Here is a 56,303-nt window from a genome sequence, read left to right as displayed (position 1 = left end):
TGTGCAGCGCGTCGTCGCCATGTCGAGCATCGGCTACCCCGAGCGTATCGTGACCTCCGAGTCGCCGCGCAAGGGCCAGCGCATCGCCGTCGAGACGCCGACCCACGTGATGTCGCTGCTCGAATTCGCCTCGGGTGCGCAGGTCACCTTCTGCATGAGCTGGGACGTGTGGAAGCACGGCCATCCGGCCATCGAGATCTACGGCGCGGAAGGCTCCCTGCGGGTGCCGGACCCCAACTTCTTCGGCGGGCAGGTGGAGATCACCGAGCGCGGCGGCGACTGGCGCGCGGTGGATTCCAGCGAGATGCCGCTGGGCTCTCCCAACTGGCGCTCGCCGAACTGGGCCCCCGACATTCCGAACAAGGCGAACTATCGCGCGCTCGGCCTCGCGGACCTCGCCAGCGCCGTGCTGAACGGCACGCCGCACCGCTCGAGCGGCCGCCTCGGCTTGCACGTTCTCGAGGTCATGCACAGCATCCTCGAAGGAGCCGCCACCGGACAGCCGCGCGCGATCACCACGTCACTCGAACGGCCGGCCGTACTGGAGGATTCCGACGCGGCGCTTCTCTGGAAGGGCCTGCCGGAGACGGCGTCTGCCGCCTGACATCGAGCGAAGCAAGAGAAAGAAAGTACGAACGATGCGCGAAGCACTCATCGTGTGGGGCGGCTGGCCCGGTCATGAGCCGGAACAATGCGCCGCCATCGTGGCCGCGATGCTGCGGGACGAGGGTTTCCAGGTTCACCTGGAGAACTCGACCCGCGCCTTCGCCAGCCCGCAGCTCTCCACGATGAGTCTCATCGTGCCGATCTTCACCATGTCGAAGATCGAGAAGGACGAGGTGTCGAACCTCTCCCAGGCCGTCCGCGATGGCACCGGCCTCGCCGGCTTTCACGGCGGCATGGGCGACGCCTTCCGCGAGGCGGTCGAGTACCAGTTCATGTGCGGCGGCCAATGGGTGGCTCATCCCGGCAACATCATCGATTACCGCGTGAACGTCACGCGGCCCGACGATCCGGTCATGCAGGGCATCGGCGATTTCGACTACCATTCCGAACAATACTACATGCATGTGGATCCCTCGAACGAGGTCCTCGCCACGACGACGTTCTCGGGCGAGCACGCGCCCTGGATCGACGGTGTGGTCATGCCGGTCGTGTGGAAGCGCCGCCACGGCCAGGGCCGCGTCTTCTACAGCTCCCTCGGCCACGTGGCGAAGGAGTTCGACGTGCCCGAAATGCGCACCATCCTGCGGCGCGGCATGGTGTGGGCGGCGCGCGACTGATTCAAATCGCCTTTTAGCTTGGAGTGCGACCCCGGAGAACGACGCTCTCACGGCACCTTACTCCCTCTGCCCTCATCCTGAGGAGGTCGCGCAGCGACCGTCTCGAAGGAGGTTCCAGCGCGTACTGGATCCTCCTTCGAGACGGATTGCTCACGCAATCCTCCTCAGGATGAGGGCAGAGGGACAATGATTTGCCATGCCGCACTCTTGATGGCGCCCCCGAACCACTTCGCCGAAAATCTCTCTAAAGCATCGGACCCAAAAGTGGATTTGCACTTTTGGGATTGGATCCGATGCTTTCTCTCTAGATGAGAGCATCGTACTTGCGGAAAACCGGATCCACTTTTCCGCACGATGCTCTAAATGCTGGAAGAAGTGGGATATCGCGCTTAAAGGTGTTTTCCGAGCCTCTCTCCCCACACATCCGTCTTTCACACGAGGATCATCATGCGGATCATTGTCTATGGCGTCGGCGCAATCGGAGGGACCGTCGCGGCGGCCCTGACGCTCTCGGGGCAAGAAGTGATCGGCATCGCGCGCGGCGCCCAGCTCAAGGCGATCCAGGACGACGGACTTCTTCTGCGCACGCCGCAGAAGACCGAGCGCGCCCGGTTCTCCTGCGTGTCCGACCCGACGGAGATCGACTTCCGCCCGGACGATGCCATCCTGCTGACGATGAAGACGCAGGACACGCTCGCGGCACTCGAACGCCTGCGGGCCGCGGGCGTCACCGGGCAGCCGCTGTTCTGCATCCAGAACGGCGTGACGAACGAGCGGCTGGCCCTTCGCCTGTTTCCCGAAGTGCATGGCGTGACGGTGATCATGCCTGCGGCGATCTCGGCGCCGGGTGAGATCGCCGCACACTCCGTGCCGCGTCACGGCATCTTCGACATAGGGCGCTATCCCGACGGCAGCAACGCGCACGACGCGAAGCTCGCTGAGGCGCTGGAGGCGGCCAACATCGCGGCCTTCGTGTCGCAGGACGTGATGCAGAGCAAGTACGGCAAGCTCATCCTCAACCTGAGTAACATCCTGCAGGCCGCCCTCGGGCTCGATGCCGATTTCAAGCATCTGGAAGCCCTCGTTCGCGCCGAGGCGGAAGCCGTCTACAGGGCGGCCGGCATTCCCTGGCTCGATGTGGGCACCGCCGATGCGCGCAGGGCGCAGCTGGTGAAACAGCAGCCGATTGCAGGGATCGACCGCCTGGGCAGCTCGACGACGCAGAGCCTCGCGCGCGGCGGTGGGTCCATCGAGACGGATTACCTCAACGGCGAGATCGTGCTGCTCGGACGCCTGCATGGCGTGCCCGTGCCGGCCAACACCTATTTCACCGAGCTGGGCGCCCGCATGGCGCGGGAAGGTCTCAAGCCGGGAGCGATCTCGGTCACCGAGGCCGAGGCGCAGCTCTCGGCTCTCGGTGCATCACCGAGACGCTGACCGGGCGCCTGCCTGCTCATCGGATGAATGCATCATGACGGAGATTCACATGGAATACCGCAATCTCGGCCGGTCCGGCCTCAAGGTCTCGCCGATCTGCCTCGGCACGATGATGTTCGGCGGACCGACCGACGAGGCGCTCTCCGGGCGCATCATCGCGAAGGCCCGCGAGGCGGGCGTGAACTTCATCGACACGGCCGACGTCTACAACGAAGGCGTCTCCGAGGAGATCACGGGACGGGCGATCGCGGCGCATCGCTCCCATTGGGTGCTCGCCACGAAGGTGGCCAATCCGACCGGACAGGGCCCCAACGAACGCGGCCTCTCGCGCCGGCACATCATCGAATCCGCCGAGGCGAGCCTGCGGCGGCTCGGCACGGAGTGGATCGACATCTACTACATCCACAGGGAGGATTATTCGACGCCCCTCACCGAGACGGTCCGCGCCCTGGGCGATCTCGTGCGCCAGGGCAAGATCCGGTATTTCGGCGTCTCGAACCACAAGGCTTGGCGCGTGGCCGAGATCTGCCGCCTCTGCGACGAACTCGGCATCGACCGGCCCGTGGTGAGCCAGCCCTATTACAACGCCATGAACCGGATGCCCGAGGTCGAGCACCTGCCCGCCTGCCACTACTATGGCCTCGGCGTCGTGCCTTATTCGCCCCTCGCGCGCGGCGTCCTCACCGGCAAGTACAGCCCCGACGCGCCGCCGCCGGAGACGAGCCGCGCCGGCCGCCAGGACAAGCGGATGATGCAGACCGAGTGGCGGCCGGAATCGCTCCAGATCGCGCAGGACCTCAAACGCCATGCGGAAGCGCGCGGCATCACGGCGGGCCAGTTCGCCGTGGGGTGGGTCCTGAACAACCGCATCGTCACGGCGGTGATCACGGGTCCGCGCACGGAAGAGCAGTGGGACGATTACCTCAAGGCCCTCGACTACCGCTTCACCGCCGAGGACGAAGCCCTCGTGGACAGCCTCGTTCCGGCCGGCCATCCCTCGACGCCCGGCTACAACGACCCGGCTTATCCGGTCGAAGGGCGGGCCCCCTGGACGGCTCCGGCGACCTGAGGCTCGTTCAGGGCTGCGACCGCACACGGGAGATCCAGAAGGCCTCGCCCAAGCGGGGCTTTCTTGCATTATAGCAATGATCTTCCTGCGCTACGGTCGATTGCATTGCATCAGCGAAAGGATCAGGTTCTTCGCACACGGACCACAGGGGTCCCGGAGACAACACCATGATCGATACTCGCCTTGCTCCCTATGGTGCTTTCGCCCTGCGTGCGGCTCTTGGCATCATGTTCATCGCCCATGCCTATCTGAAGATCGCCATCTTCACGGTGCCGGGCTTCGCCGGCTTCCTCACCCAGGCCGGCTTTCCGGCCTTCCTGGCCTGGCCGATCATCCTGGCCGAGTTGATCGGCGGTGCCGCCATCCTGCTGGGCTTCTATGGCCGCGCCGTGTCCGTCGTGCTCCTGCCCGTCCTCCTGGGCGCCCTGCTCGTGCACGCCCCGAACGGCTGGGTGTTCAACGCGCCGAACGGCGGCTGGGAATACCCCGCCTTCCTGGCGCTCGCCGCCCTCGCCCATGTCCTGATCGGTGACGGCGCCTTCGCCGTGAAGCCTGTCACCCTGACGCTCGGCTCCCCGGCTCCGCTGCGCCCCCGCGTCGGCTAATTCTTGACGCTCCGTCATAGGCAGTCGTGCGCATCCCGCACGACCGCCTATGACGTTTGACGGGAGGATGTTTCCGTCCACCAAGCGCAGTGGCATCTCCTGCCAACGCCTGCCAGTCCATTCATTGGTCTGTCGGTCGCGATCGTCAGGCCGCCTTTCTTGATGTGCCTCAACTCGTTCCGAGCGGTCATCTCTATGATGGCCGGCAACCCGAGGGGCCAGGAAGGAAAGCGCATGACGGATCCGAACGCTCGCAAGCAGCAATGGACCCTCTGGTACATCTTCGCTGCGGCTCTCGGTGTTCTGCTCGTCCAGGAATTCTGGACCACGTACCGGCAGGTCGAGACCATCCCTTACAGCCAGTTCGAGCAGCTTGTCTCCGACGGCAAGGTCGCCCAGGTCACGGTGGGGCAGGACACCATCACGGGCGCTTTGAAGGCCCCGACCCACGACGGCAAATCCTATTTTGCGACTGCGCGGGTCGATCCCGAGCTGGCGGAAAAGCTCGCCGCCAAGGGCGTGACTGTCACGGGCGCCCCCTCCGGCGGCATCGTCTCCACGATCCTGTCCTGGATTCTGCCGGTCTTTGTCTTCTATCTTCTCTGGTCGTTCCTGTTCCGCCGAATGGCGGAGCGCCAGGGCCTGGGCGGTTTGATGTCCATCGGCAAGTCGAAGGCCAAAGTCTATGTCGAGACGGACACCAAGGTCACCTTCGCGGATGTGGCCGGGGCCGACGAGGCCAAGTTCGAACTGCAGGAAGTGGTCAACTTCCTCAAGGATCCCAAGGCCTATGGCCGCCTTGGGGCCCGCATTCCCAAAGGCATCCTCCTGATCGGCCCGCCCGGCACCGGCAAGACCCTGATGGCCCGCGCCGTGGCCGGAGAGGCCGGCGTCGCGTTCTTCTCGATTTCCGGCTCCGAATTTGTCGAGATGTTCGTCGGCGTGGGCGCCGCACGAGTGCGGGATCTGTTCGAACAGGCCCGGAAGGCCGCCCCTTGCATCATCTTCATCGACGAACTGGATGCACTTGGCCGCAGCCGGTCTGTCGGCAACCTCGTGGGCGGGTATGACGAGAAGGAGCAGACGCTCAATCAGCTTCTGGCCGAGCTCGACGGCTTCGACCCTTCGAGCGGCGTGATTCTCCTGGCCGCCACGAACCGCCCCGAGGTGCTGGATCCCGCCCTCCTGCGTCCGGGTCGCTTCGACCGGCAGGTTCTCATCGACAGGCCCGACCGAAAAGGCCGCGTGGAGATCCTCAAGGTCCACGTCAGCAAGATCCGGCTGGCCCCGAGCGTCAGCCTCGACGACATTGCCGGGCTGACGACGGGCTTCACGGGCGCGGACCTGGCCAACCTGGTGAACGAGGCGGCGATCATTGCAACGCGCCGCAACGCCGAGGATGTCTCGCTCGACGATTTCACGAACGCCATCGAGCGCATTGTCGCCGGTCTCGAGAAGAAGAGCCGGGTGCTCAACCCGGAAGAGAAGCGCCGGGTGGCCTACCATGAGATGGGCCATGCCCTGGTCGCCGCGAGCCTCTCGGGGGTCGATCCAGTCCTGAAGGTATCGATCATCCCGCGAGGCGTCGGCGCGCTCGGCTACACGATCCAGCGACCGACCGAAGATCGCTTTCTCCTGTCTCAGACTGACCTTCAGAACCGGATCGCCGTCCTCATGGGGGGACGCGCCGCGGAATCCCTCGTCTTTGCGGGAGAAGTCTCGACCGGAGCCGCCGACGACCTGCAGAGAGCGACCGAGATCGCCTTCGAGATGGTGACCCGCTACGGCATGGCCGGCACGACGGGCCAACGCACCTATCTTCCCCCGCAGCAACCTTTCCTGGGCGCGCCCGCCATTGAGCGGCCGAACGCGTCCGAGGAAACACTTCGCGAGATCGACGTCGAAAGTCGCGACCTCGTTGATCGGGCTTTCAAACGGGCCGTGACCATCCTTCGGGAGCGAAGGAATGATCTCGAGGCCGGTGCGAACCTGCTTCTGAGCAAGGAAACCATTACTGTGGAGGACTTCTCGCCCCTGCGACAGCCCGACGGTTCCACAACCGTCAAACCAGGCCGTGAAATCCCAAGTGCGAAGGGCGGAAGGGACATTCAGCCGGCAGCTTTCAAGCCCCTGCCATAGCGCCTTGCCCTCGAGTGCCACTTGGGTAGGGCGATCCGTTTCAGAATCTCAGCCATGAAGAGGTAGCCTGCCCCGAGAGCAGCCATGATCGATAGGATGGGCCACGGAAGCGCCCCGAACCCTAAGCGACTTCCCAGGGGCGAGAGGGCGAGGAGGAGAGCCACGCCCAGGGTCGCGAGCGAACTCGCCACCAGCACCCTGTTCGGCCAGCTCACCCAAGCCGGCAGGGACGTGCGGATCAGGAAAACGACGAGAATCTGCGTCACCGTGGATTCCACGAACCACCCGGTCCGAAACACCTCGGCCGAGGCACCGAATCCCTGCAGCAGGACGACGAAGGTCGCGATGTCGAAGACGGACGACAGGGGCCCCATGATCAACGAGAACCGCAACAGTTCGTGCATGTTCCAGCTATGAGGACGAGCGATTTCGCGCTCATTGACATTGTCGAAAGGAATGCCGGTTTCGCTGACGTCGTAGAGCAGGTTGTTGAGGAGAACCTGGATCGGGGTCAGTGGAAGGAAGGGTAAGAACAGGGATGCGAGCGCCATCGACAGCATGTTGCCGAAGTTCGAAGATGTCCCCATGCGAATGTATTTCATGATGTTCGCATAGGTTCGCCTGCCCTCCGCAACCCCATCGGCGACGACCTCCAGATCATGCTCCAACAAGATCATGTCGGCTGCGGCGCGGGCGACATCGGATGCGCCATCGACGGACACGCCGGCATCCGCAGCCTTGATGGCAGGAGCGTCGTTGATGCCGTCACCGATGAAACCGACCGTGTGGCCCCGCGCCTGAAGCGCTCGGACGATCCGCGTCTTCTGATCGGGTGACACGCGAGCGAACAGGTCGGTCTTCGCCGCATGCGCAGCCAGCGCCTCATCACTGAGCTTGGCAATTTCGGCTCCTGTCAGCAATCCTCGCGCGGGAACATCGAGAGACTCGACGATATGGCGCAGAACCGGTGCGGCATCGCCGGAGATGATCTTGATTCTCACCCCGGCGGCTTCCAGCCGTGCGATTGCCTGAGCCGCCGAGGGTTTGGGCGGATCGACGAAGACGCAATACCCGGCGAAGACGAGGTCCTGCTCATCATCGACGGCAGGCCTGTCGCGCTCCGCGGGCATGCTCCGCCAGGCGACAGCGAGGCAGCGCAACCCTTGAACGGATTTATCGTCGAGAAGGCGTGTCAGACTCACCCGCATATCGGCATCAAGGGGAACCGCGACACCTGCCCCCCTGATCGACATGGGTGCACCGCGCCAGGATCTCCTCAGGCGCCCCCTTCACGATCAGAAAGCGCTCTCCTTTTCTCTCGGCAAGAACGGAGACGCGCCGGCGCTCGAAGTCGAAAGGCACGTCCGCAATTCGCCGCCAGGGGTCCAGGAATATACTTTCCGTATGTGCGAGAATGGCATCGTCGAGTGCGCTCCTCACGCCGCTCTCGAACCGGCTGTTGACCGCGGCCAATTCGATCACCCGCTCCGAATCCGCCCCATCGAGGCCCGGATGAGCGACCAGTGCGATGCTCGCCTCGGTCAGGGTGCCGGTCTTGTCGGTACAGAGGACATCCATGGCTCCAAGATCATGGATCGCCGACAGGCGCTTCACCACCACCTTTCGGTCTGCCATGCGGACAGCCCCCCGCGACAAGGTCACGGTCATGATCATCGGCAGCAGTTCCGGCGTTAGGCCGACCGCCAGTGCCACGGCAAAGAGGAAGGACTCGATAGCCGGCCGATGAAGCATCAGGTTGGCGAGGAGTACGAACAGCACCAGGAAGGCGGTCATCCGCAGAATCAGGATCCCGAACGCGTGCAGGCCTCTTTCGAAGGCGGTGGGCGGCTCCACTGAACGCAGGGCGGCTGCAATGCCGCCGAACCGTGTCCGGGCGCCGGTGGCAGCCACCAGCATGGTGGCCTCGCCGCTCACCAGCGCCGTGCCACCGAACAGGGCATTGAAGGCTTCCGCCGGCGTGTCCGCGTCGCTCGGGCCGGGCCGCTTCTCGACCGGAAATGGCTCGCCGGTCAGCAAGGCTTCGTTCGTATGGGCCGCTTTGCTGTCGAGCACGATCCCGTCAGCCGGTACAAGATCACCCGCCCGCAGCAGCACGATATCGCCTGGGACGATCTCCTCGACCGGCAGGCTGACCGGCTTGCCGTCCCGCTCCACGGTCGAACGCTCCGCCACCGAACGCCTGAGGGCTTCGGCGGCCGTCTCGGCGCGATGCTCCTGCGTGACATCCAGAGCGATGGAAAGACCCAGGATGGTCAGTATGATGCCGAAGCTCGCCCAGTCTCCGGTAGCTCCTGAGATCAGAGCGGCCGCGATCAGGATGGCGATCAGCGGCTCGACGAGGCGCTTGCCGATCTTCGCAAGGATCCTGCGCCGCGTCGGCTCAACGGCGACATTGCGTCCGACGTCCGTCAGCCGCCGGGTTGCTTCCTGCGCGGACAATCCGTCCTTCCCCGTCCCATAGCGGGCAAGGCTTTCCTCCGCAGAATAGACCCAAAAGCGATCAGCGGAATCCGCTGGCGCGTGCCCGTGCTCGGCGCGCCCCTCGCGCTCCTGCCTGCGATCCGATGCGGAATTCGATTGCAGCATCCCCTGAGGTCCGCAGCGGCTATCTTTTGCTGTCGTCCGGCGGAAGGATTACCATTCCAGAGACCGGCTCGATCCAGATCAGCTGATCCTTGACCGACTTCACGCCCGGGACATTCTCTGCGATCACGCGGGAAGCCATCCGCTCCCGCTCATCGAAGATTGATCCGATGAGCTCGACCGCGCCATTCTGCACATTGACCCTGATGAAAGGCCCGCCCCAGTCCTGCCTGGCGAGTTCCGTAACAATGGCATTGCGGATCTGCTCGTCGTTGACCGCCTCCTCAGCGCTCGCAGACGGAAGAGCCCGTGCCAGGGCGCGCAGGATGTCGGATCGTGTCACGATCCCAATCAATTTGTCGTCCTTGATGACCGGAAGCCGTTTGATACGATGTCGGCTCATGGCCTCGATGACATCGTCGAGCGGTGCATCGCTCCGGATCGTCACGACATCGGTGGACATCACCTCCTCGACCTTGCGGCCATGGGCATGAACGTATTCGTCCGCGATCTTGCCGGGTCCAACGAGAAACTCCAGCCACCATGGCCGCTTGCGTTCAGTGCCCAGCTCGCTTCGGCGCAGGAGGTCACCTTCGCTGACCACCCCGACCAGTCGGCCAACCCGTTCGACCACGGGGAGACCGCTGATCCGGTGCGCCAGCATGATTTTGGCCACCTCTCCGATAGAGGTCGAAGGCTCGACGCTGATGACCGGAGCGGTCATGACATTCTCGACAATCACGATTAATCTCCAGACGTTGTGGACGGCTCCCATTCATCGGACTCAGCCCGTCAGGCGGGGATACATCCGGGCCGCTATGGCAACGAGCCCCGCCGTGACAGCGATCAGCACGGCGTAATCGAACCCAAGGCCATATTTCGTCGTGCCGCCGGTCAACATGAGGGTCCGAAGGCCGTCGACCTCGTAGGTCAGCGGATTGGCGGACGAGATGGCCTTGAGCCATCCGGGCATCAGCTCGATGGGATAGATGGCGTTGCTGGCGAAGAAGATCGGCATCGTCAGAACCTGGCCGATGCCCATGAAGCGTTCCCGTGTCTTCACGATGCAGGCGATGATCAGCGAGAAGGTCGAGAACAGGGCCGATCCGATGGCGATGAAGAGCGCGACGCCGGCGATATGGGCGGGCGCGAAGGAGACATCGATCCCCATCAGAACAGCCAATCCATAGACGATGACCGCCTGGGAGAGGCCTCGCACGCCGGATGAACCTGCCTTGCCCAGGACGAGCGCGCTTCGGGGTGCCGGACTGACCATGTAGCGGTGGAGCACGCCGAGATCCCGCTCCCAGATCGCCGCGATGCCATAGAAGATGGCTGCGAACAGGACGCTCTGGGCCAGAATGCCCGGCGCCAGGAAATCGAGGTAGCGCCCACCGTCGGCAATCCCCCGCACTTGGGCCATGACCTGCCCGAAGAGGAGGAGCCAGATCGCCGGCTGGAGAGCCCGCGTCAGCAGCTCGCTCGGATCGTGCCTGAGCTTCTGAATTTCTGCATCGGCCACGGCATAGACCTGCGTGATGTAGCCCGCGATCGGGGCCACGATTGCAGGCTCATGAATGGGCGCGTGCGCTGGCGCGGGTCTGTCTGACGTCACGATAGGATCCTCCGGACGTGATCTCTGTGCCGGTCACATGAGCGAAAACATCCTCCAGGGTGGCGTCGGGGCCCATCCGCCCCTTGAGCTCCGCAGGAGAGCCCACCTCCTCGAGTCGACCCGCGTGCAGAACCCCGATGCGATCGCAGAGTTCATCCGCCTCGTCCATCAGATGGGTCGTGATCAGGATCGTCGTGCCGAGCCTTTCTCGTAATCTGCGCACATGACCCCACACCGCATGGCGCGCGACGGGATCGAGCCCGACCGTCGGTTCGTCCATGAACAGGATCTCCGGCTCATGAATCATGCTCTGGGCGATCTCAAGTCGCCGGATCATGCCGCCCGAGAAGCCATCGACAAGACGCGAAGCGGCATCCTCCAAGCCCATGAGCTTGAGCGCCGAGGCGATGCGTGCTTCCCGCTCGCTGCGAGGTACAAGATAGAGGCGCGCGGATACCAGAAGATTTTCATAGGCCGTCAGGGCACCGTCTGCGGATAGGAGCTGGGGCACGTAGCCGATGTGAGTCCGCACCTTCGCGGGCTGGCGCTCCACGTCGTATCCTGCCACCCGGGCGGCTCCAGAGCTGGGCGGCAGCAGGGTCGTGAGCATCTTGATGAGGGTCGACTTGCCGGCGCCATTGGGGCCAATGAGGCCGAAGATCTCGTGTGGCTGCACCTCCAGCGATACGCCATCAACGGCAAGGATCTCACCGAACTGTCTCGTCAAAGCACGCGTTTCGATGATGCCGGGTCCTTTCGGCTCACGACAGGTGTCCGAGACCGCCATTCGTCCTCCCATAAGTACGTACATAATCTTGAGTTTCGCCAGACGAATGAACATTGATCTTCGTCAAGCACCTACCCTCGTAAGATCGATTGATCCTTCGCAATGTGGAGCGTGGCGGAACCGGACAGGATAAAGTTCTTGTAGCATCACGTACCGACGAGCGAACGCAGTGGGCAGCACCCCGTCTCGATCAGAGCCTCAGGCGAGCCATTGGAGACGGCGCCATTCGATCTCCTCCGATTTGGAGAGCATCGGAGAAACACCCTTCCGCTTGTTCGACTTCATCATGCGGGCGAGCGGCTGGCATCAACTAGGGCTGGCGCTCCTGTCGGGCGTGGCCTTCGCTATGGCGGTCGTTCCGCTCGAACTGCAGCGGCGCATCATCAATGACACGCTCCGAAGCCACAGCGTCCGTGACATCGCGAGGCTGGCCGGTATCTATGTAGCGATTGCCCTCGCGGGAGGGCTGATCAAGCTCATCCTCAACCTGTATCGGAGCTGGGTCGGTGAAAGCGCCGTGCGGCAGCTGCGGACTTCGCTGCTGACCGATCTCGTCGACTTGGAGACCGAGCATCAACCGATGAGAGATGGGATCAAGGTTTCATTGATCATGGATGAGGCGGACCCCATCGGTGGTTTCGTAGGCACCTGCATCTCTGAGCCGCTGCTTCAGGGTGGGATTCTGATCAGCGTTTTTGGCTACCTGATCCACCTGCAGCCGCTGCTGGCCCTCGTCACGCTCCTTGTCTTCTCTCCTCAACTCGTCTTCGTTCCGCTCATGCAGCAGGCGATCAACCGACGGGTCAGCGCCCGAATCGGAGCTCTACGTCAGGTCAGTATCGGGATCATCGGGGGGTATAAGGACATTTCTGCGCCGGGTCTGAGGGAAAACGCACTGGTCGAGATTGTCTTCAGCCTGAACATGGGCATCTACAAGCTAAAATTCTCGATGAACTTTCTCATGAACCTCATGCATCAGCTCGGCAACTGCGCCATCCTGACCATTGGCGGCTACTGGGTTATCCAGGGCAAGACAGAGGTCGGGACGATCGTCGCGTTCTTGTCAGGCTTGGCTCAGATCAATGATCCATGGGGCGATCTGGTCAACTGGTTCCGGGATCTCCAGGTCACACAGACAAAGTATCGCCGGATCGTAGGAGCCGTTCAGGATCTGCAACGGAAGACACTTTAGGATCCTTCACCACACATGATTGCGTGGGGCGGCGAAAGGCCCAGCCGGGCGCCCCTGTTAGAGGGTTAGAGATTTGGCGCTTCGTTCAGCCCGATTTCATTCTGAGGATCTTCCGTGCAACGCATCATATTCGGACTCAATTGACAGCGGCATGGCCCGAATGAGTGTCTTGTCTAGACGAGACAATCAGGCGATTCTACGTGTCCCTCGCTGGACGCAGCGGCCTGGGACGCCAAAGGCCATTGAGTCGCTGAGCAGTGCGGCTGAAGCTGTATTAGATATGAGACCGGATCCACTTTTCGTGACGAAGTCTAATCGGACAGCTTGAACAATATTGCTCGAATGCGTTTCAGCGCTGAGAGGATATGCGATGAACAGATATTCCGCTTACCGATTTTATCTGTCTCTGATCGCCGCTATCGTCATTTGCCTCTTAGGTGGCTTCACCATGAGAGCCGTCGCACAGGAGCAGGACACCGGCCGGCCCACGTTAGGGGACCTCATGCTCCTGACCCAATTGCGGCATTTCAAGCTTTGGTACGCACAGAAGGTCGGAAACTGGCCTCTTGCCAGTTACGAACTGCAGCAGTTCAAGACGACCATCGACCGAATTGTTAAGCTTTATCCGACGACATCGTCGATCGCTCAGGCCAACCTGATCCATGAAAAGACGGACCCAGCCATGGAGGCCTTGCGGCAAGCCGTCTCAGACAAGGACGGTTCCCGCTTCGAGGCAGCGTTCCTGCAGGTCACGAACGCCTGCAATCAATGCCACCAAGCAGCCGGTGTGGGCTTTATTACCGTGCAGGTTCCGACCCATTCGCCGTTCGGGAACCAGAACTTTGGACCGACACCTTGAGTGGTCGCAGCGTCTTGGCTTGGAACGGTTGATCGCAGCCTAATCTAAGAACTCAGTCCTAGCACATCCTGGTTCAGCGCAAAATTTCTGACTTTGCTCAATATCAATCCCTCGGCGAGACAGCCGGTATAGCCTGCCTGCCAAGAGTGGGGGAATGCGCGGCATACCGCATTCCAGAGGGTTAAGGATCCCGATGTCCAACGGGCACACAGAGCCAGGACCGAATGATCCTGCCACGAGGACGGATGCGCGCGAGGAGATCGACGCCCTCCCCTTGGCGAATAATGCCGTCACCGTTCAAGGGCAGATACTTCCGAGGCACGACGACATTCAGTCCGACGAGAGATCGAAGCTTCCGGTGGTGCAACCTGCACGACTGCGTTGGCGCATGCCCTTGTTCGGTGGGCTCCTTTTACTCCTCGCGGTGGCAGGAGCCGGATATTACTGGTGGCTTCAACGCCAGCCCACGCTGCCGCCGGGCTTTGCCATGGGAAACGGCAGATTGGACGCGGACGAGATCAACATCAGCACCAAGTTCGCGGGACGTGTCCTCGATCTGTACGTGGACCAGGGCGATCTGGTGAAGTCCGGACAAGTGGTCGGCCTGATGGATACACGGGACCTCCAGGCTCAGTTGAAGCAGGCCGAAGCGATGGCCCTTCAGGCGCAGCGGGCCGTGGATGAAGCCCAACAGAATCTGGCCCAGCAACGGAGCCTCGTTTTGAGCACCCAGGCGGCAGCAGTCCAGGCGCAGAAAACCGTGGACGAAGCGAAGGCCAATTTGCTGCAGCAGCAGACCCAGGTGAAGCTGGCCCAGCAGGAGCTCGACAGGACCACCGCATTGGTGCCGAGGGGGATTGCTACGGTCGAGCTGCTGGATCAGCGCCGGCAGGTGCTGAATGCTGCCATAGCGTTGCAGAGCGCAGTGGCCGCCAGAGTCAGCGCGGCAGAACAAGCGCTCATCTCCGCCAGGCACAACGCCGACGCGGCGATTTCATCGCGCGATGCCGCCGCCGCCAGGGTCGGCCAGGCTGAGGAAGCTCATGAAGCGGCCGCGCACAATGTCGAGTATTACAACGTCAACATCGCGGACAATACGTTGGTCGCGCCGCGTGACGGGCCGATCGAATACCGCATCGCCAATATAGGAGAGGTTCTGCCGGCCGGCGGCAAGGTCTTCACCATGCTCGACGCATCCTATGTCTATATGGATATCTACCTTCCGACTGCGGATGCCGGTCGGGTCAGGATCGGAAGCGAAGCACGCATCGTTCTCGACGCCTACCCTCACGTCGCCATTCCGGCCAAGGCCGTGTATGTCGCCAGCGAAGCGCAGTTCACGCCGAAGGCCGTCGAAACGAAGAGCGAACGCGACAAGCTGATGTTCCGAATCCGGATTCGGATCGACCCGGAGCGGCTCAAGGGCTATGAATCCGCGGTAAGAAGCGGCTTGCCGGGGGTGGCCTATGTGCGCGTCGACCCGAAGGCGGAATGGCCGGCCGATCTACGCCCGGGCTCTGTACCGGAATCATTGCGGGCGGTGACGCCATGATCAGAGACGGTGCGGTCGCAGTTCTCGAGGATATTGCACTGCGCTATGGCAAGGTCGTCGCCCTTGACGGCATCACACTTGCGATCCCCGGCGGCTGCTTGGCTGGCTTGATTGGACCCGATGGAGTCGGGAAGTCGTCCCTTCTCGCCATCATTGCCGGAGCCCGGCAGATCCAATGGGGCAAAGCCTATGTCATGGGTCGCAACATGGCCGATTCCAAGGTCCGCTCCGAGCTCTGCCCGCGTATCGCCTATATGCCGCAGGGGCTCGGTAAGAATCTGTATCCAGATCTCACCATTCGGGAAAACATCGAATTTTTCGGTCGGGTGTTCGGAGAGGCGCAAAGTGAGCGGGAGGCTCGAATGGACGAGCTTCTGGCTGGCACCGGACTCGCCCCCTTCGCTGATCGCTCTGCCAAGAAGCTGTCCGGAGGGATGAAGCAGAAACTGGGCCTCTGCTGTTCCCTGATTCATGATCCGGACCTGCTGATCCTCGACGAGCCGACCACAGGTGTAGACCCCTTGTCCCGTCGACAGTTCTGGAGGCTCATCGAGCGGATCCGAGCGCGGCGTCCGAATCTCTCGGTGCTCGTCGCGACTGCGTACATGGAGGAGGCAGAGCGCTTCGATTGGCTCGCCGCCGTCAATGCGGGCAAGATCGTGGCGACCGGATCCCCCACGCAACTCGAACGCGCCACGAGGGCCTGCTCTGTCGAAGAGGCCTTCATTGCCTTGCTTCCGGAGCACGAGCGTATGGTCCCCCAAACCATCTCAACGCCTCAACGCTCTAACGAAAACGCCGAGCCGGTCATCATTGCGGAGGGACTGACCCGCCGGTTCGGGGACTTCACGGCTGTCGATCACGTCAGCTTTACAATCAACAAAGGCGAAATCTTCGGCTTCGTCGGCTCGAATGGCTGCGGCAAGACGACCACCATGAAGATGCTCACCGGTCTGCTGCCGTCGAGCGAGGGCGAAGTGCGGCTGTTCGGTCGCCCTCTCGATGGCCGAGACCTCGATGCGCGCAGGCGCGTCGGATACATGTCCCAGGCATTTTCGCTCTACTCCGAACTGACAGTCCGCCAGAACCTCGATCTCCATGCCCGGCTGTTCCACCTTCCAGCCCAGAAGGCGAAAGCAAGAATCGCCGAGTTGGTCGAGACCTTCGACTTGGTCGAATACATGGACAACCAAGCCCAGAACCTCCCCCTCGGGATTCGCCAAAGGCTCTCGCTGGCCGTCGCAATCGTCCACGAGCCTGACCTCCTCATTCTTGACGAGCCGACCTCCGGGGTCGACCCTATTGCGAGGGATCAGTTCTGGAGCTTTCTGACGGATCTGGCACGCAACCGCGGCATAACGATCTTCGTCTCCACCCACTTCATGAATGAAGCCGAGCGCTGCGACCGAGTCGCCCTCATGGATTCGGGCCGTGTCCTAGCGACCGACACGCCGGCCGGATTGATGCATGCTCGGCACGCGGGAACTCTGGAGGAAGCCTTCATCGATTATCTCGAAGATGCGGAACGAGCTCGCTCTGGTGCCGAAGAGCCGAATTCGGACCCTGAACTGAGGCCTGCGGAGAAAGCCGCGGGTTTCGTACAACGGCCGGCCGTGAGCCGTGGCATGAAATCACGCTTCAGTTTGGAGCGCCTTGTCGCTTGTACGGTTCGCGAGACCCTGGAACTGACCCGCGACCGGGTCCGGCTCGGTTTCGCCATCCTCGGCACGACGTTCCTGATGCTTGTCTTCGGCTTCGGCATCTCCACGGACGTCAATGGCCTGACATTCGCGGTCCTTGACTACGATCATAGTCACGAGAGCCGATCCTATCTCGAGGCACTACGAGGCTCGACCTACTTCCAAGAGAAGCCTCCTCTGGCAGATTACGGGGCTTTGGAGAAGCGCCTCGCAGACGGCGAGATCGACGCCGCGATCGAAATTCCACCAGGCTTCGGGCGAGATATCATGCGCGGCCAGAGCACAGCGGTCGCGGCATGGGTCGACGGGGCTCGGCCATTTATCGCGCAGACGATCCGTGGGTATCTGCAAGGTCTCCATCAGCTCTATCTCGGCGATCCCTTGATGAAGACGAGCCAGACAGCGACGCACGAACCCGCACTGGTCCAGATCCGTTTCAAGTACAACCAGAATTTCGACAGCATCTACGCGATGGTCCCGGCGCAACTGGCCATGCAACTGGCCCTCTTTCCTGCCATTCTCATGGCACTCGCAGTGGTGCGCGAGAAGGAACTCGGATCGATCACGAACCTCTACGTGACGCCAGTCACCCGCCTTGAGTTCCTTCTCGGAAAGCAGGTTCCCTATGTTGGATTGGCGATGATCAACTTCGCCCTCATGTTTACGATGGCGCAACTCGTGTTCCGAGTTCCCCTCAAGGGAAGCTTCCCGACACTACTTCTCGGGACTTTGGTCTACGTCGTCACGACGACAGCTTACGGCACGCTGGTCTCGACCTTCGCCCGGACGCAGATCGCGGCACTTTTCGGCACGGCAATTCTCACGGTTCTTCCCGCGACGATGTTCGCCGGCATGCTCGTTCCGGTTTCATCTCTGACGGGAATGGCACAGATCATGGGGCGCTTCTTCCCTATGAGTTACTACCTCCCAATCAGTGTCGGCACCTTCACCAAGGGACTAGGATTCCGAGATCTCTACATGGATATTCTCGTTCTCGTGGCTTTCGTACCGGTGCTGACGGCTCTTACCATGCTGCTGCTCCGCAAACAGGAGCATTAGGATAAAACAAGCCAGCCATGCGCAAGCTTTCGAACATCTTCTGGCTCGGCACGAAAGAACTGCGAAGCTTCCTGCATGATGTCGTCTTGCTCAGCCTCGTCATCTACAGCTTTTCTCTGGCCATCATAGCGCAAGCTCAAAGCAGCTCGCAGGAGGTTCACAACGCGTCGATTGCGATCGTCGACGAGGACCAATCCAACCTGTCGCGCAGCGTCCGGCATGCATTTCTTCTTCCCTATTTTCAAATGCCGCAGCTGATTGCCGAAAGCGACATTGTACCGTTGATGAACGCAGGCAGATATACCTTCGTCATCGACATACCCCCGCGGTTCGAAGCGGATATCCTCGCGGGGCGCCAGCCGGAAATACAGCTGAATGTGGACGCGACCGCCATGGTGCAGGCCGGTTTGGGATCGAGCTATGCGCAGCAGATCATCTCCAACACGATCACCGCCTTCCTGTCACGCGTCGACAAGGCTCCTTCCCCCCCGGTCGGTCTCATCGTACGCATCGCCTTCAACCCCAATGCCGAGACAGGCTGGTTCACCAGCGTCATGGGCATCATCAACAGCATCACGATGCTCGCCATCATCCTTGCCGGAGCGGCTATCGTGCGGGAGCGCGAGCACGGCACATTGGACCACCTCCTCGTCATGCCGCTGACGCCGTTTGAAATTGCCATGTCGAAGATCTGGGCGAACGGCTTCATCATCATCGCAGCGGCGGGCCTTTCCCTGTATGTCGTGGTCAAAGGCGTGCTCCACGTGCCGGTTGCAGGCTCGATACCACTCTTCCTGCTCGGCGTGGCCGCTTACCTCTTCTTTGCCACGGCCATCGGGATCTTTCTCGGAACGGTCGCGCGTTCCATGCCGCAACTCGGCCTTCTCTATCTGCTGGTCTATCTGCCATTGGCCATGTTGTCGGGCAGCAATACGCCGCTCGAGAGTATGCCGCCTTGGCTGGCTACGATCCTCCAGATCTCACCTACTGTGCACTTCGTGAGCTTCGCACAAGCAATCCTTTACCGCGGCGCAGGGTTCGATGTGGTCTGGCCGGAGTTTCTGATCGTCGCCGTCATCGGCGGCGTCTTCCTCGCTCTAGGATTATGGCGTTTTCGCAGCATGACAGCCGCCGCAGCAATGTGACATCTCCCGCAACGATAGCAGATCTGATTGAGGATCATCTTCGTATCCGTTCCGCTGCAGGTCTCTCGATGCGACCCTATGGGATGAGGCAACCTGCCTCTCGTCATTACTGGCCGAGGCATCCAGGACTCGCGAACAGCCTTCCGTTGATCGAGGTCACCTGACAAGAAGCCGAAGATACCGGCAGAATGATCGCGATGTTGTTCGCCGAAGGCCCGAGCGGTGGAGCGAGCGCGACGGGATCGAAGGCGCTCGTCGGCACGTAGGTTACCCCAGTGCGATAGACCGGGATAGGACGATAGAACCTGCGCGGCGTCACTCTCAAGGCGAGAGGGCGTCCCTCATCGACCCGTTGAATGTTGGATTGAGCATCAGCCTGCCGAGGACAGATGACCGATACCATCCCTGCAATGGTCAAGGTTACAAGTGCACCGCGCATGAGCTGCCCTCCTCGTTTGGGGCAGATCCATTGAGATAGCTCGCCCCTTGAGGCGCAACCGTGAGCCAGCTCGAGCATTTCTCAAGGATAGGCCACCATTGCCATTGTTGCGTCCCTCAACTTGTCTGTACCTATCATAATCTGCTCTGGTTTCTCCGCTTGACCGTCTGTGCCAGTGCCTTGACATTGTAAGACATGCATCACCAATGGGAGCCCCCGGATCATGGCTGCCGAGCGTATCGAGCCTGAAGTTGCCTTGCACTCCTGAACCCAGCGCTCTCTCATTGACTGATCACATCACACGGGCAGAAAAACCCGTATTTGCAGGTTACACAAGCCCACCTCAACGCTCTTTATAGGTGTAGTGGATTTTGATGGCCTCCCCATCCTTTTGGAATCCTGTATTGGTAAGAGGTATATTTGTTCTCAGAACGCGGATGACGTATGTTGCACAAAGGTGAGTGGTAGCCGCACCCGATTGCGAGGGTTGTGTTGATTGAACTCATTCCTGACGCGGAGAGATTGTCGAAAGTCTTCAGCGAGGCCGCCGCACCGGCCTTCTTCCTGGGAGCCGTCGCCGGATTCATTTCGATCCTCATGTCGCGACTTGCGGATGTGATGGAGCGGATGAGGAAAGGTGAGCCGGAGATCGGGGATGATCGCGCCTATCTCCTGAAGCGGGCTCAGCTCCTACTGAGTGCAATCAGGCTGTCCTTGGCGGGCGGGCTCTGCACAACCTTGCTTCTTGCGCTGGCATTCCTCGGCGCCCTCCTGGAACTGCAACATATCTACGGAGCGGCGTTGTTGTTTCTCTTGGCAACCACCTTTGTTGGCCTTTCCCTTCTTCGCTTCTTCCAGGAAGTGCACGTCAGCCTTGATGAGCTGAGGCGCTTCCGCCGGGAGTGACCGCGCCGCACAAGCTGAATATGATCACGACGAAAGCATGCGAGTGATCGCCGGTACGCCCCAATTCCTACCGGGCGGCATTTCAGCCTGTGCGCGCTTGTCTCTCCATAGAGTTGGACATGATGTCATTGGCGCGCCATTACCAAGCGCAGCCTGTCCTCCGGTTTGATCAGATGACTGAAGTTGTCCTGACCGACATCGAGCTGCACCCAGTTGATCGTTCCAGTAAAGTGCCCATCACGCGCCGGATAATCCGGAACAACCAGGGATCCGCTTTCGTATCCGATGTCGGTGCTTTCCTCTGCGGAGAAGATCAGCGGTTGGGTTTGCGGGATGCGATCCCGTCCGACCTCGTGGCCATCATAGTACAGCGTGAGAGTTCCACCCTTGCCGAGGCCACCACCGTCATAGGCAAATTCCGCCCGCACCTGATGCGTGCCGGCCGGAATCGAATGCTGAGCCTGCGTTCGGTAGAGATTGAGCCCGAAATAATTGTAGGCGAACGTAGCCTTGCCGTCCTGGGTGTAAAGGCTCCAGCCGCCGAATCGACCACCCTGGGCGATGATGATGCCCTCTGTGGCGTGATCCGTGACATTGATCTCCGCCGTGATCGAGAAGGAAACATTCTTCATGGGCAATACGGAGTGCTCAGAGAGCCTGCCCATACCAGGAAACAGTGTCTGTGAATGTCCCTGTACGAGAATAGGACGTCCGGCCACCGCAGGATCAAAACGCTCCACGAGCCGGTCATCAAGCGGGAACACGTTGTACTTCACCGCCTCGATGGCGAACATCAGATGCAGTTCCTTGAGCTTTTCCGGCATCTGCTGAGCGAGATCATGAGCCTGGGTCCAATCTTTGGACCCGTCATAGAGCTCCCAGGTGTCTTCGTCGAAAGGAATCGTGCTGGTAGCCGTCACGACCCAGGGTGTCCTGTGCTTGGTGATCGCGCTCCAGCCCTTGTAGTAGATGCCGCGATTGCCGAACATCTCGAAATACTGCACGTCATGACGTTCCTCCTCCTTGGCGTCATCGAAGCTGTAGCGCATGGAGACGCCCTCCATAGGGCTCTGGGTGATCCCGTTCACCATCTCGGGCTCGGGCAGACCTGCGGCCTCAAGGATTGTCGGTGCGACGTCGATCACATGACTGAATTGATGGCGCAGCTCACCCCTGGCCTTGATGCCGTTCGGCCAATGCACGATCGTGCCGTTGCGTGTACCTCCCCAATGCGAGGCGATCTGCTTCGTCCATTGGTACGGGGTGCACATGGCGTGAGCCCAACCGACGGCATAATGATTGTAGGCTGCCGGCGTCCCGAACTCGTCTATATGTGCCTTCAGGAATTCGGGTGTCTCGATGCCGCTGATGCCGTTGAGCAGAACAGCTTCATTGAACGAACCCTGCAACGTACCCTCGGCGCTCGCGCCATTGTCGCCGATGATGTAATAGATCAGCGTGTCGTCAAGGATGCCCAGACCCTCCATGGCGTTGATCAGTCGCCCGACATGATGGTCGGCGTGCTCCAGGAAACCCGCATAGACCTCCATCTCGCGCGCGAGAACCGGCTTGAGGTCATCTGGCATGTCGGCCCAGGCTGGAATCTCGTCGTGGCGCCTCGTGAGCTCGCAATCCGGCGGGATCACGCCGAGTTCCTTCTGGCGAGCGAAGGTCAGCTCGCGCTGCCGATCCCATCCATGATCGAATTTCCCCTTGTACTTGTCCGCCCATTCCTTGGGCACGTGGTGAGGTGCGTGGGTCGCCCCGGGAGCGAAGTACATGAAGAACGGCTTGTCATCACCGGCCAGTGCCTTTTGTTGCCGCATCCAGTTGATGGCCTTATCGGCGAGATCCTCAGTTAGATGATAGCCTTCTTCCGCTGTCTTAGGCGGAGTGACAGCTGTGGTTCCTTCAAAGAGTTCCGGCTCATACTGGTTGCACTCGCCACCGATGAAGCCATAGAAGTACTCGAACCCACCACCGCCCGTGGGCCATTGATCGAAGGGGCCTGTAGGACCGGTTTGCCAAGTCGGCACCTCATGACATTTGCCGAACTGGGACGTTGCGTAACCGTTCAGCTTTAGGATCTCAGGGAGTAATGCCTTGGTATTGGGACGCAGTGAGGTGTAGCCGGGAGCGGAGGTCGCCCCTTCTGTGACGCACCCCATGCCAACGCTGTGGTGATTGCGGCCCGTCAGAAGGGCAGAACGGGTGGGCGAGCAAAGAGCCGTGGTATGGAACCGGGTGTACTTGAGCCCCGTCGCGGACAGACGTTCCGCCGTGGGCGTATTGACGGGACCGCCAAAGGCACTCGATGCGCCGAAACCGACATCGTCGAGCAGCACGATCAGAACATTGGGTGCACCCTTGGGCGGCCGCAGCGGCTCGATCGGGGCGAACCTCGTGTTGGGGTCCTTGGCATCGTAGGTCGTCAGCCGCACCTGAGTCCGATCAGGAATGGGGAGGATGGAGCGCTGGATGTGGTCTCGTCCGTTGATCATGCTGAGCCTCCTTCCGATCTTCGTTCGCGGATCAGCAGCGTCTGTGCTGGCGCTATAGACCCGTGTCAGATGGGCCACCGCGGCCGTGAACGGGGCAAGCCGTGAACGGCTGACTCGGCCATGGCAGGGCCACGCCGGCCCGGCCGATCCACACTTGTGGGGCACGGCCGACACTTGTGAAAAGATTGAACTTCCTGTCCATGGCGGGCTCCGGATATCGCAACCCCGCTCAGGCGGGCATCCGATCAGGCAAACGCAACATTGGGGACCACAGGAGCTACGAGGGGTGCCTTGATCTGCGCAGCCAAGCATGGCGGCACATCCTCGCCTCGAACAATATGTTGCGCGCCTCGCGATGCTTCGTCAACGGATTATCAGGGTAAGATCCAGTGGCCCCACATGAGAGCCTACGCACCACCCTGTCGTGAAATATCAAGTGATTGTCCGCATCGATCAAGCAAGCCGCTTCCTGTCAGCCACACTGACCGACAGTCCTGCCATGACCGGGACAGGAGGAGCCATTCCTATGACTCGAAGCAGTCTCTCACGGATCGCCGCAGCAGCCCTGATGGCCACCGCACTGACGTCCCTAGGTGCAACAGCTGCCCGGGCACAGGCCGTCGAGGCGGGCCCCGGCCTATCCACCGTCAGTCTCAAGGAGCAGGAGGCTTTCGCGATCGCCAAGGACGCATACATCTACGGCTATCCGCTGGTCACCATGGAGATGACCCGCCGTGTCGTTACGAATGTCGCGCAGCCCGGTGGAACCCGCGCGCCGATGGGCCAGCTCGTCAGCATGCGCGAGTACCCGACTTCGGCCTTTAGGGATGTGACGGCACCGAATGCCGATACCCTCTACACTTCCGGCTTCGTCGATGTCGGCCAAGAGCCCTACGTGTTGTCTTTGCCCGACATGAACGGGCGCTACTTCCTGTTTCCGATGCTCTCCGCCTGGACTGATGTCATCGCCAGTCCAGGCAAACGCACAACGGGTACCGGACCCCAGACCTATGCCATCACAGGGCCGAACTGGCGCGGCACGCTGCCGAATGGAGTCAAGGAGATCAAATCGCCCACCAGCATGGCCTGGATCCTTGGCAGGATTTATTCTTCCGGAACGCCGGAGGACTACGAGATTGTCTGGGCGATTCAGGATCAGATCAAGCTCGTCCCGCTCAGCGCCTACGGCAAGACGTACTCGCCGCCTGCCGGGAAGGTGGATGCTGGCATCGACATGAAGACGGCGGTGCGCAAGCAGGTCAACCGTCTTGAGCCGGGTCCGTTCTTCAGCCTAGTGGCGCAGTTGATGAAGGACAATCCGCCTCCGGCGGAGGATGCCCCGATGCTGGCCCGCATGGCGAAGATCGGCATCGTCCCCGGACATACATTCGACACCAGCCAGCTCGATCCCGAGATTGCGAAAGGCGTCGAACGCGCTCATCGGGCTGGCTGGGAGGAGATCGCCGGCGGGGTCCGCACGATGGGCGAGATCCAAGACGGCTGGATGGTCGCCACGACGCTCGGACGGTACGGAACCGACTATCCCAAGCGCGCCACGGTCGCGGCTTTCGGACTGGGCGCCAACCTGCCGCAGGACGCCGTCTATCCGATGACCAGCGTCGACTCTTCGGGGCGCAAGCTGACGGGGACCGAGAGATACGTCATTCATTTCGACAAAGGGCAATTGCCTCCGGTGGACGGCTTCTGGTCGCTGACCATGTACGACTCGCAGTTCTTCTTCGTAGACAATCCTCTCAATCGCTACACGCTGAGTGAGCGCAACAGGCTCGCCCAGAACCAAGATGGCTCCGTCGATCTCTACCTCCAGAACGTGTCGCCCGGCGCGGGCAAGGAGGATAACTGGCTGCCAGCCCCGAAAGGCGACATGAACCTGATGCTGCGCCTGTACTGGCCCAGGGAGACCACCCCATCGATCCTGAACGGCACCTGGAAGCCACCGATGGTCGAACGCGTCGAAGAACGCTCGGCGGCGGATCAGACTAGGACCGGTCCGGCGAGCGCCGGCACTCCGATGACGACGGGCAGCGCAGGCACGGGGCCGATCGCAGGCTCATCGACGGTCGCCGTTGCCGTTGCGGATGTGCAGAGGCTCTACAGCGGCTTCAGCGTGAAGAATCAGATCCTTGGACGCGAGATCTACAACGACAAGGGCGAGCGTGTCGGCCATGTCGCGGACCTGATCGTCGCGCCTGACAAGACGGCGACCTACGCCATTGTTGGTACGGGCGGCTTCCTCAATCTTGGGGAGCACATGACAGCGGTGCCTGTAAGCCAGTTCACGTTCAAAGATGGCGAAATCGTGCTGCCGAATGCGACCAGGCAATCGCTTGAGGCGATGCCACGCTTCGTGCGGGCAAGCAACGATTAGGGACGACTGAACATCTCACGGCGATCCGATCGTCGATACGCTCAATGGAGAGATCATCATGCCTCGCCTGACCTCAACTCTCGCAATGATTTTCCTGTCGACGGGGGCATTGGCTCAGGTCGGCCCGTCAACGACAGGCCGGCCCTGCGCGGACGACCGTGGCCTCGTGAGCTCGCGAGGCGCGATTGTCCTGAGCACGGGCCAATACACCTATGGGCGCTTCGTGCGTGACGCACGCTACTGCCAGGTCGACCAATATCCTCAGCCTGCCTACGTGCCCAGTGATGACAATCCTCAATGTTTTGTCGGCTATCGCTGCGCGGATGGGCCTGACGATTTCTGATCGAAAGCGAAAGCCCCGTACACCATTCTAAAAGGTGGATCTGGTTTCCGCCAATACGAGCCTCCAGGCCCAAGCGAAAGGCGGTCCGACGGGAGATGGCTCCTGCCGGACCGTACCGCTCATCAGGCTATCGGAGCATCGACAGTGCAGATGACGCCGGTCGGAGCGAAGTCGATACGGACATCGCCGTCGAGGTCGAGGGCAAGGCTTCGCTCGATCAGCCGGCTCCCAAAACCTCGTCGGGTCGGTGTTCGGACCGGCGGTCCTCCGCTCTCTTCCCATCGAAAGCGAAGACGTCCAGGTGCCCTCCCCTCGACCCTCCAGCTCATCCTGATCTCGCCTGTCGCGTTGGACAATGCGCCATACTTGACCGCATTCGTTGCAAGCTCTTGGAGGACCATGGCTACAGCCAATGCCATCCGAGGTGGCAGACGAACCTTGGGCCCATTCACGTGAAGGCGGTCCTCACCGCGATTGCTGTAGGGCTCGACTGCTTGGGCTGCGATCTCGCGCAGCTCCGCTCCCTCCCAATTTTCCAGGGTGAGCACGTCATGCGCTCGAGACAGCGCCAGCAGCCGTCCTTCCAGGGCGGTCTTGGCATCATTCATCGTCGGCGCGTTGCGGAGCGTCTGCCTGGCGATTGACTGCACCGTGGCTAAGGTATTCTTCACGCGATGATTCAGCTCGTTGATCAGGAGGCGCTGATGCTCTTCGCTGCGCTTGATGTCATCGATGTCCACAATCACCGCCAGGGCACCGCTCACATGCCCGGCTGAATCGTGGATTGGGATTCCGCTCACCCGGGTCCAGCTCTCCTGACCGTCGGGCAAGCGGTGCAGGAACTCGATGCCGGTAACTTGTTCACCCTGCAACGCCCGTGCGCTGGGATAACGGTTCTTCGGCAGCTGGCTGCCGTGGTCATCGTGGGCAATCCACTCTTCCCGGTCATCGGGCACCCTCGATGGAATGACGCCATCCGGCCGGTAACGGCGAAAGGCCGGGTTCGACAAGACCGTCGTTCCCTGCGTGTCGACGAGGGCGACGCCCACAGGCAGGTTTTCGATCAGCGTCGCAAGACGGGTTCTCTCCTGTGCAAGTTGCAGCGCAAGTTTCTCGATGGATTCCTCGGCTTGTCGGCGGGCCGTCACGTCGCTTGCGGCCCCGAACCATTCGACGATCTCACCGTCCTCACGTAGGATCGGAAGCGCGCGAGAGTGTATCCAGCCGAATGTCCCGTCGGCTCTCCTCACGCGATGATCCACCTCGAACATGCTCTTCGTCCTGAGGGCGTCCTGAATCGCCGCCGTGACCTGCGGCTGGTCGTCGGGATGAACATAGCTGCTCAACCAATCCCCGTTCGGACTGACCGCATCCAGCAGGAGCCCCCGTCCGTCGAGCTGGCGCAACTCGGTCCAGTCGGGGCTCATGCGATACACAACGTCGGAGCTTGCGGTCACGAAGGCGCGAAGCCGCTTCTCACTGTCTGCAAGCGCAGCTTCGGCCCGTGCGCGCTCGACCGCGGACCAGGTTCGCGCGGCGACGTCCTCGATCAGCTCCACCTCCTCAGGGGACCAGCGATGCGCCTCACGAAAGTTCACGTACAAGGATGCGGTCAAGCGACCGTTGCGGACCAACGGCACCGACACGAAGGCACGAGTTTCGATGGCCGCCCAAGTCGCGTAGACCTGGGCCGGATCAGCGGTGAGGTCGTCGCAGATGTCGACCTGCCCCTTTCGCTGGCGCGCGATGCTGTCCGGACCGAATGCACTAAGGGAATAGGTCCCGACGAGGGGTTCCACGCCATTGGCGAAGCACGTCTCGCAGACGATGGTCTCTTCGTCTGCCTGGACTTCGCTGTAGCCGACCCGATTGGCGCCCAGATGCTGCCCGAGCGCCTCGACGGCCGCCGCCATAACGTCGCGTGGATCCGCGAGAGTCCGTAGCGTTTCCTCGAGCTTGATGCGAAAAGCCTGTCGCCGCTGGGCGAGGACATGGCCCGTCGTTTCGGCAACGGCACAGAACATGCCGGCCACGCGGCCGGTTTCGTCGCGGACCGGCGAGTAGGAAAAGGTGAACCACGTCTGCTCGTCGAAACCCTTGCGGTTCATGAGGAGCGGCAGGTTCTCTCGGTAGCTTGCCTCACCCGCTAGGGCCGCGTCGATGAGGGGAGATATATCGGACCAGATTTCCGACCAGATGTCGCGGAAGCGCCCACCGAGCGCCCGGGGATGTTTGGCGCCGAGGATCTCGGCATAGGCATCATTGTACAGGAATCCGAGTTCCGCCCCCCAGGCAACGAACATCGGAAACTTCGAGCCGAGAAGCAAGCCGACCACGGAGCGTAGCGACTGCGGCCAGGTCGACGGCGCACCAAGCGGCGAGGACGTCCAATCGCGCGCGCGCATGAGGGAACCTGCCTCGCCACCACCTGAAAGGAAATCAAGCGCGATCAGTTCTCGCTCGCTGGACAGCCTATCGTCCATCGGGAGGATCCTGGGCCGGTTGCAGCCGCCGCTCGGTTCGGCGCTCTCTCTCATCGAGGAGCCGCAGAGCGGCACGAACGACCTCGCTTGCACTGCGATAGCGGCCGGATGTCACCTTGCTGTCGAGGAAGGCTTCAAGCTCGGGGGTGAGCGAGACATTACGAGTTTTACGAATTCTCATAGAGAGCGAGACGGAAAGTCATGAGCGGGTGTCAACTTTTGCTACCTGAACTAGCTCCCGGTCCCTCCAAAACAAGAGGCCGGGACGGCTTCTTCCTCTCACGCCCGATGTCTTTGCTTCTCCCTTAACTTTATTTCACCCTTTGCGGTCCGGTATCTCCTTTCATCGGCTCGATCGTCGGGTTTCCAGCTGGGTCCGTTTCACGATGCCAGTCGCGGGCGGGTGAGAATATTCCAATAGACGAGCCCGAAGCCGATAAAAGCGGCAGCCCATGCGCCTCCCGCCACATGCAGCAATGTATCGCCCCAGGCCGGATGAATGGCCGCACAGATCCGTGCGAGCGCACTTGCGACGAGTAGGAGGTAAAGCAGCCGAACAGACGCGGAGGCGACGAGCGCCCTCCCCGTGTGTCCGAGGCTCGCGCGGGACATCACGCCTAGGGTCATGGCTCCCATCGCTCCCCCAGTCCACGCATGAAGGCCGGCTGCCGTCGGGAGAATGCCCAAGGAGGCGAGCCCCGTGAGCACGAAGCCGAGCGGTACGAACGCGTATGCGACATGGAGGATCAATACGAGCGGATCGCGCCACGCGCGCTCCCCGGCCCAGCGCCCCAACCTCATGGCCTGGAGCGATCCGGCGGCGATCAAACCTGGGCCGGTCACGCGCGCCTCCGGAACGGCAATCCAAGCCAGGAGCGCCACGAGAGCGGCGACCACGGAAACGATATCGTATCGCCCGAAGGGCGCCGGAAGGCGACCCGGGTTCCGTCGGGCGAGCCAATTGCGGGTAAAGCTCGGGATGATGCGCCCTCCGATCAGCATGATGAGCATCATGGTGGCGGAAATTCCCACGCGGGTGCCGTATCCGGCGCTCCCCTGGACATGAGCCTCGACATGGAAGGCCATGTTGCCGGCAGAGAGGATCCCCACGCCCACGAGAACCTTGAGATTGGGCCAGTTCCGCCCCTTGACGATCTCGCGAGCCACCGCAGCCGCGACGAGCAGCAGGAAGGCATTGTCGATCACAGCTGCCGCCTCCCAGCCGATCCGAGCGGAAAAGGTAACAGCGATGCGGCCGGCAACCCAAACGAGAACCAGAACGAGCAATGGCCGTCCCTGGAGAGGCAGGCGCCCGGTCCAGTTCGGAACCGCAGTCAGCATGAATCCCGTAATGATCGCCGGAAGATATCCGTAGAGCATTTCATGGATATGCCAGTCGCGCGGCGTGAATACGCTAGAGAGCTCCAGTTCTCCATAGAAGATCGGCAGCCATGCCAGAACGGCGATACCAGCATAGAACGAGCCGAGCAGAAAGAACGGCCGGAAGCCGTAAGAAAGGAGCGCGGGTCCCGAATAGTCTCGCAGGCGTGGGATCGGAGCCAATTTCAGTCTCCCTCACATGGAATCAATAGGTGTGGCCGACTCGATGCACCTGCCTCGGAAACGGCTTTCCGCAATCGAGTCACACCGTTACTTCGCAGCAGTCTTCGTTGCGGCGAGCTTGTCGAAGAGACTGCCAAAGGCCTGCTTGGCCTTGCCGGGATGTGCCACGGCCTTCGCCTGGTCTGCATTCATGGGCTCGCCCACGACGACCATTCCGACCATGCCCATGCCATAGTGGGGCTTGCACTTGTAGCCATAGACGCCCGCCTTATCGAAAGTGATCGCGAGATCCTCGTTCATCTTGCCCGCGAATGCGCCGCCGCCCTCGGGCATCATCGTCTCGATGCTCTCGACATTGTGGCCCTTGTCGGCCGCGATGAACTTCACTGTATCACCGGGATTGATCTTCACGAATGCCGGCTCGAACACCATGACGCCGTCGGTGCCCTTGTTGAGCATCTTCACCTCGACTTCAGCGGCGCCGGCACCGCCTATGAACCCCAGGGCTGCTGCAAAAGCGCCGAGCACAATAACTTTCCGCATGATCGTTCTCCCGATGTGATGCCGATGAGCCGGAGCGGCTCTTGGAAATAGTCATATCCCCCGTCGCTCCCGTCCTGTTTGAGCTGCAACAAACTCGTGGACGTTCTTGGCCGAGAGGCATCAAGTCTTGGGGGAGCCCGTGAGACGAGCGATGCTGTTGAGATAGGTCAATTCGCGCGGTCGGTTATTGCGCTAGAGAATGTCAAAGGGGAAATCCGGCGATTGTCCAGAATCCTCCTCGGAGTCTCATACGGTGGACTGACGTAGCCATCTTCTACAGGCGAAGATGGCGAAGGGCGGGACGCCCGCAGCGGGGATAGGGAGCGCCGAATGTCGAATCTGGACAAGTCGCTGGTAACCGACCTTCCCATCTTCGCCGGAGTGGAGCCTGATTCACTCGACGAGATCCTCCGGGAGGCACAGTCGATCCGCTACCCGAAAGGATCGAGCGTCTTCCAGCAAGACCAGGAGGCAAGCTCGTTCTTCATCCTGCTTCACGGCCATTTGCGGGTCATGAAGGTGACACCCGACGGGCAGCAGATTGTCGTCCGCTTCGTGGCGCCAGGCGAAATCTTTGGAATTGCCGTCGCCATGGGCAGATCGACGTACCCGGCGACGGCGCTTGCCGTCGTCGACAGTATCTCGCTGGTCTGGCCCGCTGCTGCATGGCCTCGACTGACCGCGAAGCATCCATCTCTCGCGATCAACACCATGCAGAGTGTCGGGAACCGCCTTCAGGATGCGCACACCCGGGTCATCGAGATGTCGACCGAGCAGGTCGAACGGCGTGTTGCCCATGCACTGCTGCGTCTTGCCCAACAAGCAGGCCGAAAGGGGCAGGATGGCATTGAGATCGACTTTCCGATCTCCCGGCAGGACGTCGCGGAGATTACAGGGACCACGCTCCACACCGTGAGCCGTCTTCTGAGCGCGTGGGAAGATCAGGGCCTCGTCAATGGTGGGCGACAGAGAATTTCAATCAAGAATCCCCACAAGCTGTTCCTGCTTGCGGAAGCTCCGTCGCACTGATCCTCTCATCCCTATTCCATCGCCTGTGGTTGCCCGGATGCGCTCCCGTGCATGTGCCCGATAGGTTCATGGATGACGGTGCTCAACTCCGTCAGGAATCCGGATTGATCGATGCCATGCTCGCGGCAGGCATCGGCGAGGGTATGGAAGCAGGAAATCGGGCACCCGACACAATACATTCGATGGTCGAGAAACACTCGGATCGTCATAGGCCAGCGTCGCATGACATCGTCCACGACTTGGGTAGCTTCAACACTCATAGCAGCCTCCAGGCGGATGGTTAGGTGGGGCCTGGATCAAGCCTCTCATGTTTCCGACGGTTTTCTTTGCGTGGCATCAACTTGTCTGAAGACACCATCATTGCGACCGTCTCTCGTCGAGAGATCATGATTGCATCGGGCAGAACATCCGGGACTTTCACTTTCATCAGGCTCTTTGCGCTGCAGCAAATAGTCGTTGCGGCAAAGGAGTACATATTGACCATCCGATGACGGGTAAAATTCAATCCGCCAGGCGGTCCCAATGGAGGCAACAATGAACGCTCTGAAGATCTCGGGACACCGGCCGCTCCTTGCGACCGCCGCCGTTTTCGTCCTTACCACCGTGGCGTGGCTCGGCACTCCCCTAACTGCACAGGCAGGTGACAAGCTCGCCGCGGCGACCCCTCACATGCATGCCGGCTCGGAAGAAAACGCCGCTGCAGCCCCGGTGAACATCGTGCGCTTGCCGTCCGATCTGCCCGGCCCCATCGGCAAACGCGCGCCGCAACGGGTCAGAGTCGATTTCGAAACCACGGAAGTGACAGGGCAGCTCGCCGATAACACGACCTATCACTACTGGACCTTCAACAGCAAGGTTCCCGGCCCCTTCGTCCGGGTTCGGGTCGGCGACACCGTCGAGGTGCATCTCAAGAACGACGATGGCAGCATGATGATGCACAATGTCGACTTTCACGCCGTCACGGGTCCCGGCGGCGGAGCGAAGGCAACGGAAGCGGCCCCGGGCGAGACCCGCGGCTTCGAGTTCAAGGCCCTGAACCCCGGCCTCTATGTTTATCATTGTGCCACACCGACAGTCGCGCAACACATTGCCAATGGCATGTACGGCCTGATCCTTGTCGAGCCGGAGGATGGCCTGCCGAAGGTGGATCACGAGTTCTACGTGATGCAGGGTGAGATTTATACCGAGCAGGTGTATGGCACGAAGGGGCTGGCGGACGAGAGCATCGACAAGCTCCTGAACGAGCGTCCCGAGTACTTTATCTTCAACGGCAGCACCGACGCCCTGAAGAAGAACCCGCTCAAGGCGAATGTCGGCGAGACGGTGCGGATCTATTTCGGCGTCGGCGGCCCGAACTACACTTCGTCCTTCCATGTGATCGGCGAGATCTTCGACAAGGCCTATCCCATGGCCTCGCTCAGCTCGCCTTTGAAGAACGTCCAGACGATTACCACGCCTCCGGGCGGAGCGAGCGTGGTGGATTTCAAGGTCGAGGTCCCAGGCAACTACATCCTGGTCGATCATGCCCTGAGCCGCGTCGAGCGCGGGCTGGCTGGCATCCTCCAGGTCGAGGGCCCGGCAAACGAGGCGATCTTCAAAGACTACAATCCGCAGAGATCAGCCCAGTCGACCGGCGGCCACTGAACCGACCACAAGGCACATCCTCTGGCCCGGGTCCCACCCGGGCCCTTCTGCTTGTGTAGAATCTCTCGCGAACTGGCTCAGGGCTTGATCGCATCGAACATCGTCCGAGCGTCCTCGCGTTGCTTCTCCAGTTCAGGAATGACCTGGTCGGCGAAGGATTTTATATCCTTATGAGAACTTCTGCTTGCGGCCCGGTAAATCCCCAGTTCCTGATCCAGGGCCTGGATCTGGATCTCCGCGTAGCGCCGGCTCAAAGCAAGATAATCGAGGGGCTCCAGATTTTCGAGGATAACCTGGTGTTCGAACTCCTTCACACTTGGAAGCGGCATGCCTCGCTCCCGTGCGAAAGTTTCGATCCGCTGAAGAAGTCCCAGCCGGAATTCCGCCGCAGCCGCCGCGTATTTCTTGGCTTCCGGCCTCGTCTCGCGGCTGGCGGCCAGCCTTGCGGCCTGCTCCTGGAGCGACGCTGAGCTGTAGGCGAGGCGCAGAAACTCTTCCGGCTCAATGGAGCGGGCCTGCGGGGCCGAGCCGGGTACGTCCTGCCCTTGCGCCCAGACGGACCGGACCGGACAGGGGAGCACCAGTGCGAGGATTAAAGCGGCCGCGAGAAGCTTCTGGATCGTCATGAGCTTACTGCCATCCTGGAACGCCCGACATATCGGGCAGGCGATGCGCGATGCCCTTGTGACAGTCGATGCAGGTCCTCTCGCCTGAGAATAAGAAGCGCTCATGTGCGGATGCCGCGCGCGGATTCTGCTTCGTCAGATCCATGGATTCGGAGCTGTGGCAGTTACGGCATTCGAGTGAGTCGTTCGCCTTCATCCGCTCCCATTCCCGCTCGGCCAAATGCTTGCGCATGGCCAGAAACTTGTCCCGCGTGTCGATGGAACCGAAGATGTGACCCCAAACCTCTTTGGAGGCCTGCATCTTGCGGGCGATCTTATTCGTCCAATTGTGCGGGACGTGACAGTCGGGGCACGTGGCCCGCACGCCCGACCTGTTCGTGAAATGGATTGTCCCCTTTAGTTCCTCGAACACGTTGGCCTGCATCTCGTGGCAGCCGGTGCAGAACTTCTCGGTGTTCGTGATCTCCAGCGCAGTGTTGAAGCCACCCCAGAAGATGACGCCGGCGACGAACCCGCCGAGGGTGAGGAAGGCCAGGCTGAGATACGCCGGGGGGCTCAACGCGGTCGCGACCCAGCGGTTTCCCCGCAGCCAGTCCCAAGCGCGCGCGACTCCGGCCGCCATCAGCGTGTCCTCCGCTCGGGCTGCCGCTCAGGCTCCGAAATGGCGTCCATGTCGGTGAAGACGTTCTCCACGAGAGGCCTTGCCGTCGTCTGGGGTACGTGACACGACACGCATACATAGCGGCGCGGGGACAATCCACCCAGCGTATTTCCGGCGCGGTCCTGATAATGGGTCACGCTGATCATCGGGGCCTGGCTCTGCTCCGTGAACTTGCGCGCATGGCACGACATGCACTTATTCGCGTTCAGATCCATCGCGTAGCCTTCGATGGAATGTGGGATCACGGGAGGCTGGTCGGGATAGTTGCGCCGCACACGCACATCGTCCGTGACCTGACGCTGCATCGGCGGGGGCGGGATTTCTCTGGTGAACGGATCGGGCCCGCGAAGGCGCGGCGCGTCCTGCGCGAGAATGGCGCCTGCCGTCAGGCATGGCACGATGCTCGCCAGGATGAGGAAGGCTCCATGCCTCATGGCTGCTCTCCCGCATCGGCGGTTGCCGCCGAGACGACTTTCACCGCGCATTTCTTGAAATCGGTCTGTTTCGAGATCGGGTCCGTCGCGTCGAGTGTCACCTTGTTGATGAGCTGGCTGGCATCGAAGAACGGGACGAAGATCAGCCCAGGGGGTACGCGGTTACGCCCGCGCGTCTCGATGCGGCTGCGGATTTCGCCCCGCCGTGAGACTACTCTCACCTCTTGCCCGCGTCTGAGGTGACGCTTGGCTGCATCATCCGGATGCATGAAGACGACCGCGCCGGGGAATGCCTTGTAAAGCTCTGGAACGCGCAACGTCATGGAACCGGAATGCCAATGTTCCAGGACACGCCCCGTCACAAGCCATAGATCGTACTCGGCATCGGGAGATTCGGCCGGAGGCTCGTAGGGTGCCCCCATGATGTTGGCCTTCTTGTCGGGGTTGCCATAGAATTGCAGCCCACTGCCCTTCTCGACATAAGGATCGAAACCCTCGCGGTAGCGCCAGAGCGTCTCCTTGCCGTCCACCACGGGCCATCGCAGCCCACGTGCCTGATGATAGGACTCGAACGGCGCGAGGTCATGCCCATGGCCACGGCCGAAGCTCGCATATTCCTCGAAGAGCCCCTTCTGCACGTAGAAGCCGAACGCTTTCGACTCGCGATTCTCATAGGCTGGGTCGATCTCCGACACGGGAAATCTGTTCACCTCGCCATTCGCGAAGAGGACATCGAAGAGGCTCCTCCCCCTGTATTCCGGACTGGACTCAAGGATCTGTGCCGGCCAGACCTCGTCCGTCGTGAAGCGCTTGGAGAACTCCATCAACTGCCACAGATCGGAACGGGCATCGCCCGGGGCGTTCACGAGTTGGTGCCAAAAATGCGTGCGCCGCTCGGCATTGCCGTAGGCTCCCTCCTTCTCGACCCACATAGCGGCCGGCAGGATCACGTCAGCCGCCATCGCGGTCACGGTCGGATAAGCGTCGGAGACGACGACGAAATTCGCCGGGTTGCGGTAGCCCGGATAGGTTTCGTTGTTGGTGTTCGGTGCCGTCTGGAGATTGTTGTTGCACATGATCCAGTAGGCGTTGAGCTTGCCGTCCTTGAGCATTCGGTCTTGCTGCACGGCGTGGTAGCCGACCTTTTCCGGCAGCAATCCGTGCGGCAGTTTCCAGAGTTCTTCCGCATGCTTGCGATGCTCCGGATTGTTGACCTGCATGTCGGCAGGGAGCCGGTGGCTGAAGGTGCCGACCTCGCGCGCCGTTCCGCAGGCCGAAGGCTGCCCCGTCAGCGAGAAAGGCGAGTTGCCGGGCTCGGCGATCTTTCCCGTCAGAAGATGCAGATTGTAGACCATGTGGTTGGCCCAGACGCCGCGGACATGCTGGTTGAAGCCCATGGTCCAGAGCGACATCACCTTGATCTTCGGATCGGCGTAGAGGCGCGCCAGGGCCTCGAGGCGAGCCGCCGGCACGCCCGAGAGTTCGGATGCCTTCTCAACCGTATACTGGCTCACGAGCTTCGCATATTCCTCGAAGCTCGAAGGATTGGATACCTGGGCATCGTTGGCATGCTGCGCCCGCTGCTCCAGCACGTTCTCGGGCCGCAGGCCGTAGCCGATATCGGTGTTCGCCAGCCGGATATTGCAGTGCTTTTCGACGAACTCCCGATTCACCGCGCCGTTCTGGATAATGTAGTTCGCGATGTAGTTCATGATCGCGAGGTCCGAGTTCGGCTTGAAGATCAAGGCCATGTCAGACAGGTCCGTCGTGCGGTGCTCGTAGGTCGAGAGCGTCGCAATTCGCACATGAGGATGGCTCAGGCGGCGGTCGGTCACCCGCGTCCACAGGATCGGGTGCATTTCGGCCATGTTCGAACCCCAGAGCACGAAGGCGTCCGCATGCTCGAAGTCGTCGTAGCAGCCCATCGGCTCATCCATGCCGAAGGTACGGATGAAGGTGACGGCAGCAGAGGCCATGCAGTGGCGTGCATTCGGATCGAGATTGTTGGTGCGGAACCCGGCCCGCAACAGCTTCGAGGCAGCATATCCCTCCCAGATCGTCCACTGCCCTGAACCGAACATGCCGACGGCCTCGGGCCCTTTCTCCTTCAGCACGCGCTTGAACTGCTTCGCCATCTCGTCGAAAGCCCGATCCCAGGAGACGGCCTGGAACTCTCCGTCCTTCGCGAATTGTCCGTTCTTCATGCGCATCAAAGGCTGCGTGAGCCTGTCCGAACCGTACATGATCTTGGACAGGAAATAGCCCTTCACGCAGTTGAGGCCGCGGTTGACCTCCGCTTGCATGTCCCCGTGCGTGGCGACGACTCTACCGTCCTTTACGCCGACCATCACGCCACACCCTGTTCCGCAAAAACGGCAGGGCGCCTTCGACCATTGAAGCTGGAGGTCCTCGCCAGTGAGAATGTTCTGCGCGCTGGCCGGAAGTGCGACATTCGCCGCGGCGGCCGCGGCCGCAGCCGCCTGTGTCTTGAGGAGGGTGCGGCGCGTAAGGTCCATGAGTCTACTCCCGCTCTTGAACAGGCTCGAAGTGATGAAAGACTAGGGTGGCGGCGAGGACACCCTCAAGAAGCTGGATGGCGTTGATGCGCTCGACCACCTGATCCTCGGTTTCGGTTTCGAGCGTCACGATCAGTTTGCCCGTTTCCTGCCCACCATGAATCTCGACCCCTTCGATGGCGCGAATACGCTCGATGATCGCGGAAACCTGATCCGGCCGGCTGTGCACGACGAGGCTGGAGATGTGACATTCGCCATTCATGAGACGACCTCGGCAGAGGTAATCCGAATGGCGTTAGCGGGACAGGATTGCGCACACGCGCCGCAGCCGGTGCAGGCCTCGCTCACGATCCAAGGGCGCGCTCCGCCGAGGGCGAGTTCGAACCGCACGGCACCTGTCGAACAGGCGTCGCGACAACTCATGCAGGCGATCCCATGCTGCGTAAAACAGGAAGAGCCAATCGAGGCTACGGGAGGAGCATCGAACTCGCGCACCTCGGCAAACCTGCCGAGGAGGAAGCTGCGCCGTTTGAGATCCGGAGGCTCGTTCATCGGCGCACGCTCGTCAAACGGGACCGGGCGGTCCAGTAAACATATAGTACATCCAGACAACAAAGCCCCACCCCGCGACGACGCCGACGGCAATGAAAGGCCATATCAGGACAGCAAGAATGAGAAACGTCAGTGCCTCACGCTTCTTCCTACTGTCGTCCAGTGGTTCTGATCGCATGGGTCACGCTCAGTCAAAAAGCCACGGAACCTATTGAGTGCATATAATCTATGAACATTTGGAATTTTGTCCAGCCTTCGGAACGCAGGACGTCGTCCTATCCTGTCGAATGCGCTGATCACCTCGGCGTCGGCACGATTTCGGACTATTGTCGTCCTGCAGTCCGAGCTCCGAACGGACAGGCCTTCGCCACGACGATTCATCCTGTACGACGGCAGAGTGCCTCGTGAACCAAGTCATTCCTCTCTGGATGATTGGACAAACTGACCCGCAGCCGGCATCGACGAACAGGCTGATTGTGCTTCTCCCCTCGACCGTGAGGTAAATCCTGCTCGGCACATCGTCGTGAACGCCTGCCCGATTGCTTCACGTGTTGAAACGTATTGATCTAGACACCCGCTAGATCAGGATTTTGTCCCGATCTTGACCCCGAAGGCCGCGGAACATTCCGCACTCATGGAGCCTCGGCCCAAGTCGGAAACAAAGCGTTCAGTCCCATCGTCGACGGTGCGGATAAAGCCTATGTCCCTCTTGCCATACCCGGGTGCGGCTCAGCCGTGGCCGCGCCAGACGTGAGGGCGCCTTGTTGGGACGATCCCTGAAAAGGCTCTCAACTGCTTTCGGATCCCAAGCGGGTGAAGATTCAATACCGGTCCGACACTGAGATTGCGGACGGAGCCTCAGACCTCGGGCGATAGGATTCTTGGCGTCAGAAGCGCCGCGGCGCAGCGGGCCAAAATCGGGTTAGGCGGCCACGGGGCCGCTACGATCCGGGTGCCTCACGGTAACCCACTGATCTTTATCACGAGTTCTGAATTTTAAGAGGATGGCTGGGGCGCCAGGAATACAAGCCGACTAACACCCAACCCCTTACATTCCTTGCTTTTCAAGGGTTTCGATCGATTGCCAGTGCTACCAGCCGGTGCTACTGCGGGGATACCGGGCGGCATAGAAGCAAAGCAGAGACATGGCAGCGAGCAAGGACAAGAGCTTCCTCATTCAACGGGGGACCACCTATCTGGTCAACGTGAAGGTGCCCGCACATCTCCGCGAGATCATCGGCAAGGCCCACCTACGGCAGACCACCGGGACCGATAGCCTCGCCCGAGCGAACCTGATCAAGCATGGGATCATCCACGCCCTGAAGCAGCAAATCGAGGAGGCCGAGAGGGTTCACGGGGGGAAGACCAAGAGGGCCGTGGGGTCGCGCATACGAGAAGCGATGCAGTGGCGTCTGGATTTGCAGCAGGCCCAGGACTACGACCGGGACAACCCCGAGGCGGAAGCATGGGACATCACTACCAGTCTCCTTGCGGAGCGAGCGGAGGAGATCGAGGAGGCCGAAGGCTTGACCAGAGCGAAGGAGTTTCACGCCATCGCCATCGGGAAGGCCAACCCCATCAGCGCCCATGTCGACCAGTGGATCGCCGAGCGGCCCATGAAGCCGAGACAGCAGACCGACTACCGGAGAGCCGTCGCCAAGTTCACCGCATGGCTCGCAGCCGGAAAGCACCCCGAGGCAATCGAGAGGATCACCAAAAGGATCGCTGGCCAGTATGTCAGTGAGGCTTTCTCCAACGCCGGGGTCCACCCGAGGACGGCCAACAAGGACATCTCTTGCATTGCAAGCCTGTGGAAGTGGGCGGAGCGGAAGGGCATCGCCAAGGAGAATGTATGGTCAGGGCAGTCCCTCCCCAAACCGAAGGCAGGGAGGAAGGAGGAGCCCAGACCCTTCACCAATGAGGAGATCAAGACCCTGTTCAACGGGAAGGTCGTGGCCGTGGGACGAAGAAAGCCTGCCCTGGTCCAGCCGTCCCCCATGCTACGCGACTTCATGACCATTGCAGCCCTCTCCGGGATGCGCGTCGAGGAGATCGCCAAGTTGACCGTGGAGGATGTGACCAACGGTTACTTTGACATTCACACAGCGAAGACGAAGGCGGGTATCAGGCAAGTCCCGATCCACCCTGCCCTGTCCGAGATCGTCACCCGGAGGACTGACAAGAGGAAACCGAAGGACACCCTTTGGCCCGAACTACCGGAGCCGAAACCGGGGAGCCCCATCGAGAAAAGCCAGAAGGTCGTCAAGGAGTTCGTGACGTACCGCAGGCAAGTCGGGGTCGATGACCGGGAGGAAGGAGCGCGACAGAGCAAGGTCACCTTCCACTCATGGCGTAGGACGTTCGTCACCAAGGCCGAGCAGGCAGGACAACAGCCGCACCTGATCGAGGTCGTGGTCGGCCACAAGCGCCCAGGGATGGCTCTTGGAGTTTACAGCGGGGGGCCGCTCATGGAGCAACTACGGACGGTGGTGGAGAGCGTCAGTCTTCCCTCAGGCGTCAGCTTGCCAACCATCAACCAGAACAGCCATAGCGGCAGTGTTCTCGCCCCGTCGACAAGCTGAGATGAGGGCGGACTATTCTGTTGCAAAAATCTGAGAGACCTTGTGTAACAGCGCGGCGGGTCACTTCCCCCCGTACCCCACCCAGAGAAGCAGTAATGCCAGAGGCGTATGAGTTCGACGTAGCACTGTCGTTTGCTGGAGAGGACAGGCAGCAGGCACATCATCTCGCCGAGATCGTCAAAGGACACGGCTTGAAGGTGTTTTACGACGAGTTTTCGAAGGCTACCCTGTGGGGGAAGGACCTCTTTCAGCACCTGCAATCGGTCTACAAGGATAAAGCCGCCTACTGCATCGTGTTCGTTTCAGAGCACTATGTTCGAAAGGCTTGGACAAAACACGAGTTGCAGCAAGCTCAGGCCCGCTCTTTTGAAAGCAACAGAGAATACATCCTGCCGCTCAGGCTCGACGATACTATCCTGCCTGGGCTCAATGCCACCGTCGGGTATCTGGACTTGCGGAGCACAACTATCGAGGAAGTCGCCGCACTGCTGCTGGAGAAAATGGGTCGCTCTGCAACCGGACTTGAAGTCGAAGGTGGAACGCCCGAGTGGGAAGGTGACTTCGTCGAGTACAACGGAACCAAAGTCTCAAGGTTTTGGCCAGAACAGATCGAGCAAGCACAGCACGAACCAGTGTTCCTGATCACTCGTCCCTTCGAGCGCATCCGCCACGGTGATGAGAAGTACTGGGAAGGTAAGCAACTGCACACCAAGATGATCTGTCACGACTGCTTTGTGCTGCCAGGACAGTATCATGCTGGAAGTTGTGACATGGAAGAGTGTCCGGCGTGTGGTGGGCAGTCCATAGCCTGCGGCTGTCGCTCTGAACCAATCACACGAGCTTTTCTTGAGAAGTGGGAAAACCACGAAGACTGATCTCCCCTCGCTAAGATCGTAGACCACTTCCATTGTTGGCTCCACGCTGTTGTCCGTAAGAGTATGCTCTAAAGGTCAGACGATACGGTGGACGAAAGGGTGTCCGTAAGGGTTGACTTCGATTAACGGACAGGCTTATCTACGGACAAGTCCCTAACGGACACCCGAGGAAGCCATGACCAAGACCATCCTTTATGCTCGCGTCTCCACCACTGATCAGACCCTCGCCCACCAGAAGACCCAGGCAGAGGCCGCAGGGTTCTCCATCGACGAGGTAGTGTCCGACAACGGGGTCTCAGGTGTCAGCACAGCACTGGCGGAGAGGCCCGAGGGGAAGCGCCTTTTCGACATACTGCGCCGTGGCGACACCCTCGTGGTCCGGTGGGTGGACCGGCTGGGCCGCGACTACCGCGATGTGAGCGACACCATCCGTGAGTTCATGCGGCGCGGGGTCGTGGTGAAGACGGTCATCAACGGCATGACGTTCGACGGTGCGACTACGGACCCGATGCAGCAGGCTGTGCGGGACGCTCTGATCGCCTTCATGGCGGCAACCGCACAGGCCCAGGCGGAGGCGACGAAAGAAGCCCAGCGGGCCGGGATTGAACACGCGAAGGCGCAAGGAGGCCGCTACAGGGGCCGCAAGCCATCCTATAGCCGCGAGCAGCTCCAGGCCGTGCAGCACCTCCTCGGACAGGGCGTGGGAACGAGCGAGATTGGAAGGGCAACCGAGTTGTCCAGGCAGACCGTACTGCGGATCAAGGCCGATCCCGTCGAGGCCGAGGCGAACCTCGCGGCCTGGGGGCAGTGACGTACGGGCTTGTGAAGCCGATAGGTGTCGTCGAAGACACCAATCATCGGTGCAGTCACTGCACTTGTCGTACTAACCGGCCAATCCCGCCCCAACGCCAATCCCTTCGCGTCTCCCCGCCGCATTTCTTTTCGTGTCTGTCCGTGAGAGGACGGGCGCAATAAAACGGAGCACAAGTTGAGAACCTGCCGCGTCCCTGGATGCGCCGAGCCCACCACGAAGTTCGGAGCCCACTGCACCACCCACAAGGCCGTCATGCGGCGTCATGGCGATCCCCGTCAGGCGGGCGTCACGAAGGCCCAGTTGGAGCCCTACGTGAAACTCGTGGAGGCGCGGATTGCGAAGAACGCAGCCAACCCCGTCTGGGCGCAGCTGGATGACCGCTGGCTGGCGTTGACCCGATCAGCGGAGGCAATCCTCTCCGCGTTCCACAACGGGCGTCCTGGGCTTCGCCACGAGGTCAGAGCGGCAAGCGAGGTCAAGAAACTCGGTCAGTCTGTCGAGCCCCGAGAGGTGATCGTGACGGCACTCGCCATGTACCTCATGCTCTACCAGGAGCCGAGGCGTTTCCGGTCAGATGATGCGTTCTCCACGCAGCTCGTTCGCCGTGTTCGCGGCTTGTCGGATGTGAACGTGGGTGTGTGGCACGACAACAAGACCAACAAGATGCGCCGCGTTTACCGCGAGCTCCCTCCTCGGGTTGTCCAGGTCATCGCAGGCTGGATTGTCCCTGTCCTCGGCGGGGTTGGGATGAAGCTGGTCGAGTTGGAGAAGGCCGACTGGGAAGCTCGTCAGCAAGAGGTCAAATCGTTTCAGCAAGCCGTATCGGACCTGACTTAATGACCGCAGCACAGAAGATCACACCGGCCTCGGCTCTTAACGAGGCTCCGATCAAGCTCGCCGATGATAGGTTCTTTGAGCCCTGGCGAGCCCCACGAACCGACAAGGCGAAGGCCCTGGTAGCCGACGTAATCCGGCAGGTGGAAAGCTATGAGCGCCATCGCAAACCGCGTGAACGGGCACGTACCAAGAGCGCCCAAACGGTCTTCGAGACCACCATTGCGGCAGTGGTTTGCGACTTGGCCCACGCTCATCTGAAAGGACATACCGGAGGTCTGGCAGTTTCACGGTCGTTTCGGGAGTTGGGTGTTAAGTCCCGATACCGCTCCCCCGTGCTCGGAAAGACCTTTCCCGACGTACTCGACCTTATGAGTGCGCCTGAAATGGCCTTCATCAAGCAAGATAAGGGCTACAAGAACCCGCTCGCGAACCGGCACCAGAAGACCCTGATCACGCTCGGTCCTCGCCTCAAGAATAGGATTGTCGAGAGCGGTATCGAACTATGGGACATCGGCTGGTCGATGAACGAGGAGACCATCATCCTCAAGGAGGCCAAGGAGGGCTACTGGCATCAGGGTGAGAAGATCGAGTACGCCGATACCGCAGCTACGATTGAAATGCGGTCGCGCCTCAAAACGATCAACGAGTGGCTTGATCAAGCTGACATCCACATCTTCGATCCTGGAAACCTCACGTTTAGCGAACTGGACGAAAGGGACCGTCGTCTTCGTCGTTTCTTCACCCAGGGCTCATTTGAGAAGGGCGGTCGTCTCTTCGGTGGTCGGTGGCAGACCATGCAGAAGCAGGGACGTTTGAAAAAACTCGTCATCGGCGGTGAGAACGCTGTCGAACTCGACTATGGCCAAATGACGCCACGGATACTTTACGGCATGGCCGGTGCAGAGCCCCCGACTACCGACGCCTACTTGGTCCCAGGTGCTGGAGACCCTGCCAAGTTCCGCGACGGGTACAAGAAACTCCTCAATGCCCTCCTGTTCACTGAGAAGCCCCTGGAGAGGAAGCCGAAGGATACCGAGAGCCTCCTCCCGAAGGAGAACATCAAGACCCTTGTCGAGCGCCTACGTGAGTTCCATCAACCGATTGCCCATTACTTCGAGACTGGGATCGGACATCACCTCCAATACCGTGAGAGCGAAGTGATGGTTGAGGTTCTCCTCCGCCTGCGGGATCAGGAGATTGTTGGTCTTCCTGTGCATGATGCTGTGATCGTTGGTGCATCTGCGGAGGAGGTCACGAAGAAGGTCATGAGTGAAGTGTTCTATGAGATGGTTGGAGTGGAGGCCATCATCACAGCTACCTCATAGCCTCATCTCAATAAGGTAATCTTCACCCTCTCCTTTATAGGGACCCGTAAGCTCTAACGAGAGGAGGAGATGTCATGTCCCCTCCACTTCATGGCTCATGGCCAGAGCTGCCAATCGCTTGGCCTCCTTCTGCGCGGTTTCCTTTCGCTCGCTGTAGCGATCCGTGAGGTACGCCGAGCGGTCTCGGGTCAGGAGCGTGAACTTCATCAGTTCCTCCATCACGTCCACCACACGGTCATAGTACGATGAGGGCTTCATCCGCCCCTCCTCATCGAACTCCTGGAACGCCTTGGCGACCGAGGACTGGTTGGGGATCGTGATCATCCGCATCCACCGGCCCAGCACCCGCAACTGGTTCACCGCGTTAAATGACTGCGATCCACCGGAAACCTGCATGACCGCCAGAGTGCGCCCCTGCGTGGGTCGGATGGAGCCGACTGCCAGCGGTATCCAGTCGATCTGGGCCTTCATGACTGCGCTCATCGACCCATGACGCTCAGGACTGCACCAGACCTGCCCCTCGGACCATTGGGACATCTCCCGTAGTTCCTGGACCTTGGGGTGATCGCTCGCGGTCGCATCCGGCAACGGGAGCCCATGCGGGTCGAACACGCGGGTCTCGGCTCCGAAGTGCTGCAACAGGCGCTCGGCCTCCAGCGTCAGGAAGCGGCTGTAGGAACGCTGGCGGAGCGACCCGTAGAGGAGAAGGATGCGAGGTCTGTGCGTCGAAACCTGACCGACTTCGAGCCACTGGAGGTCTGGCATACGAAGCTGATCGTAGTCGATGTTCGGGAGGTCACTCACCTGCTGCAATCCTTTCGACACCTTGCGGGGACTGCTTGGTCCCTCGCTCGTACCAATGTTGGCTCCTGTTCACGATCCACACGACCGATAGCATCACGGGCACCTCCACCAGGACACCCACGACCGTGGCCAGGGCGGCACCAGATTGGAACCCGAAGAGGCTGATGGCTGCCGCTACGGCCAACTCGAAGAAGTTCGATGCGCCGATTAGGGCTGATGGACCGGCGACGCAGTGCTTCTCACCCACCAAGCGGTTCAGGACGTAGGCCAGACCTGAGTTGAAGTAGACCTGGATGAGGATCGGCACGGCCAGAAGGGCAATGACCAGCGGCTGCGCCAGGATTTGTTCGCCCTGGAACCCGAAGAGAAGAACCAGGGTCGTCAGGAGCGCCACCAGGGACGCAGGCCCCATTACTTCGAGCAACCGAGCGAGGGCGGGTTCCCCACCGGATGCCAGGACACGCCTGCGGAGGACCTGCGCCACGACCACGGGAATGACGATGTAGAGGATGACCGACAGGACGAGCGTTCCCCACGGCACTGTGATGGCGGAAAGGCCGAGCAGCAGGGCCACGATGGGGGCGAAGGCGATGACCATGATCGCGTCGTTGAGCGCAACTTGGCTCAAGGTGAAGTGAGGCTCCCCCTTCGTCAGGTTGCTCCACACGAACACCATCGCGGTACACGGAGCAGCGGCCAGGATGATGAGACCTGCGATGTAGGAGTTGATCTGGTCGGCAGGTAGGTACGGCCTGAACAAGTAGCCCACGAAGAACCAGCCGAGGGCAGCCATCGAGAACGGCTTGACCGCCCAGTTGATGAAAAGGGTCACGCCAATCCCGCGCCAGTGCTTGCCGACTTGGCCCAGGGCCGCGAAGTCGATCTTGAGGAGCATCGGGATGATCATCAGCCAGATCAGGACCGCCACCGGCAGGTTTACATTGGCGACCTCGGCTGACGCGATGACGTGGAAGACACCGGGCATGAGGTGCCCCAAGGCGATCCCCGCGATGATGCACAGGGCCACCCATACGGTCAGATACCGCTCGAACGTGGACATCGTGTCGAACCCTCAGAAGGTGATGCGTCGGGCCAGCAGAGTGGCGCTGGACGGGCACAGGCTGGACGCCTGACGGGTCGCGAGGATCGACGCAGGGGCCTCCTCGCGGTTGATCGCCTTGAAACCCTGGGCCTCGAAGAACGGGCGAGCAGAGGTGGTCAGCACATAGGCGGTACGAGCGCCCTGATCAAAAGCACGGCGCATCAACAGGAGGGTCATGTTCCGACCAATGCCCTGCCCTCGCATCTCAGGCAGGACAACCATCGACCGGAGAAGTACATCGGACCCGTACCTCTCGAAGCCTCCGTAGCCGACCTGGGAGCCACCCAGGGTGTCGTATTGGAAGAAGGTCCGGTCGGCATCCTCCAGATCGTCCGTAGGCAGACCCTCGGCCTGGAGCGCGTCAGTCATTTCCTTCGAGGATGGAACCTGCTTATCGACGAGGAACGGGGCTCCCTCTTCCTTGGCGAGGTCTGGGACCGATCCCGGCGGCAGGAGGTCGAGAACCAACTCGGAGGGTCGGCACAGCTTCACGCCCTGCGCGGTCGAAACGATGGGGCGGTTGATCAGGATCGGGTGCGCGATCATGGCGTCCAGGAGGTCGTCATCGGTCACGCCAGGAGCATCGAGGCCCAGCTCTTTGAATGGGGTGCCCTTCTCACGCACGACCTCCCGAACTGGGACGCCCATCGCGTCGATCAGCTCGCGAAGCTCGCTCTTCGTCGGTGGCGTCTTCAAGTATTCGACGACTACCGGCTCAATCCCCGCACCTCGGATGAGGCTCAAGGTGTTCCTGGACGTGCCGCAGGCGGGGTTGTGGAGGATCGTGACGCTATCGTCAGCCATTGGCGGTTTCCTTTGGGGAGCAGCAGGGGTTCAGCGCATCCAGCAGGGGCGCACATACGCTGGGGTGGCCACCGCAGCAGTCCTTGAGGAGGTACGTCACGACCTTCTGGAGCTGGCCGAGGTCGGCCCAGTAGATGATGGACCGGCTTTGACGTTCGGAGGTGACGAGCCCAGCGCGGGAGAGAATGTTGAGATGGCTGGACATCGTGTTGTGAGGCACAGCGAGTTCCCGTGCGATTTCTCCCGCTGGCATCCCGTGAGGCTCGTGCTTGACGAGCGTCCTAAACACGTCCAGCCGTGTGGGCTGGGCTAAAGCCGCGAGCGCGAGAATGGCTTCTGTCTGTTCCATGTGTCGAGACTTATGGACATTTCAGAGAACCGTCAAGGGTGAGTTGATGCGGACACCAGAAGGGCCTTCCCATTCTCGGAACCTTCCCGCCGCGTTCGGCAGTGGTGTCGTCATCGGCACACTTGGCGGGTTGATCGGCCTTGGTGGCGCGGAGTTCCGCCTGCCGCTGCTCATCGGGCTATTCCGGTTCGTGGCACTGGAAGCCGTGATCCTGAACAAAGCCACGAGCCTCGTCGTCGTCGCATCTGCCCTGCCCTTCCGAGCGGGGACGGTGCCCTTCGGGTTGATCGCAGCCCATTGGCCCATCGTGATCAACTTGCTGGCCGGGAGCCTCCTGGGAGCCTGGGTGGGGGCCGGATGGGCAACACGCCTCAAGTCAGAGACCCTCTACCGAGTGATCGCAGTTCTCTTGGTCGTCATCGCCGGGGTGTTGGTGTTCGGTCATCATGCAACCGCAGGTCAACCTCTCCTGACGGGATGGGCGCAGTTCGTCGCTGGCATTGCTGCTGGGTTCGTGATCGGCGTTGTGGCCTCCCTACTTGGCGTGGCGGGGGGCGAACTGCTGATCCCGACCCTGGTCTTGCTGTTCGGAGCCGACATCAAACTCGCTGGAAGCCTGTCACTCGCCGTGAGCTTGCCGACGATGCTCGTGGGGTTCACCCGCTACAGCCGCGACCAGAGCTTCTCGGTTCTCGGTCGCAACCGCGCGTTCCTGCTTGTGATGGCTGCGGGTTCGATTGCTGGCACCTTCATTGGCGGTCTTCTGCTCGGCGTAGTTCCCAGTGCAGTCCTGCTCCCGGCCCTGGCCGTGATCTTACTTGTTTCCGCCGTGAAGGTCTGGCGGCACGGGTAATCCCGTAGGGCGTTCCGCTTCGGGAACGAGCCAGGCGTTGCATCGCGGCTCCCTAGACGAGGCCCGTCGCAGCGGACACCGCATGAGATCCGACTAAATGGAAGGAGGGATCAACGTCGTCACCCATCGAACCCTCACGGCCCTTTTTCACAGGGGCACCTCAGTGCTACCGTCAGGGCTACTTGCGGTGCTACCAGGGGCTCTGGCCTACCGTACAAAGCTTTGATTTCGCAGTGGTTTTTCAAGAGATGGAAGGTTGGCTGGGGCGCCAGGATTCGAACCTGGGAATGGCGGTACCAAAAACCGCTGCCTTACCACTTGGCGACGCCCCAACAGATGTGGCGTGTACATAATCGGCCGGATGGCGGCTGGCAACAGCGTTTTGCGTGAGGTCGAATATCTCGAAGAAAGACCGAATTCTCCCCTTGCGGCGTTCCCGCCTCGCCGCTATAAGACCGGCCTCCCGGGAATTTCTCGGTGTCGGAGTGTAGCGCAGTCTGGTAGCGCACCACGTTCGGGACGTGGGGGTCGCAGGTTCAAATCCTGCCACTCCGACCATTCAAACCTTTGATCCATAAGGGTTTGAATGGTCGGCCGCCCCGACCGAGTTTTCCCCGACCAAACATTCGACCAAACAATCTTCCCAAGATCGTAGGTTCGGTCATCCCGTCCTTTTCTTCCTACCCTGCCCGCCCATGGCCTTCCTTGCGCCCTCCATGTGGGTCGGCGAATGGTGCCCGTAGCGACGCTCCAGGACCTCCGTCGACATGCCGAGATAGCCGGCCAGCTCCCAGAGGTCGACGCCCTCCTGCATGCCCCAGGTCGCCGCGGTATGGCGGAGCGTATGGCGGACCACATCGTCCCCCAACCCGAGCTCGTAGACGAGGTTCGAGAACGCCCGCTGCGTCGTGCCGACCGGCTTGCCCCGCCACTCGACGACGTACCTTTGCTTGAGGACGTGATGCCACCGCCACAGGTGGGCCACGAGCCGGTCCGGCAGCCGGACGGTCGGGTATCGCTTGTTCTTCGCCTCAGTCTCCCCAAGCGCCTTCCGATGGAAGATGGCGACGCGCCGGCCGCCCTCGACCTTGAGCTCGACCCAGGGCTTCCCGATCTCAGGGATGAACGAGGCTGCGCAGATGGCCCCTGCCCTCGTGCCGGTTCGCAGGCCGACGAGCAGGAACCTGGCAACGTGTCGGGCGCAGTACTTGTCCGTCTCGCGCCCCTTCTGGAATTCGCGCTTGCGCCATGCGGCCAAGAGCATGCGGGCAGCTTCGTGCCGGGCCAGCCACCGCTCCCGGCCGTTGGACTTGTCCGGCAAGGTAACCTTGACCATCTCGCGCGTCAGGCCGTCGGCGATGGCAAGGTTGACCGCCGCCCGTAGATCCTCCAGCTCGCGCCGGGCGCCGGCTGCCGACACCGTCCTGGCCTTCACGGGGCGCGAGTGCCCTCGCCTTGCCGGCTTGCCGTCCTTACCGGTCCCGAGCTTGGCGTGGGCCTTCCAAGGCGTGCCGGCGCGGTGCGCCACGTACTCCGCACAGGTGACGGAGTCGATGTCGGCCAAGGTCCGCTCGCCCCACCACTCAAGCAGCACGACGGCACGCTGCCCGTACTCCTCGATGCGCTTGACCTGGCCCTTCTTGGCGTCGAGGTAGCGGCTGATCACGTCCGCGATGGCGACCTTGTGGGCTGGCTGGTTCTTGAGCGTGACCGGCTGGTGCAGCGAGGCCTTGTAGTCCTCTAGCGCTTCGAGAGCTTCCTGCTCTTGGCCAGGGCCGCAGCCAGTGCCGGCGACCTGCTTGCCCTTGTGCATGATGATGTAGAGGGCGCCGCGCTCGATGCCGTCCGATCCAATCCGCCCGTCGCGGAGCCAGAGGTACGGCTCGCCCCGGCGGACGACGCCGAGGGTGCGGGGCTTCTTTCTCTTGCTGGCGCGCTTGCGCTTGGGCTCGGTCGGCAACGGTCTCTCCACTCGGCAATCAGATTTCTGGTCAGGTACAGCAGGCGGCCGTGCCGCTCCGGGCGCAGGTCGCCGCGTTTTATTGCGGCCCGCAGCATGGGGACCGTGAACGCCCCACAGAGCTCGGGCACGTATTGCGCGGCCTCCAGGTCGAGGGGCTCGTCCGCGTCAGCGTTGGCGCCCTCGTGGATCGCGGAGATGTCGAACTCGGCGTAGATTAGTTGATACGTGCTCATGAGTGCGAGACTCGCAGATCCCGACGAATCGGGTCAACCGATCCGGCCCGTCATGCTTTCCAATCCACAGGCCCCGGTTAACCATCTCCGCTCGGGAGAGGCGCACATCGGTCGCATGTGCGCCTGACAAAAGGCGCAGCGGGAAAGCCACAAGGTCCTCTAAGCAAGAGACCCTGACAAAGCCAAGTTATCCACAGGCAACCCCTCCGGCCAGAGAAGTCCTAAGAACGGCTAACATGCTGATTGCAGCTGCGAATCCTGTGTGAGAGTCTGAAGATTCAGTCTCGAAAGGAGGGCACCATGGCCAAGACGTGGTTCACAGCAGACACCCATTTTGGGCATCGGGGACTTCTGAAGGAATCCATGCACTGCCGCCGGGATCTCGTGTTCAGCTCCGTGGAGGAGATGGACGCCGTGATGATCGCGAACTGGAACGCTACGGTAGGCCCAAAGGACACCGTTTTTCACTTGGGGGACTTCGCCTACCGGTGCTCGCTTGAGTATGCGCAGAGCGTGTTCTCCAAGCTGCGCGGGCGGAAGGTCCTCATCTGGGGCAACCACGAGCAGAGGGGGAAGAGGTTGGCTTGGGACGCCCAGCACCAGTACCTCGAAGTCACCGTCGACGATAAGGACTTGATCCTTTTTCACTATGCGCTGAGGACCTGGAACAAGCAGCACTGGGGCGCCCTGCACCTGTACGGCCACTCGCACGGGGGCCTGCGCGGCGACGAGCAGAGCACGGACGTGGGCGTCGATTGCTGGGGCTTTGCGCCGGTGAGCCTGGACCGCATCCTCAAGCGCATGGACGGCACCGAGGACGAGGAGGTCCTTCAGGCCTGCGCCTGAGCCTCCGCCACGAGGAGGACCTTGACCATCCGGTCGCGCTGCGCGTCGTCCTCGAAGGCCTCGGGCAGCTCCTCGGCGACGCGATCCTCCGACACGATGACGACGACCTTGCGGCCGGTCACGTAAGTGATGGTCCCGTGCAGTTCACGGTCGAGCGTCCACTGGATGTCCCTAATGTCTTCGAGCATGAAGGCCTCCCCGGGGAGGCTATACGCTGGCAGGCGTAAACAGTGAGTGTCCCGGCCATGAAACTCTTCTGGATGCGGACGAGCGCGGCATGGCCCGATAGCTCTTGGCTGGAAACGTCCTGGACCTGCTTCGACGAGGACAAGCCCGGGCGCGAGGGAGACGATCTTTGGAACACTTACATCGGCGGCGTCCACCGGGAGCCGCACGGGCCACAGGCGAGCATGTAGGCGTGGTCGGGTGACTGCCACGTTCCCCGGGCCGCGCTGCCCCCTACGCCACCAACGAGCGCGAGGAGACACGCAAGGAGGTCGCCCGCCCGGTCATGGGGACGTACGAGCGGATGGCCGCCTTCTACGCCGCGAACCCGTGGCGAGGTCAACGGATGTAGCCCAGGCTTTGGAGGTTGGCGCTGGCTTGGGTGGTCTTCGTGGTCTTCATGGCGTGATGCTTTGGATGCTGGATGTCTGTGTTTGCATGCTGGGGCGCCACTGACCGCCTGGCGCGTCGACGAACGTAACAAAATCAAAAACGGCGGAATCGGCCGAATCCGATGTTTTCCTATTCTTTTAGGACGGGCTCTCCGCCGCCTCCGGCTGGGCCTTCTCCAGCGTGGCGAGCCGGTCCTGGATCTCCGCGAGGACGGCCTGCAGGTCCTCGGGCAGCGGCCGCGACGACAGGTTGCCGACGGTGCGGTAGAGCGTGGCGACCTGCTCGCGCATCTGAGCGACCTTGCCCGTGAGGCCGGAGATCTCCTTGCGCTGTGCGTCGAGGATCTCCAGCAGGGCGACGGAGCACCCGAGCTCCTCAGCCCGCTTGCGCTTCGCCTCGTCGATCTGCTCCCGGCGGTTCTGCGCGCTCTCCTTTTGATAGTCGTCGACCCACTTGCTGAAGTTGGTCGCCATCTGGCTGAGCGTGCGGGCGAAGTCGGCCCCGGACGACCGGGTGCTCTCGGGACGCTTCACGGCGGAGCCACCGCGGGGCATCCGCTTCGGCTCCTTCGAGGGCTTCTTGGGCTGGTAACCGTGCTTCATGTGCTGTCTCCTCACCATGGAATTTCAGAGTCCCCGGGCTCCATGGGCGGCGGTTTCACGATGACCTTGCCGCACGGCAGCCGCATGGTGTTCGCGGTCTCGTAGCAGCCGTCAGGATGCATGCGCCCTTTCTGGGGATCCGGCCCAGGCTTGTACGGCTCCCGCTGCGGCCGCCCGGGCGCCGCCTCGACGGGGCCCTCCGCGCGCTCGTTCTGCCCGGAGGCCTTCTTGAGCCCGCTCAGCGAGCTCGCCGCGCCAGGGCGGCCTGCCGGCGGCGCGCTTGCCGGTTGCCGGGCAGCCGCTGCGACGGCGTTTCCAGCAGGGCGAGCTCCTGGGCCCCGAGCAAGGGGTGCGCGAGGCGCTGGAGCAGCGGGCTTAGCTGCACGATCTTCAGTCTTCCGACTTCCTTGCTGTCCTGCATCTGCTGTCCTCCTGGCCGGCACGTTCGGCCTCAACTTCGGCGGGGGCGCCTTCACGGCCGGGGCCTCGGCCGGCGTGGCGTCCTGCGACTGCGCCGGCGTAGCGTCCCCGATGAGCTCTTCGGTGAAGGCCTTCAGGGCCGCTCTCTCTTCGGGGTCCGACGGGATGAGCCTGTCCAGCGCGTCATGCGGCGGGGCGTCGAGGCCCTGGACTACCTGCTCGAAGCTGTCGGCCGGGGCCACGGTTTCGGCCGCCGTGTCTTGCATGCGGGCGACCAGGGCCGCCTGGAGCCGGCCCGCGGCGCGGTGGGCGGCGTCGGCCAGGATGGCCTCGACCTCGTCCAGCGCCGCCTGCAGCGGCGTCCTGGCGTCGTCGTCCTCGGCCAGCGTGTGCAGCAGGGCGACGAGGTACTTGCGCAGGCGCGCGATGTGCTGGCGCGGCAGCTCGCCGGGCAGCGGGTCCAGGGCGTCGGGGGTGAACTCAGTCATGCGAGCCTCTTTTCGATTTCGGCGACCAGGCCGGGGATGCACTTCGCCACCAGGTGGCAGTCATGGAGGGCGTCTTGGCGCTGGTCCCTGTCGCCGCGGTCGACGCCGAGGCGCTCGCACAGGGCATCGAGCGAGCCCTTCTCGGTCGGCCACAGGACCTTCGAGATGAGCCGGGTGTCGACGGTCTGGTTGTCGAGCGTGCTGTATCCGCAGCGCCCGAGCTCCGCATTGATGAAGGCGATGTCGAAGGGAATGTTGTGCCCGCACAGTACAGGCCGCTCGCCTTCCTCCGGGCACAGGAGCTCCATCACCTCGTCGGCCCGCACCGAGAACGGCGCCTTCGAGGCGGCCCATTCGTCCGTGATCCCGTGGACCTTGAAGGCCTCCGGGGATGACGCGCGGCCCTCCCCGCTGAAATGCCTGAGGTACTCTTCGCCGATGTTCAGGCGCCGCTCATCGCGAATAGACCCGTGCAGGACCCCGATGAGGGTGTACCACCCGTAGTGTGCCTGAAGGGCGCCGAGCGACAGCATGCAGTCACCGCGCGCCGGGAATAGGCCCGTGGTCTCTGTGTGGATGATGAGCAGGTCGCCCTTGAGCAGCATCAGGAACTCCTCCAGCGTCGGCAGCAAGCGCGACAGGACGACGGTCTCGACACCGGTTGCGGTCTTGCGCTCGTAGACCTCGGCGTAGCTGTCCTGGCCGACGCGCAGCTCGCGGTCGGCGACGATGGTTGTGGTGAGGCGGCGCTCCTTCAGGCGCAGCGCGGCGATCTGCAGACGGACGTTGCCGAGCTCGTCGGCCGGGTGGATTTCGGTGTGGGTGATCATGCGAACATCTCCAGTTGAACGGGCCTCGTGACGGCCTTCGGCGCCGGCTTGCGCACGGCCGCGTGCTTGCCTTCGACGACGATCTCGTCGTCGTTGTTTTCGAACAGCGCCCTAACGCGGCTGCCGACGGCGACAAGGTCGTTGACCCATGCCGTCGGCTCCTTGCGGCCGGTCTCCCACTCGTCCGGGCTCACGAGCTGGAGCGACCACTTCTCGAAGACCCTGCTGCTGTCGGGGTCGTGGAACCAGAACGGTCCGGTGGTCGACAGGACGACATAGGAGCACTCGCACCAGGACATCCGCACGAGCGTGCCGGGCGTGAGGATCTCGGGGACCTTCCGCTCACCCGGCGGCGTGACGCGGTAGCGGTAGACGTGCCCGTCGTCGTAGAGGCCTCCGCGCTGCTCCATCTGGAAGCCGTTGCGGCAGGGGAACTCGCGGAACCAGTGACAGTGCGCCGGGAGGGGCTTGCGGGGGCGCGGGCCCATGAGCTCCGGATCGGGGGCTCCGTAGGACGTAAGCGGCTTCATGGTCATGCTGCCTCCTGGTTGTTGCTGGACTTCGGGCCGCCGAGACGGTCGAGCATCGCGATGAGCTCGGCCTCGGGATCGCGCTTCTTCAGGTGCTCGCCGTTGCGCCGGTAGGCCTCGCGCAGGTGCGGGGCCGTCGGGATCCCGAGGACGCTGGCGCGGTACCTCACCGTCGTCCGGTGGCACCCGAGGATCGCGCCGATCTCGCGCAGGGTTTTGGGCGTCGCGAGCTCGGCGCGGAGCTGAGCGTCCGTGAAGTTCCACTTGGCGGGCTTGCGGCCCGGCATCCGCTTCGCGAGGCCGAGGCCTTCGCAGCGCATGCGGACGTCAGCGGACGTGGCGCCGGGGTGCTTCGCGGCGATGGCGCGATACGTCTCGCCCGCGGCCAGGGCGCGCTCCAGCACGGCGCGGGGGATCTTGCACCCGGCCATCAGCGCTTCTCCTTCTTCTTGATCAGGCCGCGCGCCAGGAGCTCCTTGCGCACGTCGGAGAGGTCGGACTTGAGGCTATCGAGCTCGCTGCAGAGTTCGGCGTGCCGGTCCTCGTAGCCGTCGTCCATGCTGTCGAGTTCGTGTTCGAGATCGAGGAAGCGCCCGAGGCAGTCCTGCTTCCACTGCAGGAGCTTCTTGTACTGGTCGACGAGCTCGCCGTTGCCCATGGCCTTCGAGTAGTGCTCGTAGTGCTCCGACATGCTCAGTCCTCCCGGCTCAGCGCGGCGGCGTCGTAGGCGTGCTCCGGGTGCCAGGTCTCATCGGCGGGGGCGTAGAGGCGCTCGACCTGGCGCAGCCCCAGCGGGCCCAGCACGAGCGACCCGGGATCGCGCCGGCCATGGATGATGTCGTTGACGTACGCGCCGGAGACCCGGTGCGCCTTGCCCCATGCGGCCTGGCCCCCGGCATCCTGGCAGGCGGCCTTGAGGCGGGTGCGGACGTCCTCTGCTGTCAGTAATGTCATGCGGTGCTCCTCGTAAGAAGATGCTACCACCGATTTGCGGATTCGCCAGACTATCCTTGACATATTTCGCACCAACAAGAGAACACCTAAATGTAACCCCAAGGTTACATTGAACGCCGTTCAAAGTTGATTTCCCTATATGCTTTACGGATGGCTGGATATCTGGCGTTCAGAGTTGACGCGAGGACGCAGACGATAAGGATGTCTTAATTTAATCTTGCGGTATGCTGCGAAGCGGGTATCCTGGTGGCATGACAAACGAAGCCCCCGTCCTCGAAGCCACGCTGCCCCGCAACCGCATCCTGTGGCGCACCAAGTGGCACCCCGCCACGGACCGCTACGCCGCCATGGTCGCCGACGATGGACGGCTGCCGTGCGGCCCCATGGAAAAGGTGGAGTGGAAGACCGAGCGCGGCGCCGACGCCCGGGCCTGGGTGCGGACGTGGCGGATCCCCCTCGTGGAGGGCGCGATCTACATGCGGTCCCTCGATGACCAGCGCGGCATGGACATCCGCTTCGCCGTCGTCAGGGAGGGCCAGCTCGTCGACATCACGAGGGAGCAGGCCGAAGACCTGTACGACCCGGCCGGCGCGGCCGACCGGGCGCGAATCCGCCACGCGCGGTGGGAGCGCCAGGAATATGCGATCTCCCGCGGACGCCGCGAAGGCATGCAGGCCGGCTTGGTCTACAGGACCGCGAATCCCCCGCACGAAGCGTTCATCTTTGTCGAGCGGGCGACCGCGAAAGAATACTGTTGGCGCCGGGCCAGGCCGGAGGAGATCGAGGCCTACAAGGCCGA

Annotated in this window: 56 protein-coding genes and 2 tRNA genes (1 of these 58 running past the window's edge); 26 read left to right on the top strand and 32 right to left on the bottom strand. The window is 61.8% G+C overall.

Translation table 11 applies throughout. From position 1 onward, the window contains the following. The 6 genes from OC446_RS12120 to ftsH all read left to right on the top strand — a co-directional run. Positions 1-604: the 3' portion of a Gfo/Idh/MocA family protein gene (locus OC446_RS12120; protein ID WP_262029280.1), read on the top strand. 572 nt of this gene lie to the left of the window's left edge; 604 of the gene's 1,176 nt are visible here — the last part of the coding sequence; its start codon lies beyond the left edge, outside the window; it ends in the stop codon at positions 602-604. 34 nt (positions 605-638) lie between these two features. Further along, on the top strand, positions 639-1,283 hold the full coding sequence (locus OC446_RS12115) for a ThuA domain-containing protein (protein ID WP_262029279.1): 645 nt from the start codon (positions 639-641) through the stop codon (positions 1,281-1,283). A 447-nt stretch (positions 1,284-1,730) separates the two neighbouring features. Then, the gene (locus OC446_RS12110; protein WP_262029278.1) at positions 1,731-2,720 is read left to right on the top strand and encodes a ketopantoate reductase family protein; all 990 of its coding nucleotides are present in this window, start codon (positions 1,731-1,733) and stop codon (positions 2,718-2,720) included. A 49-nt stretch (positions 2,721-2,769) separates the two neighbouring features. Next, a complete protein-coding gene (locus OC446_RS12105; protein WP_262029310.1) occupies positions 2,770-3,789 on the top strand; it encodes an aldo/keto reductase in 1,020 nt (339 codons plus the stop codon). Positions 3,790-3,956: 167 nt separating this feature from the next. Next, on the top strand, positions 3,957-4,394 hold the full coding sequence (locus OC446_RS12100) for a DoxX family protein (protein WP_262029277.1): 438 nt from the start codon (positions 3,957-3,959) through the stop codon (positions 4,392-4,394). Between the two features lie 234 nt (positions 4,395-4,628). Further along, positions 4,629-6,533 carry an ATP-dependent zinc metalloprotease FtsH gene (gene ftsH / locus OC446_RS12095; RefSeq protein ID WP_262029276.1) on the top strand — a complete coding sequence of 635 codons (1,905 nt, stop codon included), beginning with the start codon at positions 4,629-4,631 and terminating at the stop codon, positions 6,531-6,533. Here ftsH and OC446_RS12090 read toward each other — a convergent pair. The 5 genes from OC446_RS12090 to OC446_RS12070 are packed head-to-tail and all read right to left on the bottom strand — an operon-like array spanning position 6,503 to position 11,539. Next, on the bottom strand, positions 6,503-7,735 hold the full coding sequence (locus tag OC446_RS12090) for an HAD-IC family P-type ATPase (RefSeq protein ID WP_262029275.1): 1,233 nt from the start codon (positions 7,733-7,735) through the stop codon (positions 6,503-6,505). The genes ftsH and OC446_RS12090 overlap by 31 nt on opposite strands. A gap of 13 nt (positions 7,736-7,748) precedes the next feature. Then, positions 7,749-9,140 (bottom strand): HAD-IC family P-type ATPase, encoded by a 1,392-nt coding sequence (locus OC446_RS12085; RefSeq protein WP_262029274.1) that lies wholly within the window; start codon positions 9,138-9,140, stop codon positions 7,749-7,751. A gap of 19 nt (positions 9,141-9,159) precedes the next feature. After that, on the bottom strand, positions 9,160-9,879 hold the full coding sequence (locus OC446_RS12080; RefSeq protein WP_262029273.1) for a CBS domain-containing protein: 720 nt from the start codon (positions 9,877-9,879) through the stop codon (positions 9,160-9,162). 42 nt (positions 9,880-9,921) lie between these two features. Continuing rightward, entirely contained in the window at positions 9,922-10,698 is a 777-nt protein-coding gene (locus OC446_RS12075) for an ABC transporter permease (RefSeq protein WP_262029272.1), read from the bottom strand. A 10-nt stretch (positions 10,699-10,708) separates the two neighbouring features. Further along, positions 10,709-11,539, bottom strand: a complete 831-nt coding sequence (locus OC446_RS12070) for an ABC transporter ATP-binding protein (protein ID WP_262029271.1) — start codon at positions 11,537-11,539, stop codon at positions 10,709-10,711. 271 nt (positions 11,540-11,810) lie between these two features. Between OC446_RS12070 and OC446_RS12065 the strand changes: the two genes are divergently transcribed. From OC446_RS12065 to OC446_RS12040, 6 genes are all read left to right on the top strand, one after another. After that, positions 11,811-12,731 (top strand): ABC transporter transmembrane domain-containing protein, encoded by a 921-nt coding sequence (locus OC446_RS12065; protein WP_262029270.1) that lies wholly within the window; start codon positions 11,811-11,813, stop codon positions 12,729-12,731. A gap of 370 nt (positions 12,732-13,101) precedes the next feature. Continuing rightward, positions 13,102-13,590 (top strand): hypothetical protein, encoded by a 489-nt coding sequence (locus tag OC446_RS12060; protein ID WP_262029269.1) that lies wholly within the window; start codon positions 13,102-13,104, stop codon positions 13,588-13,590. 274 nt (positions 13,591-13,864) lie between these two features. After that, a complete protein-coding gene (locus OC446_RS12055) occupies positions 13,865-15,142 on the top strand; it encodes an HlyD family secretion protein (protein ID WP_262029268.1) in 1,278 nt (425 codons plus the stop codon). Beyond that, on the top strand, positions 15,139-17,901 hold the full coding sequence (rbbA, locus tag OC446_RS12050) for a ribosome-associated ATPase/putative transporter RbbA (protein ID WP_262029267.1): 2,763 nt from the start codon (positions 15,139-15,141) through the stop codon (positions 17,899-17,901). Before OC446_RS12055 ends, rbbA begins: the two co-directional genes overlap by 4 nt. A gap of 17 nt (positions 17,902-17,918) precedes the next feature. Continuing rightward, entirely contained in the window at positions 17,919-19,046 is a 1,128-nt protein-coding gene (locus OC446_RS12045) for an ABC transporter permease (protein WP_262029266.1), read from the top strand. Between the two features lie 928 nt (positions 19,047-19,974). Then, positions 19,975-20,391 (top strand): DUF2721 domain-containing protein, encoded by a 417-nt coding sequence (locus OC446_RS12040; protein WP_262029265.1) that lies wholly within the window; start codon positions 19,975-19,977, stop codon positions 20,389-20,391. A gap of 125 nt (positions 20,392-20,516) precedes the next feature. Here OC446_RS12040 and OC446_RS12035 read toward each other — a convergent pair whose 3' ends face one another. After that, positions 20,517-22,892 (bottom strand): arylsulfatase, encoded by a 2,376-nt coding sequence (locus OC446_RS12035; protein WP_262029309.1) that lies wholly within the window; start codon positions 22,890-22,892, stop codon positions 20,517-20,519. Between the two features lie 526 nt (positions 22,893-23,418). Between OC446_RS12035 and OC446_RS12030 the strand changes: the two genes are divergently transcribed. Next, positions 23,419-25,281: a DUF1254 domain-containing protein gene (locus OC446_RS12030; RefSeq protein WP_315986497.1), complete on the top strand. Its 1,863-nt coding sequence runs from the start codon at positions 23,419-23,421 to the stop codon at positions 25,279-25,281. Between the two features lie 58 nt (positions 25,282-25,339). Continuing rightward, a complete protein-coding gene (locus OC446_RS12020; RefSeq protein WP_262029264.1) occupies positions 25,340-25,624 on the top strand; it encodes a hypothetical protein in 285 nt (94 codons plus the stop codon). 122 nt (positions 25,625-25,746) lie between these two features. On the opposite strand, the gene OC446_RS12015 is transcribed toward OC446_RS12020, so the two are convergent. The 4 genes from OC446_RS12015 to OC446_RS12000 all read right to left on the bottom strand — a co-directional run bounded on the left by OC446_RS12015 (position 25,747) and on the right by OC446_RS12000 (position 30,213). Next, on the bottom strand, positions 25,747-28,107 hold the full coding sequence (locus tag OC446_RS12015) for an HWE histidine kinase domain-containing protein (protein WP_262029263.1): 2,361 nt from the start codon (positions 28,105-28,107) through the stop codon (positions 25,747-25,749). Further along, positions 28,097-28,288, bottom strand: a complete 192-nt coding sequence (locus tag OC446_RS12010; protein WP_262029262.1) for a type II toxin-antitoxin system ParD family antitoxin — start codon at positions 28,286-28,288, stop codon at positions 28,097-28,099. The genes OC446_RS12015 and OC446_RS12010 overlap by 11 nt, the downstream gene beginning before the upstream one ends. 200 nt (positions 28,289-28,488) lie before the next feature. Next, the gene (locus OC446_RS12005; protein WP_262029261.1) at positions 28,489-29,670 is read right to left on the bottom strand and encodes an NnrS family protein; all 1,182 of its coding nucleotides are present in this window, start codon (positions 29,668-29,670) and stop codon (positions 28,489-28,491) included. Between the two features lie 87 nt (positions 29,671-29,757). Continuing rightward, entirely contained in the window at positions 29,758-30,213 is a 456-nt protein-coding gene (locus OC446_RS12000; protein ID WP_262029260.1) for a pseudoazurin, read from the bottom strand. Positions 30,214-30,543: 330 nt separating this feature from the next. Between OC446_RS12000 and OC446_RS11995 the strand changes: the two genes are divergently transcribed. Beyond that, positions 30,544-31,242: a Crp/Fnr family transcriptional regulator gene (locus OC446_RS11995; RefSeq protein ID WP_262029259.1), complete on the top strand. Its 699-nt coding sequence runs from the start codon at positions 30,544-30,546 to the stop codon at positions 31,240-31,242. An 11-nt stretch (positions 31,243-31,253) separates the two neighbouring features. Here OC446_RS11995 and OC446_RS11990 read toward each other — a convergent pair whose 3' ends face one another. Beyond that, complete coding sequence (locus tag OC446_RS11990; protein WP_262029258.1) at positions 31,254-31,502, bottom strand: DUF1858 domain-containing protein; 249 nt, start codon at positions 31,500-31,502, stop codon at positions 31,254-31,256. 274 nt (positions 31,503-31,776) lie between these two features. On the opposite strand from OC446_RS11990, the gene nirK reads away from it, so the two are divergent. Beyond that, a complete protein-coding gene (gene nirK / locus OC446_RS11985) occupies positions 31,777-32,886 on the top strand; it encodes a copper-containing nitrite reductase (RefSeq protein ID WP_262029257.1) in 1,110 nt (369 codons plus the stop codon). 77 nt (positions 32,887-32,963) lie between these two features. On the opposite strand, the gene OC446_RS11980 is transcribed toward nirK, so the two are convergent. The 7 genes from OC446_RS11980 to OC446_RS11955 all read right to left on the bottom strand — a co-directional run bounded on the left by OC446_RS11980 (position 32,964) and on the right by OC446_RS11955 (position 37,853). Next, a complete protein-coding gene (locus OC446_RS11980; RefSeq protein WP_262029256.1) occupies positions 32,964-33,512 on the bottom strand; it encodes a DUF4142 domain-containing protein in 549 nt (182 codons plus the stop codon). Between the two features lie 4 nt (positions 33,513-33,516). Further along, positions 33,517-34,134, bottom strand: a complete 618-nt coding sequence (locus tag OC446_RS11975; RefSeq protein ID WP_262029255.1) for a NapC/NirT family cytochrome c — start codon at positions 34,132-34,134, stop codon at positions 33,517-33,519. Beyond that, positions 34,134-34,607, bottom strand: coding sequence for a nitrate reductase cytochrome c-type subunit (locus OC446_RS11970; RefSeq protein ID WP_262029254.1), 474 nt, complete (start codon positions 34,605-34,607; stop codon positions 34,134-34,136). Before OC446_RS11970 ends, OC446_RS11975 begins: the two co-directional genes overlap by 1 nt. Then, positions 34,604-37,123 (bottom strand): periplasmic nitrate reductase subunit alpha, encoded by a 2,520-nt coding sequence (gene napA, locus OC446_RS11965; protein WP_262029253.1) that lies wholly within the window; start codon positions 37,121-37,123, stop codon positions 34,604-34,606. Before napA ends, OC446_RS11970 begins: the two co-directional genes overlap by 4 nt. 4 nt (positions 37,124-37,127) lie before the next feature. Continuing rightward, positions 37,128-37,385 carry a chaperone NapD gene (locus tag OC446_RS11960; protein WP_262029252.1) on the bottom strand — a complete coding sequence of 86 codons (258 nt, stop codon included), beginning with the start codon at positions 37,383-37,385 and terminating at the stop codon, positions 37,128-37,130. Further along, positions 37,382-37,546 (bottom strand): 4Fe-4S dicluster domain-containing protein, encoded by a 165-nt coding sequence (locus OC446_RS31020; RefSeq protein WP_410055065.1) that lies wholly within the window; start codon positions 37,544-37,546, stop codon positions 37,382-37,384. Before OC446_RS31020 ends, OC446_RS11960 begins: the two co-directional genes overlap by 4 nt. A gap of 142 nt (positions 37,547-37,688) precedes the next feature. Continuing rightward, on the bottom strand, positions 37,689-37,853 hold the full coding sequence (locus OC446_RS11955) for a periplasmic nitrate reductase, NapE protein (RefSeq protein WP_262029251.1): 165 nt from the start codon (positions 37,851-37,853) through the stop codon (positions 37,689-37,691). A gap of 967 nt (positions 37,854-38,820) precedes the next feature. Here OC446_RS11955 and OC446_RS11950 point away from each other — a divergent pair. The 5 genes from OC446_RS11950 to OC446_RS11930 all read left to right on the top strand — a co-directional run bounded on the left by OC446_RS11950 (position 38,821) and on the right by OC446_RS11930 (position 44,108). Further along, complete coding sequence (locus OC446_RS11950; protein WP_262029250.1) at positions 38,821-40,257, top strand: tyrosine-type recombinase/integrase; 1,437 nt, start codon at positions 38,821-38,823, stop codon at positions 40,255-40,257. 95 nt (positions 40,258-40,352) lie between these two features. Beyond that, the gene (locus OC446_RS11945; RefSeq protein WP_262029249.1) at positions 40,353-41,132 is read left to right on the top strand and encodes a toll/interleukin-1 receptor domain-containing protein; all 780 of its coding nucleotides are present in this window, start codon (positions 40,353-40,355) and stop codon (positions 41,130-41,132) included. Between the two features lie 175 nt (positions 41,133-41,307). Continuing rightward, positions 41,308-41,943, top strand: coding sequence for a recombinase family protein (locus OC446_RS11940; RefSeq protein ID WP_262029248.1), 636 nt, complete (start codon positions 41,308-41,310; stop codon positions 41,941-41,943). 177 nt (positions 41,944-42,120) lie between these two features. After that, positions 42,121-42,783: a hypothetical protein gene (locus tag OC446_RS11935; protein WP_262029247.1), complete on the top strand. Its 663-nt coding sequence runs from the start codon at positions 42,121-42,123 to the stop codon at positions 42,781-42,783. Next, the gene (locus OC446_RS11930; protein ID WP_262029246.1) at positions 42,783-44,108 is read left to right on the top strand and encodes a hypothetical protein; all 1,326 of its coding nucleotides are present in this window, start codon (positions 42,783-42,785) and stop codon (positions 44,106-44,108) included. The genes OC446_RS11935 and OC446_RS11930 overlap by 1 nt, the downstream gene beginning before the upstream one ends. Positions 44,109-44,180: 72 nt before the next feature. Here the strand turns inward: OC446_RS11930 and arsH are convergent, their stop codons facing one another. From arsH to OC446_RS11910, 4 genes are read right to left on the bottom strand one after another with little or no spacing between them, the layout of a single operon-like run. Then, a complete protein-coding gene (gene arsH / locus OC446_RS11925) occupies positions 44,181-44,912 on the bottom strand; it encodes an arsenical resistance protein ArsH (protein ID WP_410055064.1) in 732 nt (243 codons plus the stop codon). Then, positions 44,905-45,972, bottom strand: coding sequence for an ACR3 family arsenite efflux transporter (arsB, locus tag OC446_RS11920; protein WP_262029245.1), 1,068 nt, complete (start codon positions 45,970-45,972; stop codon positions 44,905-44,907). Before arsB ends, arsH begins: the two co-directional genes overlap by 8 nt. 12 nt (positions 45,973-45,984) lie before the next feature. Continuing rightward, positions 45,985-46,818, bottom strand: a complete 834-nt coding sequence (gene arsN2 / locus OC446_RS11915; protein WP_262029244.1) for an arsenic resistance N-acetyltransferase ArsN2 — start codon at positions 46,816-46,818, stop codon at positions 45,985-45,987. Next, entirely contained in the window at positions 46,811-47,167 is a 357-nt protein-coding gene (locus tag OC446_RS11910; protein ID WP_262029243.1) for an ArsR/SmtB family transcription factor, read from the bottom strand. The genes arsN2 and OC446_RS11910 overlap by 8 nt, the downstream gene beginning before the upstream one ends. A 46-nt stretch (positions 47,168-47,213) precedes the next feature. Between OC446_RS11910 and OC446_RS11905 the strand changes: the two genes are divergently transcribed. Continuing rightward, positions 47,214-48,020: a sulfite exporter TauE/SafE family protein gene (locus tag OC446_RS11905; protein ID WP_262029242.1), complete on the top strand. Its 807-nt coding sequence runs from the start codon at positions 47,214-47,216 to the stop codon at positions 48,018-48,020. A 257-nt stretch (positions 48,021-48,277) separates the two neighbouring features. Here OC446_RS11905 and OC446_RS11900 read toward each other — a convergent pair. Continuing rightward, positions 48,278-48,352: transfer RNA gene (locus OC446_RS11900), tRNA-Gln, on the bottom strand. Positions 48,353-48,501: 149 nt separating this feature from the next. Between OC446_RS11900 and OC446_RS11895 the strand changes: the two genes are divergently transcribed. Beyond that, positions 48,502-48,578 (top strand) — tRNA-Pro (locus OC446_RS11895). A gap of 103 nt (positions 48,579-48,681) precedes the next feature. On the opposite strand, the gene OC446_RS11890 is transcribed toward OC446_RS11895, so the two are convergent. Further along, complete coding sequence (locus tag OC446_RS11890) at positions 48,682-49,980, bottom strand: tyrosine-type recombinase/integrase (RefSeq protein ID WP_262029241.1); 1,299 nt, start codon at positions 49,978-49,980, stop codon at positions 48,682-48,684. 536 nt (positions 49,981-50,516) lie between these two features. Between OC446_RS11890 and OC446_RS11885 the strand changes: the two genes are divergently transcribed. Continuing rightward, positions 50,517-51,062, top strand: a complete 546-nt coding sequence (locus OC446_RS11885; RefSeq protein ID WP_262029240.1) for a metallophosphoesterase — start codon at positions 50,517-50,519, stop codon at positions 51,060-51,062. Here the strand turns inward: OC446_RS11885 and OC446_RS11880 are convergent. Further along, entirely contained in the window at positions 51,047-51,250 is a 204-nt protein-coding gene (locus OC446_RS11880) for a hypothetical protein (protein ID WP_262029239.1), read from the bottom strand. The two genes, OC446_RS11885 and OC446_RS11880, sit on opposite strands and share 16 nt — an antisense overlap. Positions 51,251-51,307: 57 nt before the next feature. On the opposite strand from OC446_RS11880, the gene OC446_RS11875 reads away from it, so the two are divergent. Then, positions 51,308-51,478, top strand: a complete 171-nt coding sequence (locus tag OC446_RS11875; protein ID WP_262029238.1) for a hypothetical protein — start codon at positions 51,308-51,310, stop codon at positions 51,476-51,478. 339 nt (positions 51,479-51,817) lie between these two features. Here the strand turns inward: OC446_RS11875 and OC446_RS11870 are convergent, their stop codons facing one another. Genes OC446_RS11870 through OC446_RS11840 form a run of 7 tightly spaced genes read right to left on the bottom strand, consistent with a single transcriptional unit; the run spans position 51,818 to position 55,504 of the window. Next, positions 51,818-52,282 (bottom strand): hypothetical protein, encoded by a 465-nt coding sequence (locus OC446_RS11870; RefSeq protein ID WP_262029237.1) that lies wholly within the window; start codon positions 52,280-52,282, stop codon positions 51,818-51,820. Positions 52,283-52,293: 11 nt separating this feature from the next. Next, a complete protein-coding gene (locus OC446_RS11865; protein WP_262029236.1) occupies positions 52,294-53,190 on the bottom strand; it encodes a hypothetical protein in 897 nt (298 codons plus the stop codon). Then, the gene (locus tag OC446_RS11860) at positions 53,187-54,020 is read right to left on the bottom strand and encodes an exonuclease domain-containing protein (protein ID WP_262029235.1); all 834 of its coding nucleotides are present in this window, start codon (positions 54,018-54,020) and stop codon (positions 53,187-53,189) included. The genes OC446_RS11865 and OC446_RS11860 overlap by 4 nt, the downstream gene beginning before the upstream one ends. After that, the gene (locus OC446_RS11855; protein ID WP_262029234.1) at positions 54,017-54,556 is read right to left on the bottom strand and encodes a hypothetical protein; all 540 of its coding nucleotides are present in this window, start codon (positions 54,554-54,556) and stop codon (positions 54,017-54,019) included. Before OC446_RS11855 ends, OC446_RS11860 begins: the two co-directional genes overlap by 4 nt. Next, positions 54,553-54,981 (bottom strand): hypothetical protein, encoded by a 429-nt coding sequence (locus tag OC446_RS11850; protein WP_262029233.1) that lies wholly within the window; start codon positions 54,979-54,981, stop codon positions 54,553-54,555. Before OC446_RS11850 ends, OC446_RS11855 begins: the two co-directional genes overlap by 4 nt. After that, entirely contained in the window at positions 54,981-55,241 is a 261-nt protein-coding gene (locus OC446_RS11845) for a hypothetical protein (RefSeq protein WP_262029232.1), read from the bottom strand. Before OC446_RS11845 ends, OC446_RS11850 begins: the two co-directional genes overlap by 1 nt. A gap of 2 nt (positions 55,242-55,243) precedes the next feature. Then, complete coding sequence (locus OC446_RS11840) at positions 55,244-55,504, bottom strand: transcriptional regulator (RefSeq protein WP_262029231.1); 261 nt, start codon at positions 55,502-55,504, stop codon at positions 55,244-55,246. A gap of 251 nt (positions 55,505-55,755) precedes the next feature. Between OC446_RS11840 and OC446_RS11835 the strand changes: the two genes are divergently transcribed. Then, positions 55,756-56,303 (top strand): hypothetical protein (locus OC446_RS11835; protein ID WP_262029230.1); only part of this gene is annotated, 548 nt, incomplete at its 3' end.

The sequence above is a fragment of the Microvirga sp. Mcv34 genome (assembly GCF_024519725.1).
Classification (GTDB): Bacteria; Pseudomonadota; Alphaproteobacteria; order Rhizobiales; family Beijerinckiaceae; genus Microvirga.
Note: the sequence above shows the minus strand (reverse complement) of the source record. Positions and strands in the feature narration are given on the sequence as shown.

Coding starts and splice junctions, on each gene's coding strand:
- OC446_RS12115 (WP_262029279.1), top strand. CDS start 639: ATGCGCGAAGCACTCATCGTGTGGGGCGGCTGGCCCGGTCATGAGCCG.
- OC446_RS12110 (WP_262029278.1), top strand. CDS start 1,731: ATGCGGATCATTGTCTATGGCGTCGGCGCAATCGGAGGGACCGTCGCG.
- OC446_RS12105 (WP_262029310.1), top strand. CDS start 2,770: ATGGAATACCGCAATCTCGGCCGGTCCGGCCTCAAGGTCTCGCCGATC.
- OC446_RS12100 (WP_262029277.1), top strand. CDS start 3,957: ATGATCGATACTCGCCTTGCTCCCTATGGTGCTTTCGCCCTGCGTGCG.
- ftsH (WP_262029276.1), top strand. CDS start 4,629: ATGACGGATCCGAACGCTCGCAAGCAGCAATGGACCCTCTGGTACATC.
- OC446_RS12085 (WP_262029274.1), bottom strand. CDS start 9,140: ATGCTGCAATCGAATTCCGCATCGGATCGCAGGCAGGAGCGCGAGGGG.
- OC446_RS12070 (WP_262029271.1), bottom strand. CDS start 11,539: ATGGCGGTCTCGGACACCTGTCGTGAGCCGAAAGGACCCGGCATCATC.
- OC446_RS12060 (WP_262029269.1), top strand. CDS start 13,102: ATGAACAGATATTCCGCTTACCGATTTTATCTGTCTCTGATCGCCGCT.
- rbbA (WP_262029267.1), top strand. CDS start 15,139: ATGATCAGAGACGGTGCGGTCGCAGTTCTCGAGGATATTGCACTGCGC.
- OC446_RS12045 (WP_262029266.1), top strand. CDS start 17,919: ATGCGCAAGCTTTCGAACATCTTCTGGCTCGGCACGAAAGAACTGCGA.
- OC446_RS12035 (WP_262029309.1), bottom strand. CDS start 22,892: ATGATCAACGGACGAGACCACATCCAGCGCTCCATCCTCCCCATTCCT.
- OC446_RS12030 (WP_315986497.1), top strand. CDS start 23,419: ATGACTCGAAGCAGTCTCTCACGGATCGCCGCAGCAGCCCTGATGGCC.
- OC446_RS12020 (WP_262029264.1), top strand. CDS start 25,340: ATGCCTCGCCTGACCTCAACTCTCGCAATGATTTTCCTGTCGACGGGG.
- OC446_RS12015 (WP_262029263.1), bottom strand. CDS start 28,107: ATGGACGATAGGCTGTCCAGCGAGCGAGAACTGATCGCGCTTGATTTC.
- OC446_RS12010 (WP_262029262.1), bottom strand. CDS start 28,288: ATGAGAATTCGTAAAACTCGTAATGTCTCGCTCACCCCCGAGCTTGAA.
- OC446_RS12000 (WP_262029260.1), bottom strand. CDS start 30,213: ATGCGGAAAGTTATTGTGCTCGGCGCTTTTGCAGCAGCCCTGGGGTTC.
- OC446_RS11995 (WP_262029259.1), top strand. CDS start 30,544: ATGTCGAATCTGGACAAGTCGCTGGTAACCGACCTTCCCATCTTCGCC.
- OC446_RS11990 (WP_262029258.1), bottom strand. CDS start 31,502: ATGAGTGTTGAAGCTACCCAAGTCGTGGACGATGTCATGCGACGCTGG.
- nirK (WP_262029257.1), top strand. CDS start 31,777: ATGAACGCTCTGAAGATCTCGGGACACCGGCCGCTCCTTGCGACCGCC.
- OC446_RS11980 (WP_262029256.1), bottom strand. CDS start 33,512: ATGACGATCCAGAAGCTTCTCGCGGCCGCTTTAATCCTCGCACTGGTG.
- OC446_RS11975 (WP_262029255.1), bottom strand. CDS start 34,134: ATGGCGGCCGGAGTCGCGCGCGCTTGGGACTGGCTGCGGGGAAACCGC.
- OC446_RS11970 (WP_262029254.1), bottom strand. CDS start 34,607: ATGAGGCATGGAGCCTTCCTCATCCTGGCGAGCATCGTGCCATGCCTG.
- napA (WP_262029253.1), bottom strand. CDS start 37,123: ATGGACCTTACGCGCCGCACCCTCCTCAAGACACAGGCGGCTGCGGCC.
- OC446_RS11960 (WP_262029252.1), bottom strand. CDS start 37,385: ATGAATGGCGAATGTCACATCTCCAGCCTCGTCGTGCACAGCCGGCCG.
- OC446_RS31020 (WP_410055065.1), bottom strand. CDS start 37,546: ATGAGTTGTCGCGACGCCTGTTCGACAGGTGCCGTGCGGTTCGAACTC.
- OC446_RS11955 (WP_262029251.1), bottom strand. CDS start 37,853: ATGCGATCAGAACCACTGGACGACAGTAGGAAGAAGCGTGAGGCACTG.
- OC446_RS11950 (WP_262029250.1), top strand. CDS start 38,821: ATGGCAGCGAGCAAGGACAAGAGCTTCCTCATTCAACGGGGGACCACC.
- OC446_RS11945 (WP_262029249.1), top strand. CDS start 40,353: ATGCCAGAGGCGTATGAGTTCGACGTAGCACTGTCGTTTGCTGGAGAG.
- OC446_RS11940 (WP_262029248.1), top strand. CDS start 41,308: ATGACCAAGACCATCCTTTATGCTCGCGTCTCCACCACTGATCAGACC.
- OC446_RS11930 (WP_262029246.1), top strand. CDS start 42,783: ATGACCGCAGCACAGAAGATCACACCGGCCTCGGCTCTTAACGAGGCT.
- arsB (WP_262029245.1), bottom strand. CDS start 45,972: ATGTCCACGTTCGAGCGGTATCTGACCGTATGGGTGGCCCTGTGCATC.
- arsN2 (WP_262029244.1), bottom strand. CDS start 46,818: ATGGCTGACGATAGCGTCACGATCCTCCACAACCCCGCCTGCGGCACG.
- OC446_RS11910 (WP_262029243.1), bottom strand. CDS start 47,167: ATGGAACAGACAGAAGCCATTCTCGCGCTCGCGGCTTTAGCCCAGCCC.
- OC446_RS11905 (WP_262029242.1), top strand. CDS start 47,214: ATGCGGACACCAGAAGGGCCTTCCCATTCTCGGAACCTTCCCGCCGCG.
- OC446_RS11885 (WP_262029240.1), top strand. CDS start 50,517: ATGGCCAAGACGTGGTTCACAGCAGACACCCATTTTGGGCATCGGGGA.
- OC446_RS11880 (WP_262029239.1), bottom strand. CDS start 51,250: ATGCTCGAAGACATTAGGGACATCCAGTGGACGCTCGACCGTGAACTG.
- OC446_RS11875 (WP_262029238.1), top strand. CDS start 51,308: ATGAAACTCTTCTGGATGCGGACGAGCGCGGCATGGCCCGATAGCTCT.
- OC446_RS11870 (WP_262029237.1), bottom strand. CDS start 52,282: ATGAAGCACGGTTACCAGCCCAAGAAGCCCTCGAAGGAGCCGAAGCGG.
- OC446_RS11865 (WP_262029236.1), bottom strand. CDS start 53,190: ATGACTGAGTTCACCCCCGACGCCCTGGACCCGCTGCCCGGCGAGCTG.
- OC446_RS11860 (WP_262029235.1), bottom strand. CDS start 54,020: ATGATCACCCACACCGAAATCCACCCGGCCGACGAGCTCGGCAACGTC.
- OC446_RS11855 (WP_262029234.1), bottom strand. CDS start 54,556: ATGACCATGAAGCCGCTTACGTCCTACGGAGCCCCCGATCCGGAGCTC.
- OC446_RS11850 (WP_262029233.1), bottom strand. CDS start 54,981: ATGGCCGGGTGCAAGATCCCCCGCGCCGTGCTGGAGCGCGCCCTGGCC.
- OC446_RS11845 (WP_262029232.1), bottom strand. CDS start 55,241: ATGTCGGAGCACTACGAGCACTACTCGAAGGCCATGGGCAACGGCGAG.
- OC446_RS11840 (WP_262029231.1), bottom strand. CDS start 55,504: ATGACATTACTGACAGCAGAGGACGTCCGCACCCGCCTCAAGGCCGCC.